Source organism: Rossellomorea aquimaris (assembly GCF_000935355.1).
Classification (GTDB): Bacteria; Bacillota; Bacilli; order Bacillales; family Bacillaceae_B; genus Rossellomorea; species Rossellomorea aquimaris_B.
The window spans coordinates 863,201-920,871 of record NZ_JXZC01000001.1 but is presented as its reverse complement, the minus strand read 5'-3'; the positions used below and the strand labels follow the sequence as shown (position 1 = coordinate 920,871).

General features: G+C 42.1%; 56 protein-coding genes and 1 other annotated feature (2 of these 57 running past the window's edge). Of the genes, 55 read left to right on the top strand and 1 reads right to left on the bottom strand.

All coding sequences use genetic code 11. From position 1 onward, the window contains the following. The 30 genes from TV75_RS04635 to pyrE form a co-directional block, all read left to right on the top strand. Positions 1–233 carry the final stretch of a cell division protein FtsQ/DivIB gene (locus TV75_RS04635; RefSeq protein ID WP_044337476.1) on the top strand. Its footprint begins 553 nt before the window's first position, so 233 of the gene's 786 nt are visible here — the last part of the coding sequence; its start codon lies beyond the left edge, outside the window; the stop codon is at positions 231–233. Further along, entirely contained in the window at positions 217–918 is a 702-nt protein-coding gene (locus TV75_RS04630) for a DUF881 domain-containing protein (protein ID WP_253275485.1), read from the top strand. Before TV75_RS04635 ends, TV75_RS04630 begins: the two co-directional genes overlap by 17 nt. A 74-nt stretch (positions 919–992) precedes the next feature. Further along, positions 993–1,721 (top strand): DUF881 domain-containing protein, encoded by a 729-nt coding sequence (locus TV75_RS04625; protein WP_044337474.1) that lies wholly within the window; start codon positions 993–995, stop codon positions 1,719–1,721. 1 nt (position 1,722) lies between these two features. After that, positions 1,723–2,085, top strand: coding sequence for a small basic family protein (locus TV75_RS04620; protein ID WP_044337473.1), 363 nt, complete (start codon positions 1,723–1,725; stop codon positions 2,083–2,085). Between the two features lie 116 nt (positions 2,086–2,201). Beyond that, positions 2,202–3,500 (top strand): cell division protein FtsA, encoded by a 1,299-nt coding sequence (ftsA, locus tag TV75_RS04615; RefSeq protein ID WP_044337472.1) that lies wholly within the window; start codon positions 2,202–2,204, stop codon positions 3,498–3,500. A gap of 41 nt (positions 3,501–3,541) precedes the next feature. Next, a complete protein-coding gene (ftsZ, locus tag TV75_RS04610) occupies positions 3,542–4,714 on the top strand; it encodes a cell division protein FtsZ (protein ID WP_044337471.1) in 1,173 nt (390 codons plus the stop codon). A 451-nt stretch (positions 4,715–5,165) separates the two neighbouring features. Continuing rightward, positions 5,166–6,092 carry a sigma-E processing peptidase SpoIIGA gene (gene spoIIGA, locus TV75_RS04605; RefSeq protein WP_044337470.1) on the top strand — a complete coding sequence of 309 codons (927 nt, stop codon included), beginning with the start codon at positions 5,166–5,168 and terminating at the stop codon, positions 6,090–6,092. Between the two features lie 53 nt (positions 6,093–6,145). Further along, positions 6,146–6,865, top strand: a complete 720-nt coding sequence (gene sigE, locus TV75_RS04600; protein WP_044337469.1) for an RNA polymerase sporulation sigma factor SigE — start codon at positions 6,146–6,148, stop codon at positions 6,863–6,865. Positions 6,866–7,068: 203 nt separating this feature from the next. After that, positions 7,069–7,845, top strand: a complete 777-nt coding sequence (gene sigG / locus TV75_RS04595) for an RNA polymerase sporulation sigma factor SigG (RefSeq protein ID WP_044337468.1) — start codon at positions 7,069–7,071, stop codon at positions 7,843–7,845. A gap of 394 nt (positions 7,846–8,239) precedes the next feature. Beyond that, complete coding sequence (locus TV75_RS04590) at positions 8,240–8,527, top strand: YlmC/YmxH family sporulation protein (RefSeq protein WP_044337467.1); 288 nt, start codon at positions 8,240–8,242, stop codon at positions 8,525–8,527. Between the two features lie 50 nt (positions 8,528–8,577). Then, positions 8,578–9,414 (top strand): peptidoglycan editing factor PgeF, encoded by an 837-nt coding sequence (pgeF, locus tag TV75_RS04585; RefSeq protein ID WP_044337466.1) that lies wholly within the window; start codon positions 8,578–8,580, stop codon positions 9,412–9,414. Then, complete coding sequence (locus tag TV75_RS04580) at positions 9,401–10,075, top strand: YggS family pyridoxal phosphate-dependent enzyme (protein WP_044337465.1); 675 nt, start codon at positions 9,401–9,403, stop codon at positions 10,073–10,075. The genes pgeF and TV75_RS04580 overlap by 14 nt, the downstream gene beginning before the upstream one ends. Positions 10,076–10,091: 16 nt before the next feature. Beyond that, positions 10,092–10,535: a cell division protein SepF gene (locus tag TV75_RS04575; RefSeq protein WP_044337464.1), complete on the top strand. Its 444-nt coding sequence runs from the start codon at positions 10,092–10,094 to the stop codon at positions 10,533–10,535. A gap of 8 nt (positions 10,536–10,543) precedes the next feature. Continuing rightward, positions 10,544–10,807 (top strand): YggT family protein, encoded by a 264-nt coding sequence (locus TV75_RS04570; RefSeq protein ID WP_044337463.1) that lies wholly within the window; start codon positions 10,544–10,546, stop codon positions 10,805–10,807. 94 nt (positions 10,808–10,901) lie between these two features. Then, entirely contained in the window at positions 10,902–11,672 is a 771-nt protein-coding gene (locus TV75_RS04565) for an RNA-binding protein (RefSeq protein WP_044337462.1), read from the top strand. Between the two features lie 89 nt (positions 11,673–11,761). Beyond that, complete coding sequence (locus TV75_RS04560) at positions 11,762–12,277, top strand: DivIVA domain-containing protein (RefSeq protein WP_034755815.1); 516 nt, start codon at positions 11,762–11,764, stop codon at positions 12,275–12,277. Between the two features lie 50 nt (positions 12,278–12,327). After that, positions 12,328–12,566, top strand: a binding site (T-box leader). A 106-nt stretch (positions 12,567–12,672) separates the two neighbouring features. Next, on the top strand, positions 12,673–15,444 hold the full coding sequence (ileS, locus tag TV75_RS04555) for an isoleucine--tRNA ligase (protein ID WP_044337461.1): 2,772 nt from the start codon (positions 12,673–12,675) through the stop codon (positions 15,442–15,444). Positions 15,445–15,579: 135 nt separating this feature from the next. Then, on the top strand, positions 15,580–15,861 hold the full coding sequence (locus TV75_RS04550; protein ID WP_044337460.1) for a hypothetical protein: 282 nt from the start codon (positions 15,580–15,582) through the stop codon (positions 15,859–15,861). 108 nt (positions 15,862–15,969) lie between these two features. Further along, positions 15,970–16,488, top strand: a complete 519-nt coding sequence (gene lspA / locus TV75_RS04545; protein ID WP_044337459.1) for a signal peptidase II — start codon at positions 15,970–15,972, stop codon at positions 16,486–16,488. Continuing rightward, the gene (locus tag TV75_RS04540) at positions 16,436–17,347 is read left to right on the top strand and encodes an RluA family pseudouridine synthase (protein WP_044337458.1); all 912 of its coding nucleotides are present in this window, start codon (positions 16,436–16,438) and stop codon (positions 17,345–17,347) included. Before lspA ends, TV75_RS04540 begins: the two co-directional genes overlap by 53 nt. A 187-nt stretch (positions 17,348–17,534) precedes the next feature. After that, positions 17,535–18,080, top strand: coding sequence for a bifunctional pyr operon transcriptional regulator/uracil phosphoribosyltransferase PyrR (pyrR, locus tag TV75_RS04535; protein WP_044337457.1), 546 nt, complete (start codon positions 17,535–17,537; stop codon positions 18,078–18,080). Positions 18,081–18,228: 148 nt separating this feature from the next. Then, entirely contained in the window at positions 18,229–19,557 is a 1,329-nt protein-coding gene (locus TV75_RS04530; RefSeq protein ID WP_044337456.1) for a solute carrier family 23 protein, read from the top strand. A 161-nt stretch (positions 19,558–19,718) separates the two neighbouring features. Beyond that, positions 19,719–20,597, top strand: a complete 879-nt coding sequence (locus tag TV75_RS04525) for an aspartate carbamoyltransferase catalytic subunit (protein WP_044338010.1) — start codon at positions 19,719–19,721, stop codon at positions 20,595–20,597. Between the two features lie 16 nt (positions 20,598–20,613). Further along, a complete protein-coding gene (locus TV75_RS04520) occupies positions 20,614–21,900 on the top strand; it encodes a dihydroorotase (RefSeq protein WP_044337455.1) in 1,287 nt (428 codons plus the stop codon). Beyond that, on the top strand, positions 21,897–22,988 hold the full coding sequence (locus TV75_RS04515) for a carbamoyl phosphate synthase small subunit (RefSeq protein ID WP_156142314.1): 1,092 nt from the start codon (positions 21,897–21,899) through the stop codon (positions 22,986–22,988). The genes TV75_RS04520 and TV75_RS04515 overlap by 4 nt, the downstream gene beginning before the upstream one ends. Next, positions 22,981–26,193 carry a carbamoyl-phosphate synthase large subunit gene (carB, locus tag TV75_RS04510; RefSeq protein WP_044337454.1) on the top strand — a complete coding sequence of 1,071 codons (3,213 nt, stop codon included), beginning with the start codon at positions 22,981–22,983 and terminating at the stop codon, positions 26,191–26,193. The genes TV75_RS04515 and carB overlap by 8 nt, the downstream gene beginning before the upstream one ends. Further along, the gene (locus TV75_RS04505; RefSeq protein ID WP_044337453.1) at positions 26,190–26,963 is read left to right on the top strand and encodes a dihydroorotate dehydrogenase electron transfer subunit; all 774 of its coding nucleotides are present in this window, start codon (positions 26,190–26,192) and stop codon (positions 26,961–26,963) included. Before carB ends, TV75_RS04505 begins: the two co-directional genes overlap by 4 nt. After that, complete coding sequence (locus TV75_RS04500; RefSeq protein ID WP_044337452.1) at positions 26,960–27,901, top strand: dihydroorotate dehydrogenase; 942 nt, start codon at positions 26,960–26,962, stop codon at positions 27,899–27,901. Before TV75_RS04505 ends, TV75_RS04500 begins: the two co-directional genes overlap by 4 nt. Further along, positions 27,873–28,583, top strand: a complete 711-nt coding sequence (gene pyrF, locus TV75_RS04495) for an orotidine-5'-phosphate decarboxylase (protein ID WP_044337451.1) — start codon at positions 27,873–27,875, stop codon at positions 28,581–28,583. The genes TV75_RS04500 and pyrF overlap by 29 nt, the downstream gene beginning before the upstream one ends. Then, on the top strand, positions 28,580–29,203 hold the full coding sequence (gene pyrE / locus TV75_RS04490; protein WP_044337450.1) for an orotate phosphoribosyltransferase: 624 nt from the start codon (positions 28,580–28,582) through the stop codon (positions 29,201–29,203). The genes pyrF and pyrE overlap by 4 nt, the downstream gene beginning before the upstream one ends. Before the next feature lie 130 nt (positions 29,204–29,333). Here the strand turns inward: pyrE and TV75_RS04485 are convergent, their stop codons facing one another. Further along, complete coding sequence (locus TV75_RS04485; protein ID WP_044337449.1) at positions 29,334–31,037, bottom strand: Rqc2 family fibronectin-binding protein; 1,704 nt, start codon at positions 31,035–31,037, stop codon at positions 29,334–29,336. Positions 31,038–31,250: 213 nt separating this feature from the next. Between TV75_RS04485 and TV75_RS04480 the strand changes: the two genes are divergently transcribed. The 25 genes from TV75_RS04480 to fabD form a co-directional block, all read left to right on the top strand. Then, the gene (locus tag TV75_RS04480) at positions 31,251–33,932 is read left to right on the top strand and encodes a cation-translocating P-type ATPase (RefSeq protein ID WP_044337448.1); all 2,682 of its coding nucleotides are present in this window, start codon (positions 31,251–31,253) and stop codon (positions 33,930–33,932) included. A gap of 134 nt (positions 33,933–34,066) precedes the next feature. Further along, on the top strand, positions 34,067–34,942 hold the full coding sequence (locus TV75_RS04475) for a YicC/YloC family endoribonuclease (RefSeq protein ID WP_044337447.1): 876 nt from the start codon (positions 34,067–34,069) through the stop codon (positions 34,940–34,942). 56 nt (positions 34,943–34,998) lie between these two features. Beyond that, entirely contained in the window at positions 34,999–35,271 is a 273-nt protein-coding gene (gene remA / locus TV75_RS04470; RefSeq protein ID WP_044337446.1) for an extracellular matrix/biofilm regulator RemA, read from the top strand. Next, positions 35,272–35,886 (top strand): guanylate kinase, encoded by a 615-nt coding sequence (gene gmk / locus TV75_RS04465; protein ID WP_044337445.1) that lies wholly within the window; start codon positions 35,272–35,274, stop codon positions 35,884–35,886. Then, the gene (gene rpoZ / locus TV75_RS04460; protein ID WP_044337444.1) at positions 35,887–36,108 is read left to right on the top strand and encodes a DNA-directed RNA polymerase subunit omega; all 222 of its coding nucleotides are present in this window, start codon (positions 35,887–35,889) and stop codon (positions 36,106–36,108) included. 138 nt (positions 36,109–36,246) lie between these two features. Then, a complete protein-coding gene (coaBC, locus tag TV75_RS04455; RefSeq protein WP_044337443.1) occupies positions 36,247–37,476 on the top strand; it encodes a bifunctional phosphopantothenoylcysteine decarboxylase/phosphopantothenate--cysteine ligase CoaBC in 1,230 nt (409 codons plus the stop codon). Beyond that, a complete protein-coding gene (gene priA, locus TV75_RS04450; protein ID WP_044337442.1) occupies positions 37,463–39,886 on the top strand; it encodes a primosomal protein N' in 2,424 nt (807 codons plus the stop codon). Before coaBC ends, priA begins: the two co-directional genes overlap by 14 nt. A gap of 31 nt (positions 39,887–39,917) precedes the next feature. Beyond that, the gene (def, locus tag TV75_RS04445; protein WP_044337441.1) at positions 39,918–40,400 is read left to right on the top strand and encodes a peptide deformylase; all 483 of its coding nucleotides are present in this window, start codon (positions 39,918–39,920) and stop codon (positions 40,398–40,400) included. Continuing rightward, the gene (gene fmt / locus TV75_RS04440; RefSeq protein ID WP_044337440.1) at positions 40,400–41,350 is read left to right on the top strand and encodes a methionyl-tRNA formyltransferase; all 951 of its coding nucleotides are present in this window, start codon (positions 40,400–40,402) and stop codon (positions 41,348–41,350) included. Before def ends, fmt begins: the two co-directional genes overlap by 1 nt. Then, positions 41,343–42,677 (top strand): 16S rRNA (cytosine(967)-C(5))-methyltransferase RsmB, encoded by a 1,335-nt coding sequence (gene rsmB / locus TV75_RS04435; protein WP_044337439.1) that lies wholly within the window; start codon positions 41,343–41,345, stop codon positions 42,675–42,677. Before fmt ends, rsmB begins: the two co-directional genes overlap by 8 nt. Before the next feature lie 314 nt (positions 42,678–42,991). Further along, entirely contained in the window at positions 42,992–43,741 is a 750-nt protein-coding gene (locus tag TV75_RS04430) for a Stp1/IreP family PP2C-type Ser/Thr phosphatase (protein WP_044337438.1), read from the top strand. Between the two features lie 4 nt (positions 43,742–43,745). After that, complete coding sequence (gene pknB / locus TV75_RS04425) at positions 43,746–45,758, top strand: Stk1 family PASTA domain-containing Ser/Thr kinase (protein WP_044337437.1); 2,013 nt, start codon at positions 43,746–43,748, stop codon at positions 45,756–45,758. 153 nt (positions 45,759–45,911) lie between these two features. Next, on the top strand, positions 45,912–46,793 hold the full coding sequence (gene rsgA / locus TV75_RS04420) for a ribosome small subunit-dependent GTPase A (RefSeq protein WP_044337436.1): 882 nt from the start codon (positions 45,912–45,914) through the stop codon (positions 46,791–46,793). Next, the gene (rpe, locus tag TV75_RS04415) at positions 46,793–47,446 is read left to right on the top strand and encodes a ribulose-phosphate 3-epimerase (RefSeq protein WP_044337435.1); all 654 of its coding nucleotides are present in this window, start codon (positions 46,793–46,795) and stop codon (positions 47,444–47,446) included. Before rsgA ends, rpe begins: the two co-directional genes overlap by 1 nt. A gap of 58 nt (positions 47,447–47,504) precedes the next feature. Further along, entirely contained in the window at positions 47,505–48,152 is a 648-nt protein-coding gene (locus TV75_RS04410; protein ID WP_044337434.1) for a thiamine diphosphokinase, read from the top strand. Between the two features lie 112 nt (positions 48,153–48,264). Further along, positions 48,265–48,345, top strand: coding sequence for a stage V sporulation protein SpoVM (spoVM, locus tag TV75_RS04405; protein ID WP_032088878.1), 81 nt, complete (start codon positions 48,265–48,267; stop codon positions 48,343–48,345). Between the two features lie 979 nt (positions 48,346–49,324). Continuing rightward, positions 49,325–49,513 carry a 50S ribosomal protein L28 gene (rpmB, locus tag TV75_RS04395; protein WP_034755741.1) on the top strand — a complete coding sequence of 63 codons (189 nt, stop codon included), beginning with the start codon at positions 49,325–49,327 and terminating at the stop codon, positions 49,511–49,513. A 305-nt stretch (positions 49,514–49,818) separates the two neighbouring features. Continuing rightward, complete coding sequence (locus TV75_RS04390; RefSeq protein ID WP_034755738.1) at positions 49,819–50,181, top strand: Asp23/Gls24 family envelope stress response protein; 363 nt, start codon at positions 49,819–49,821, stop codon at positions 50,179–50,181. A 15-nt stretch (positions 50,182–50,196) separates the two neighbouring features. Then, the gene (locus TV75_RS04385) at positions 50,197–51,861 is read left to right on the top strand and encodes a DAK2 domain-containing protein (RefSeq protein WP_044337432.1); all 1,665 of its coding nucleotides are present in this window, start codon (positions 50,197–50,199) and stop codon (positions 51,859–51,861) included. Between the two features lie 96 nt (positions 51,862–51,957). Next, positions 51,958–52,620, top strand: coding sequence for an L-serine ammonia-lyase, iron-sulfur-dependent subunit beta (gene sdaAB, locus TV75_RS04380; RefSeq protein ID WP_044337431.1), 663 nt, complete (start codon positions 51,958–51,960; stop codon positions 52,618–52,620). A gap of 49 nt (positions 52,621–52,669) precedes the next feature. Further along, on the top strand, positions 52,670–53,563 hold the full coding sequence (sdaAA, locus tag TV75_RS04375; protein ID WP_044337430.1) for an L-serine ammonia-lyase, iron-sulfur-dependent, subunit alpha: 894 nt from the start codon (positions 52,670–52,672) through the stop codon (positions 53,561–53,563). After that, the gene (gene recG, locus TV75_RS04370; RefSeq protein WP_044338009.1) at positions 53,550–55,601 is read left to right on the top strand and encodes an ATP-dependent DNA helicase RecG; all 2,052 of its coding nucleotides are present in this window, start codon (positions 53,550–53,552) and stop codon (positions 55,599–55,601) included. The genes sdaAA and recG overlap by 14 nt, the downstream gene beginning before the upstream one ends. A 92-nt stretch (positions 55,602–55,693) precedes the next feature. After that, positions 55,694–56,275, top strand: coding sequence for a transcription factor FapR (gene fapR, locus TV75_RS04365; RefSeq protein ID WP_044337429.1), 582 nt, complete (start codon positions 55,694–55,696; stop codon positions 56,273–56,275). After that, entirely contained in the window at positions 56,276–57,265 is a 990-nt protein-coding gene (gene plsX / locus TV75_RS04360) for a phosphate acyltransferase PlsX (RefSeq protein ID WP_044337428.1), read from the top strand. A 1-nt stretch (position 57,266) separates the two neighbouring features. After that, positions 57,267–57,671 carry the start of an ACP S-malonyltransferase gene (fabD, locus tag TV75_RS04355; protein ID WP_044337427.1) on the top strand. The gene runs 540 nt beyond the window's last position, so the window shows 405 of its 945 coding nt (coding positions 1–405); its start codon is at positions 57,267–57,269; its stop codon lies beyond the right edge, outside the window.

Genomic DNA, 57,671 nt, shown 5'->3' with positions numbered 1-57,671 from the left:
ACCTGGTTCCAAAGAAAACAGACCAATATCATTTGACCTTATTTATGAATGATGGATTCGAAGTGAGTGCTACCATCAGGACCTTTTCAGAGAAGATGGTCCATTACCCGTCCATTGTCAGTCAACTTGATCCTTCAGTTAAAGGAGTCATTGATTTAGAGGTAGGTTCTTATTTCAGAGCATATGAAACGGAAGGTGAACAAAGCGATGATGAGGATGAGGGTGAGAGGTAAGCATGTAATCCTCTCTCTTGTATGTCTGGTGTTAGGTTTCATCCTTGCTTTTTCATTTAGTCTTGCTAACACAGAACAAGCGGAACTTGGGAACCGAACGAATGGTCAGTGGAAACAGGAAGAAGCATTGAGAGATCAGATCCTTGAGTATCAGCAGAAGAATAATAATCTTCAAGAGGAACTCTTTGAGAAACAGGAAAAGGTCGTCAACATGGAAAAGGAATTTTCTAAAGAGAAACAAATTTACTTTAACCTGGCAGAAGATGCGGAGAAGTATCGTATGTACCTGGGGAAAACGAAAGTGCAAGGTCCCGGGGTGAACGTAACATTATCAGACGCTGATTACGATCCGAATGAAGAAAACGCCAATAATTATATCGTTCATGAGCACCATGTCTTTAAGGTGATCAATGAATTATACATTGCCGGGGCTTCTGCCGTAGCGATAAATGGACAAAGGTTAAAGCATGATTCATACATACTGTGTAACGGTCCCGTTATTCAAATTGATGGAATCGAATATCCTGCTCCCTTTGAAATTACAGCTATCGGAGATCCGGAAGTATTATCTTCATCCATGAACATCACAGGCGGGGTTAAAGACCAGCTTGTAAATGATAACATTATTTTTAAACTGGAAAAAAAGAATACCGTTATTTTAGAACCAAGCATCAGCGAATCCTAAGCAATAGATGCCGAATTGCCGATTCGATCTGTTACCAAGTGATGAGGGTTAGATGTGAAAGTAAGGTGCAATGAATGGACAACAAATTAAAGGTAAGCTTCACCATTATTACGATTATTATTGGGTTTATGATTGCTATACAGTTCCAAACAGTCAAAGAACCTGTTGTCCGGGATACACGAGATATATGGGAACTACGAGATGCATTATTAAAAGAAAAAGAAGTCAACTCCAATCTTTATGCAGAAATGCGTGCTGTTGAGACGAAGTTGGAACAATATAAGACAGAACAGCAGTCAAGTCCAGAACGAGCGTTAAAACAAACGTTAGAGGAATTGAAAACAGAAGTGGGTTTGACTGAGAAAACAGGAGCTGGTGTCATCTTAACGATTGAACCTGCCATGGAAGAAGTCCTGCTTGGGGAAAAAGTTCAAAGCGTATCACCGGAACTGTTGGAAAGACTTGTGAATGAGCTGAATCGTTACGATGCAATGGACATCTCCATAGATGGCCATCGCTTAATCAATACCTCGGTCATCAGGGATATTAATGGAGAAACCAAGGTGGATGGTTATTCAATTAAGACAATTCCATTTGAAGTGAGAGTTTTAACCAAAGATTTAGACTCTGCAAAAGAATTGTATAACCGGATGCAGGTATCACAGTCTGTGGAGGACTTTTTTATCGATAATCTTCGAGTCTCTATTTCAAAGCCTTTAGAAAAAGTGGTGGTTCCACCATATGAAGATACCATACGGGTCCGTTTAATGGAGCCGGTTAAGGAAAGAGGAGGGAACGGGTAATATGTGGCTTCCCCTTTTAGGGTTGCTGGTAGGGGTCGTATTGGGGCTTCTTACAGATATTAGAATTCCAGATGAGTACTCGAATTATTTATCAATCGCCGTCCTGGCAGCATTGGATACATTATTTGGCGGGATAAGGGCCCACCTCCAGAATATTTATGATGACAAGGTCTTTGTTTCTGGATTCTTTTTTAATATTTTACTAGCAGCAAGTTTAGCTTTTCTAGGTGTACATCTTGGTGTAGACTTATATCTGGCGGCTGTATTTGCTTTTGGAGTGAGATTATTCCAGAACATTGCAGTGATCAGAAGAATACTTATTAGCAATTGGTCAAATAAACAAGAAAAAAGAGAAAAAAATTAGAATTTTAAAAGGGAATCGTTTTTGTTACGACGAATATCATAATTAAGATATACTTAGAATAGTGTTTTTCTAGGATTGTTGTTCCAAACAAACATTCTTTAAGGAGGTGCCATAGAGTGAACAGCAATGAAATTTACGTTAGCCTAGACATCGGTACATCCACAGTAAAAGTAATCATTGGTGAAATGTCAAATGATTCCTTAAACATTATCGGTGTAGGAAATGTGAACTCAGAAGGAATCAGAAAAGGTTCCATCGTAGATATAGACGAAACTGTTCATACAATCAAGAAAGCAGTTGAACAAGCGGAAAGGATGGTTGGTTTATCCATAAGCCAAGTCATCGTAGGTATTACTGGCAACCACGTGTCCCTTCAATCGTGTCATGGTGTGGTGGCAGTATCAAGTGACAATCGGGAAATTGGCGATGAAGATGTTCTAAGAGTGATGGATGCAGCCCAGGTTGTCTCTATTCCTCCAGAAAGAGAAATCATCAATGTAATCCCAAGGCAATTCATTGTTGATGGATTGGATGAGATTACAGATCCCCGGGGCATGATCGGTGTTCGACTGGAAATGGAAGGCACCATCATTACGGGATCAAAGACGATTTTACATAATACTCTCCGTTGTGTAGAAAAGGCGGGTCTTGAAATAGTAGATATCGTTCTTCAGCCTCTGGCAGCTGGTTCTGTTGCTTTATCAAAAGATGAGAAGAATCTCGGTGCTGCCTTAATCGATATTGGAGGCGGCTCTACAACTATAGCTGTTTTTGAACAAGGTCACTTAAAAGCTACAACTGTACTGCCTGTAGGGGGAGAACATATTACCAAGGATTTGTCTATCGGTTTAAGAACTTCGACTGACGATGCAGAGAAAATCAAAACCAAATATGGACATGCTTATTATGACCATGCATCAGAAGATGAAGTGTTCAGCGTACCAATTATTGGTAGTGATCAACATCAGCAATTTAATCAATTAGAAATTTCTGATATCATAGAAGCAAGGCTGGAAGAGATCTTAGACCTAATCAGCCATGAGCTGAAACGAATGGGGATAAGAGACCTGCCGGGTGGATACGTGTTAACTGGTGGTGTAGCAAATCTTCCAGGTGTGTTAGAATTAGCACAAATCGTTTTCCAAAATCGTGTACGAGTGGCAATTCCGGACTATATTGGAGTTAGAGAACCTCAGTATACGACCGCAGTAGGATTGATCAAATACGCTCAAAAGAATGCTAGATTACAAGGAAGATCTGTTAGTGCAGAACCAGTGCCTGTAGAGGCTGCTGAGAAACGTCAATCGAAACCAGCTAATAAAAAGCCAAAGCCTGCAAAGGTTAAAGAAGAAGAACATGAAGATGAAAAGGCCATGTCAAAAGTGAAAAAGTTCTTTGGATACTTCTTTGAATAAATAAAGGAATCCATAGATTCGATGAGTTAGGAGGATTTGTCATGTTGGAGTTTGATACAAATTTAGATTCGTTAGCGACAATAAAAGTTATCGGTGTCGGCGGTGGAGGAAATAACGCTGTAAACCGAATGATTGAGCATGGCGTACAGGGTGTTGAATTTATCGCTGTTAATACAGATGCGCAAGCTCTGAATCTATCAAAAGCTGAAATAAAAATGCAAATCGGTGGTAAATTAACTAGAGGATTAGGTGCAGGTGCCAATCCGGAAGTAGGTAAAAAAGCTGCTGAAGAAAGTAAAGAACAAATCGAAGAAGCCCTAAGAGGGGCGGACATGGTCTTTGTTACGGCTGGAATGGGTGGAGGTACCGGAACTGGTGCAGCTCCGGTAATCGCTCAAATCGCCCGTGAGATCGGTGCATTAACAGTCGGGGTTGTGACACGACCTTTCACCTTTGAAGGCAGAAAGCGTTCAAATCAGGCAAGCGGTGGTATCGCTGCAATGAAAGAAGGAGTGGATACCCTTATCGTTATTCCAAACGATCGTCTTCTTGAGATTGTAGATAAGAGCACGCCTATGCTTGAAGCTTTCCGTGAAGCTGATAACGTTTTAAGACAAGGTGTACAAGGTATCTCAGATCTAATCGCTACACCTGGTCTGATTAACCTTGATTTTGCCGACGTAAAGACGATCATGTCTAACAAAGGCTCAGCACTAATGGGTATCGGTGCAGCATCTGGTGAAAACCGGGCTACTGAAGCCGCAAAAAAAGCCGTTTCAAGTCCACTACTTGAGACTTCCATTGATGGGGCACAAGGTGTTCTGATGAATATTACAGGTGGTACGTCTTTAAGTCTATATGAAGTCCAGGAAGCTGCTGACATTGTAGCATCTGCTTCAGATCAAGAAGTGAACATGATCTTCGGTTCCGTTATTAACGAAGATTTAAAAGATGATATCGTCGTAACAGTTATTGCAACCGGGTTTAACGAAGAGGTCATTCAACCTTCAAAGCAAACTCGACCTACATTTGGTGGAATGAAACCAAATCAAAGTCCAAACCCGAACCCAAGCCAATCTATCAAGCGCGAGCAACCTAAACGTGAAGAGCCTCAACACCAAGAGCCGGTGAGGACTTCTTCCAATCAAAATCAGGGAGCGGAAGAAACACTGGACATCCCAACCTTCCTTCGCAACCGTAACCGTCGTCGATAAACTGAAAAGCGAAGGGGCTTTTGCCCAGAGGCGACAAGCATAAGATGAGCCACCCGGAAAGGCGTCCTTTGCCTTTTTGGGTGGCTTAGCTTATGACCTCGAGCCTCTAAGCCCCGGAGCTGGACAAACGAAAAGCGAAGGGGCTTTTGCCCAGAGCGACAAGCACAACAAGGAATCCCCAAAGGCAATTAATGCCTCTGGGGATTTTTTTGTCTTATTTATTTTCTACTTAACCTCCAATCAAAACCCGCTCCACAAAGCATTCTTTATACCTTGAATCAGGAATATATTTAGTGACATATTTCGTTCTAATCTCTGAAAAGTTTTCCTCTGAAGCATACAAAAAATGACAACCTTTTAAAGGGTATGTACGATATACTTCTCATAAGTCATTCCTATCTCGAAATTCATGTAAAGGTAACTGGATGAAGTTTCAAAAGGAGGGTAGAGATTGACCTTATATCTGGATGTCATCTGGTTGTTGAATCTGTTAGTAGACTTTTTCTTATTATGGTTAACTGGGATCATCTTAAAGAGACAATATGCCCTATGGAGAATTGGAATAGGCGGTTTGATAGGTTCGATCATTATTCTCCTTGCCTTTTCACCTTATGCGCATCTTGCAGGAAACCCTCTTATGAAATTGTTGTGTTCAATCATCATGGTATACACAGCATTTGGGTATAGAAGATTGCGCTATTACTTGTCAAACCTGCTTATGTTTTATTTTGTTACTTTTTTTACCGGTGGGATTTTAATTGGAACTCATTATTTTATAAGTTTTGACCCTAGTGCAGAATCATCCATGCTACTCGCGAGTATCCGTGGATTTGGAGATCCGATAAGTTGGGTATTTGTTATGCTCGCCCTGCCTCTTGCCTGGTATTTTTCTAAGGGGAGAGTAGATAGTATTGAGCATGTGAAGATACAGTATGACCAGCTTCTGAAAGTAAGCGTAAAAATAGAAGATTTTCATTGTACCGTAAACGGCCTTGTAGATAGTGGGAATCAACTTCAAGACCCCATATCCAAAAGCCCGGTCATGATCCTGTCAATAGCTGAAATAGAGGGGGAAATTCCAAGTGAAGTGATGGCACTTTGCCACGATGTTGATGACATTTTCTCTGGTGAAAAATCTATTGATCCACGCTGGTCTGACCGGATGAGAATTGTTCCCGCCCAATCAGTGGGAAGAAAAAGTCAACTTCTTGCCGCTATAAAGCCTGATTCTCTCATAATGAAGGATCATGAATCAGAATGGACGATCCCAAATGGGCTGATTGCCTTCAGAGAGGATCCGCTATCAGCAGACGGTAATTTTCAGGCGATCGTTCATCCGAAAATGGCTTCTCGAAAGCCGGTACTTAACGTTTCTTAAATCAATTATTACTACTATACTCACAATTTAAAGAAATAGAAGGGGGAGCAACAATGAAAAAATTCAAATTTAAATTTTTATACTATTGGTACAAACTGTTAATCAAACTAGGGCTGAAGACAGATGAAATTTACTACATAGGTGGTAGTGAAGCACTTCCCCCTCCATTGACGAAAGAGGAGGAAGAAGTACTACTTAATAAATTGCCCAATGGAGACAAGGCGGCACGTTCACTATTGATTGAACGCAATTTAAGGCTAGTCGTATACATTGCTCGAAAGTTTGAAAATACCGGGATTAATATTGAAGACTTAATCAGTATCGGGACGATTGGTTTGATTAAAGCGGTAAACACATTCAATCCAGAGAAAAAAATCAAATTAGCTACGTATGCTTCCAGATGTATTGAAAATGAGATCCTTATGTACTTAAGAAGAAACAATAAAATCCGATCTGAAGTTTCGTTCGATGAGCCCCTCAACATTGATTGGGATGGAAATGAATTACTGTTATCAGATGTACTCGGTACAGATGAAGACATTATAACAAAAGATCTTGAAGCAACCGTAGATAAAAAATTACTCTTTAACGCCCTTCATCAGCTTTCTGATCGCGAGAAACAAATTATGGAGCTCCGGTTTGGCTTAATGGGAGAAGAAGAAAAGACCCAGAAGGATGTAGCGGATATGCTTGGCATCTCCCAGTCCTATATCTCTCGATTGGAAAAGAGGATTATTAAGCGTCTAAAGAAGGAATTTAATAAAATGGTATAAATGAGTCAAAGCTGACCTTTTCGATCGAGAAGGTCAGCTTTTTTTGCATTATAAGAATTTAAAAATTTTTTATGACGAATTTACCCAGATAACTTAAGGGATTTGGAAAGTGTGAACCATTACTTGGCAGAATGAAATGCATATTTTTCCTCTTCAAGGAAATACTGAATTTTGTACAGCAGCTCCTACAAGGAGGGGAAAGAATGACACGTAATAAAGTCGAGATTTGTGGTGTAGATACTTCCAAATTACCAGTTCTCAAAAATGATGAAATGAGAATACTATTCAAGCAAATGCAAGCGGGCGACATTACCGCAAGAGAAAAACTTGTAAATGGGAATTTGCGCCTCGTCTTAAGTGTAATTCAACGCTTTAATAATCGTGGTGAATATGTTGATGATTTATTTCAAGTAGGGTGTATCGGGTTAATGAAATCAATTGATAACTTTGACTTAGGTCAGAACGTTCGATTCTCTACATACGCGGTTCCGATGATTATTGGAGAAATCCGTCGATATTTACGAGACAATAACCCTATAAGAGTATCCCGTTCACTACGAGATATTGCGTACAAAGCTCTGCAAGTAAGAGAAAGATTAATGGGTGAAACATCCAGGGAACCGACTGCTGAAGAAATAGCTAAAGTACTTGATGTATCTCATGAAGAAATTGTATTTGCGTTAGATGCCATCCAAGATCCTGTTTCGCTATTTGAACCCATTTATAACGATGGTGGAGATCCAATCTTTGTAATGGACCAACTGAGCGACGAAAAGAACCGTGATTTCCATTGGATTGAAGAGATTGCTCTTCAAGAAGGGATGAGGCGATTAAATGATCGTGAAAAACTCATTATCAGTAAACGCTTCTTTCAAGGGAAAACTCAAATGGAAGTCGCTGATGAAATCGGCATATCTCAGGCGCAAGTATCACGTCTGGAAAAAGCAGCAATCAAACAAATGAACAAAAATATTCAATAAGAAAGAAAAGCGGAAGGGCTTTGCCCAGAGGCGACAAGCATAAGGCGAACCATCCGGAAAGGCGCACTTTGCCTTTTTGGATGGTTCGACTTATGACCTCGAGCCTCTAAGCCCTGTAGCTGGACAAAGAAAAGCGGAGGCGGCTCGTTCAGCCCCGACAAGTACAACAGGAAAACCCCAAAAGGCGCTTTTTGCCTTATGGGGTTTTCCTGTTGTGACCTCGAGGGGCTAGCCGCCGTAGCTGACCAAAGAAAAGAAAGGCAGAACTCCTTCGGGAAGGTCTGCCTTTTCTTTTGCTGCATACACTAGTTATAACTACTTAAATTAGGAGAATCAACAGTCTTTGACACTATAGTACACAATGAAAAACAATAAGAAGTGAGGGTGAAAACAGATGGTGCGTATATCTGAGTTTCAGGTGAAAGATGTCGTGAGTATTTCAGACGGACGTAAGTTAGGGAATATAGGGGATATAGAAATTAACCTGGATACCGGAAAAATTGAAGCCATTGTCATCGGAGGTGGAGGGAAGATATTGGGATTCTTCGGTAAAGAGGAAGATATTGTGATTCCTTGGAGCAGCATTGTGAAAATCGGGGAGGATGTTATTCTGGTACGATATAAAGAAAATCATTATATTCAAGGGCAGCTTCAGGAACCGAAACAATCCCCCGATACATGACGAATCTTCAAAGTCTATGGTACACTAAATAAAAACGAAGGAGATTTAACGTGTCGAAGGAGCCTTTTAAAAGAGAAACAGAATCTTATTATTCTATAGAGAAATGGACGAAAGAAAATCCAAGGCTAGTTGCAGGGATCACGACAAAATGGGGGGGTGTCAGTACCGGACCATTTCACTCTTTCAATATGGGATTGCACGTGGGTGACGATGAATCCTCGGTGATTCATAATCGTCAATTACTTGCTTCAAGTTTATTCATGCCCGTACGATCATGGGTAGCTGCTGAACAAACACATGGAAATAACATCCACACAGTAGGGAAAGTAGACAAGGGTAAAGGTGCAGAGTATTATCATACCAGCATTAAAGATACTGATGGCTTTATTACATGGAATCAGAATATTCTATTAACGATGTGTTATGCGGATTGTGTTCCACTTTATTTCCTCGACAAAGAATCGGGTGCAATCGGATTGGCTCATGCCGGATGGAAGGGGACTGTTTTACAAATCGGGCCTAAAATGGTCGATGCATTCATGGAGCAAGGGGCCTCCAAGTCTTCTCTGGAGGTTGTGATCGGGCCATCCATATGTAAAAATTGCTATGTAGTTGATGACCATGTGATTGATAAAGTGAAAAAAACACTAGAAGATGAAAACAACTTACCCTATAATTTAAAGGAAGAGGGACAGTATTACCTCGATTTAAAGAAGTTGAATGAACGGCTTTTAGTACAAACCGGTTTAAATGCTGAACAAATCCACACTTCTAGTTATTGTTCATCCTGTCACAATGAGTTTTTCTCTTACAGAAGAGATGGTGGGAAAACAGGAAGAATCATGAGCTTTATTGGCTGGAAGGAGATAAAAGATGAAGGTATCTGAAAAATTCAAAATCATCCAAGAAAATATTGAAAATGCTTGTAAGAACAGTGGAAGAAACCCTGAAGACGTACATGTTGTAGCAGTCACCAAATATGTTTCCATTGAGAGAGCCGAAGAAGCGGTTGAAGCCGGGCTCATTCACTTAGGGGAAAACCGTGACGATGGATTACTTTCCAAGTGGGAAGTTCTACAGGGCAAACCCCAGTGGCATTTTATTGGATCTCTTCAAACTAGAAAAGTAAAAAACATCATTGATAAAGTATCATACATACATTCTCTGGATCGTCGGTCATTAGCCAAAGAAATTCATAAAAGAGCGGACAAGCCTGTTTCTTGTTTTGTTCAAGTGAATGTTTCGGGAGAAGACTCTAAACATGGGTTATCCCCTCAAGAAGTAAAAGAATTTATTGGGAGTTTAAAAGACTTCACAAATATTAAAGTCGTAGGATTAATGACGATGGCTCCACATACGGATGATGAACCATACTTACGGACTTGTTTCAGACAGTTGAAAGCAATCCAGGAAGAAATCAAGGCATTAAACCTTCCATACGCCCCTTGTAAAGAATTATCAATGGGGATGAGCAATGATTACATGATTGCTATCGAAGAAGGGGCTACATTTATTCGTATTGGAACTGCATTAGTTGGAAATGACTGAAAGGGGATGAATACAAATGGGTATCAAGTCGAAATTTAAGACGTTCTTTTTGCTGGATGAAGATGAGTATGATTATGAAGAAGAAAAGTTTGAAGAAGAATACGAGGAGAAGAAGCCCATGAAGTCGCAGCTTTCAAATACGAAACAAAATGTTGTAAGTCTTCAAAGTGTCCAAAAGTCATCGAAGATGATTCTTGTTGAACCAAGAGTATATGCCGAGGCTCAAGAGATTGCTGATCATTTGAAAAATCGACGCTCTGTCCTGGTCAATTTACAACGAATTCAGCATGATCAAGCGAAACGCATTGTCGATTTCTTAAGTGGAACAGTTTACGCTATTGGTGGCGACATTCAGCGTGTTGGAGATAATATTTTTCTTTGTACGCCTGATAATGTTGAAGTAAGCGGAAATATTTCAGAGTTCTTAAAAGAAGAAGACCTATCAGATTCGAGGTGGTAATGTAAATTATGGTGTTGCTTTATGAAATTTTATCGAACCTTATTCAAATATACTCTTGGGCTTTAATCATTTATATATTAATGTCCTGGTTTCCAAATGCAAGGGAGACGGCGATCGGGCAGTTCTTAGCAAGAATATGCGAACCGTATTTAGAACCGTTTAGACGTTTTGTTCCTTCAATCGGGATGATTGATATTTCACCAATCGTGGCATTTATTGTGTTGAACTTAGCACAATCAGGGCTATACCAATTATTTAGATGGCTTATTTAATTAAAAACAGGCGATCATATATCTTAAAAGAGCTGAAACGTATTGAAAAGTTTCAGTTTTTTTATTTTGGGTGAATCACAGAGGAGGTGTGCGTGTGTCTTCAATTTATCAACATTTCAGACCGGATGAAAAAGAGTTTGTGGATGCTGTACTGGAATGGAAACTGGCAGTGGAAAATCAATATTCTGCTAAACGAACAGACTTTTTGGATCCGAGGCAACAGTATATTGTCGAGTCGATCATAGGAAATAACGACGAAATTCTCCTCTCATTCTATCCTGAGAATACAGAAAGGAAGAGAGCGTTATTGTATCCTTCTTATTTTCAGCCTGAAGAAGAAGATTTTGGAATTAGGCTATTTGAAATACAGTACCCGTCTAAGTTTGTTACAATAGAACATAGACAGGTATTAGGGACTCTTATGTCATTAGGCTTGAGACGTGAAAAATTCGGTGATATTTTAGCAGAGGATGATACCATTCAACTCATGCTTGCAGATGAGATTTCTGAATACGTTCGAATGGAACTCACACAGATAGGGAAGGCAAAGATATCCTTGAAGGATATTCCTTTGAAGGATCGAATCGTGAGTAAGGAAGAATGGCTGGAAAAAGTGACTACTGTAAGTTCCCTGCGGTTAGATGTCGTTCTTGCAGCAGTTTATAATGATTCCCGTCAAAAAGCTCAAAGCTTAATAAAGAGTAATCATGTAAAAGTCAATTGGAAAACGGTCGAAAACGCCTCTTTTGAAGTAGAAGCTGGCGATGTACTTTCAGCAAGAGGGTACGGAAGAAGTAAGTTATTGTCCATTGAAGGAAGGACTAAACGGGAGAAATGGAGAATTTCTGTCGGAATACTGAAATAATTTACGAAAAATAAAGGAATTCTCCCACATACTGTCGAAATTTTAGTTATAATAAATATGTAATTCACCAAGTACTGGAGGTGGCTCCCATGCCTTTAACGCCATTAGACATACATAATAAAGAATTTAGTCGTGGCTTTCGTGGTTATGATGAGGATGAGGTTAATGAATTTTTAGATCAAATTATTAAAGATTATGAAATTCTTATCCGTGAGAAGAAAGAAACGGAAGAACGTTTAAACTCCTTGAATGAACGTTTAGGTCATTTTACAAGCATCGAGGAAACATTAAACAAGTCAATCGTCATTGCTCAAGAAGCAGGGGAAGAAGTTAAGAGAAATGCAATGAAAGAATCAAAGCTGATCATTAAGGAAGCCGAGAAGAATGCTGATCGCATCGTGAACGAATCATTATCTAAAGCCCGTAAGATTGCCATTGAAATCGAAGAGCTCAAGAAGCAGTCAAAGGTGTTCCGGACACGTTTCAAAATGTTAATCGAAGCTCAGCTTGATTTACTTGACACAAATGACTGGGATCAATTAATGGAATTCGATTTGGACGCAACAGACTTAAAAACTTTAAAAGAAGAAGAGACATTGTCTTGACGAAAAGCGCAATATTTTCATATAATTGAACAACAATGTAAATTGTCATAATGAATGCTAAGACAGGGACAGTACGTTTCTTATAATATTTCCTTTCTAGCGAGTCGGGGGCGGTGGAAGCCCGACAAGGAACAAAGGTACGGAAGATCACCCTCGAGCTCTATTCATGAATTTCACTATCTGGAGAGTAATGAATAGCGTCTTGTTCACGTTACGAATCAATACAAGTGAAGATCGATTTCGATCTTTATGAGGGTGGTACCGCGGGAAAAGCTTTCTCGTCCCTTTCCAGGGATGAGGAAGCTTTTTTTTGTTTGCTAAAGGGATTGCCTGATTAAGATTCACGGGATATAGAAAAGATGGCAATTAAGAGAAACGTTTAGGAGGAAGATTTCATGGAGTATAAAGATACATTATTGATGCCGAAGACGGAATTTCCGATGAGAGGAAATTTACCGAAACGCGAACCGGATACACAGAAGAAATGGGAAGACATGAATATTTATCAAAAAGTGCAGGAGAGAACGAGTGATCGTCCATTATTCGTTCTTCACGATGGACCTCCATACGCAAATGGAAATATTCATATGGGTCATGCTCTAAATAAAATCCTTAAAGACTTTATCGTCCGCTATAAATCCATGAGCGGATTCCATGCTCCGTATGTTCCGGGCTGGGATACTCATGGTTTACCGATTGAACAGGCTTTAACAAATAAAGGTGTCAAGCGTAAAGAAATGACCATTGCTGAGTTCCGTAAATTGTGTGAGGAATATGCATATGAACAGGTTGACAATCAACGTACTCAGTTCAAACAATTGGGGGTGCGCGGGGATTGGGATAATCCATATATTACATTAAAGCCTGAATATGAAGCTCAACAGATTAAAGTGTTCGGTGACATGGCGAAGAAAGGCTATATCTACAAGGGTAAAAAGCCAGTGTACTGGTCTCCTTCAAGTGAATCAGCCTTAGCAGAAGCAGAGATCGAGTATCAGGATAAGCGTTCTCCTTCCATCTACGTTGGTTTCGCCGTTACAGAAGGAAAGGGAGTTCTTGAAGAAGGGACTCAATTAGTCATCTGGACGACAACACCTTGGACGATTCCTGCCAACCTGGGAATTGCCGTGCACGAAGATCTAAGTTATGTCGTTGTAAATGTGAAAGAAAGCAGCTATGTTGTTGCTGAAGATTTATTAGAAGAAGTAGCGAAGAATCTGGAATGGGAAGATTACTCTGTGTCCAAAAAGGTTAAAGGGGCGGAGCTTGAGCATATCTTGGCAAAACATCCATTATATGATCGGGATTCACTTGTTGTCCTTGGGGAACATGTCACTACTGATTCTGGTACTGGATGTGTTCATACCGCACCTGGACACGGGGAAGATGACTTCTTAGTAGGAAAGAAATACGGCTTGGATGTGTTATGTCCGGTAGACGACAAAGGAGTCATGACATCAGAAGCACCTGGATTTGAAGGCTTGTTTTACGATAAAGCCAATAAACCTATTACAGAAAAGTTACAGGAAACAGGAGCATTATTAAAGCTTAACTTTATTACTCACTCCTATCCACATGATTGGCGTACGAAAAAACCTGTTATCTTTAGAGCGACAGCCCAATGGTTTGCGTCAATTGATAAATTCCGTAAAGAGCTGCTTGAAGCTGTCAATGAAACGAAATGGGTTCCTGCTTGGGGGGAAACACGCCTTTACAATATGGTCAGAGACCGTGGAGACTGGTGTATTTCAAGACAACGTGCATGGGGAGTGCCAATCCCGGTATTTTATGCTGAAAATGGCCAGGAAATCATTACTGATGAAACAATCGACCATGTATCGAAGCTCTTCCGTGAACATGGATCAAACATCTGGTTTGAAAAAGAAGCGAAAGATCTTCTACCTGAAGGATTCACTCATGAAGGAAGTCCCAATGGGAAGTTCACGAAAGAACAGGATATCATGGATGTCTGGTTTGATTCAGGTTCCTCACATCAGGCGGTACTTGAAGAAAGAGATGACCTGAAGCGTCCTGCAGACCTTTATTTAGAGGGATCTGACCAATATCGCGGATGGTTTAACTCTTCCTTGACTACAAGTGTAGCAGTGACGGGTAAAGCACCATATAAAGGTGTGTTAAGTCATGGATTTGCCCTTGATGGGGACGGAAGAAAAATGAGTAAATCATTAGGGAATGTAGTCGTTCCTGAAAAAGTGATGAAGCAGCTTGGAGCCGATATCCTTCGCCTTTGGGTTGCATCGGTTGATTATCAAGCGGATGTCCGAGTATCAGATCCGATCTTGAAGCAAGTGGCTGAAGTGTATCGTAAAATCCGTAATACGTACCGTTTCTTATTAGGGAACCTATCTGACTTTGATCCAAGCAGCAATGCGGTATCCTTCGATCAATTAAGAGAAGTGGACCAATTCATGCTTGTGAAGCTGAATGATCTTGTGAAAAACGTGAGAAATGCTTACGATAAATATGAGTTTGCAAGCATCTATCACGCAGTTAACAATTTCTGTACATTGGATTTGAGTTCCTTCTATTTAGATTTTGCGAAGGATGTTCTTTATATCGAGTCGGAAGATCATTACGAGCGTCGAGCTATCCAAACTGTATTATATGAATGCTTGGTTTCTCTTACGAAATTAATGTCTCCAATCCTTTCACACACAGCTGATGAGGTATGGGCGTATATCCCGGGAGTAGAGGGAGAAAGTGTTCAACTAACAGATATGCCTGAAGTGCAGGAGTTAAAAAATTCTGATCAGCTGAAGAAAAAATGGAATGCATTCCTCGAGTTAAGAGATGATGTTTTAAAGGCTCTTGAAGAAGCGCGCAATCAGAAGATGATTGGTAAATCTTTAACGGCTAAAGTGACTCTTTACGTGAATGATGAAACAAAAGCTTTACTCGGTTCCATTAAGGAAGACTTAAAACAATTGTTCATCGTGTCCGCCTTTGAAATCGGTGGGGCAGTGAACGAAGCACCAAATCATGCATTAAGTCTTGGTGAAAACAATATTGTCGTGGAAAAAGCAGAAGGTGAAACATGTGACCGCTGCTGGGTTGTCACCCCTACTGTCGGCGAGGACAAAGATCATCCTACTCTATGTACAAGATGTGCATCAGTAGTGAAAGAAAGTTATTCTCACTTGGCATAAATGAAAAAGCTGACTCACACTCGATGTGAGTCAGCTTTTTTTCGTCCAACCAGCTTTTCTAATTCCAGAATTGCTATATCTTGCAACACAATTTTCAGGTCTGTTTCCCCCATACTATAAATGGAGGGATCAAAGATGACATATGACCGATATACATCCATTGTTCAAGAACTGACTACATCCTTGAAAGAGCTGGAGGCAAGTCAATCTCAACATCCTTTAATTCAGCAGTATATTGATGAAGAAATTACAGAAGTGAAACAAGCGTTAGATCGATTCAGAGTGAATCAATACGGCTTTTGTGAAATGAGCGGAGAAGAAATTCCATTTGATTTCATAAGGATGAACCCAACATGCACTTCTATGGATGATGCATTGGAATGGAGAAGGTTTGGAAAAATCTCATCTTATTCCTAAGGCCCGCTAAACAGGTTTTCATCGTTCTCCTTAGTTTAAGTGTCTTTATTCTCCCTTTTATGCTAAAATGCAAAGGTAATCATTTAACGATGTTCGGAGGTTACCTTTGTGTATTATTATTTATTGGCTTTGGTTGTGATTGGACTGGATCAATTAACGAAATGGTTGGTTGTGAAACGAATGACAGAAGGGGAGAGTATAAAGATCATTGACAATGTCTTATATCTTACTTCTCACCGAAATCAAGGTGCAGCATGGGGAATACTTCAAGGCCAGATGTGGTTTTTTTACATTATTACAGTAGTAGTGATCGTAGGTATCGTGTATTATATGCAAGTCCATGCAAAAGGGCATTCTTTATTCAGTTTAAGTTTAGCCTTCATGCTTGGTGGAGCTATCGGAAACTTTATTGACCGCGTCTTTCGGAAAGAAGTGGTTGATTTCTTAAATACATACATCTTTTCCTATGATTTTCCGATATTTAATATTGCCGATGCAGCATTAACCATTGGAGTGGCATTGTTACTAATTTACATGTATTTAGATGAACGAAAAGCGAAGAAGGAGAACAAAAATGGAAGTAATTCAGCACAACATACAGCAGGAAGACCAGGGAGAACGAATTGATAAAGTCGTTAGTCAGTTGAACAAGGAATGGTCCCGTTCACAGGTTCAACAATGGATAAAGGAAGGGCATATTCAAGTGAATGGCGAAGCAGTCAAGCCCAATTTTAAATGTCCTTTTGATGCAGTCATCACGGTTTCAATCCCTGAACCGGAAGAATTGGATGTGGAGCCGGAAAATCTTAGCCTTGACATTGCGTATGAAGATGGGGATGTCATCGTAGTGAATAAGCCGAAAGGGATGGTCGTTCACCCTGCACCTGGGCATTATTCAGGGACGATGGTGAATGGTTTGATGTATCATTGTAAAGATCTATCAGGCATTAATGGAGTTCTAAGACCGGGAATTGTCCACCGTATAGATAAGGACACTTCCGGCCTACTGATGGTGGCGAAAAATGATATGGCTCACGAGCATTTGGTGAATCAGCTTGTAGAAAAGTCCGTAACAAGAAAGTATACAGCCATTGTACATGGCCTTATTCCCCATGAATACGGCACCGTTGATGCTCCGATCGGAAGAGACCCTAAAGATCGTCAAAGTATGGCTGTGGTGGATAACGGCAAACAAGCAGTCACTCACTTCAGAGTGCTGGATCGTTATAAAGATTTTACATTAGTTGAATGTGAATTGGAAACGGGAAGAACGCATCAAATCCGTGTTCATATGAAGTATATCGGTTTCCCGCTTGCCGGGGACCCAAAGTATGGCCCAAGAAAAACACTGAGCATAGAAGGACAAGCCCTTCACGCAGGGGTGTTAGGATTTGTTCATCCGAGAACAGAAGAGTATATGGAATTTCAGGCGGAGTTACCTCCAGAATTCACTAAACTAGTGAAGCATCTTGAAAATAATCGTTGACAAATTCCGACTCTACCTTTATGATTTAGTTAATTGAATAAGTAACCTTTAATACGGTCCCGTGAGGCTGAGAAGGAGCATGTACGACCAATTCGTTTTGGCGTGCAATCAGATTACAACGATAAGTGTGCCCTCTCATCCCTACGGTGAGAGGGATTTTTTATTTTAAAGAAACGAGGTGGCGAAAGTGACAAAGAAAGCAACGGTATTGGATCAACCCGCCATTCGAAGAGCACTGACAAGGATAGCTCATGAAATCATTGAGCGCAACAAAGGAATTGAAGATTGTGTCCTTGTTGGAATCAAAACCAGAGGCATATACATCGCTAACCGATTAGCGGAGCGAATTCATGATATTGAAGGTGAAAAGATTCCCGTAGGGGAAATTGACATCACCTTATATCGAGATGACTTAACAAAGAAAACAGAAGATCATGAACCCGAGGTGAAAGGTTCTGACCTGCCTGTGGATATTACCAACAAGAAAGTTATCCTGGTAGACGATGTGTTATTTACAGGGAGAACGGTCCGGGCAGGCTTGGACGCATTAATGGATCTTGGGAGACCAAGTCAGATCCAACTTGCAGTATTGGTCGATCGTGGACATAGAGAATTACCGATACGAGCAGACTTTGTCGGGAAAAACATCCCTACATCAAGCTCCGAAAAAATTATGGTTGCCTTAACAGAGGTCGATCAGGAAGATATCGTCGCAATACACGAAAAAGAATAACGGAAAGTCCTTTTAAGAGTGGTCCCGTGAGGCTGACAAAGGATGGGAATGAAGGTAGAAATAGGCCTTCTTGTACCCTCTTTGTGCCCTCTTTTGGACAAAGAGGGTTTTTTATTGGGAAATTTGGGTATTAGAGGAGGAAATATAAATGAGTCAAAATCAACAAATTGTATTAGATGTAGAAGAAGTGCCGAAGTTAGGAAAATGGATCACTTTAAGCATACAGCATTTATTCGCCATGTTTGGGGCAACGGTGTTAGTTCCATTCCTGGTAGGGTTAAGCCCGGGGGTTGCCCTGATTTCAAGTGGACTGGGAACGCTTGCTTACCTTTTCATTACAAGGGGAAGAATTCCTGCTTACTTAGGATCATCCTTTGCATTCATCGCGCCTATCTTAGCTGCAAAGAGCTTTGGAGGACCGGAGGCTGCCATGATGGGAAGCTTTCTCGCCGGGATTGTTTACGGAGTCGTTGCATTACTGATATCAAAACTGGGTTTGAAATGGCTGGTGAGGATTCTTCCTCCGATTGTTGTAGGACCTGTGATTATGGTCATCGGATTAGGCCTCGCAGGAACGGCGGTAAATATGGCCATGTATGAAAACCCTGGAGCAGAAGAATTGGTTTACAGCAACACACACTTTATGGTGGCCCTTGCGACTCTGGCCATCACCGTGATTTGCTCGATTTACTTCAAAGGGTTTCTCGGAATGGTACCGATTTTAGCCGGAATCATTGGTGGATATGTCATCGCGGTTTTTGCAGGGTTAGTGAATTTCCAACAGGTAATCGATGCACCGCTCTTTCAAATGCCGGATTTCTTCATCCCATTTGTTGACTACGAGCCAAGCTTCTCTTGGGAGATTGTCTCCATCATGGTACCAGTTGCCCTTGTAACCTTGGCAGAGCATACGGGAGACCAAATGGTTCTGAGTAAAGTGGTAGGAAGAAACTTCATTGAGAAACCAGGTCTTCACCGCTCCATTCTTGGGGATGGGGTAGCAACTGTGATTGCATCCTTCCTCGGTGGACCACCTAATACAACGTATGGGGAAAACATTGGAGTATTAGCCATAACACGCGTGTTCAGCGTATTCGTAATCGGAGGAGCCGCAGTGCTTGCCATCATGTTCGGATTTGTCGGTAAGATAACAGCCTTGATCGGATCGATTCCATCAGCCGTCATGGGCGGAGTATCCATCCTTCTGTTCGGAATCATCGCTTCAAGCGGACTGCGCATGCTGATTGATAACAAAGTGGACTTAGGAAACAAGAGAAACCTGGTGATTTCCTCAGTGATCCTGGTGATCGGGGTAGGAGGAGCCTTTGTAAAGGTCAACGAGCAGGTATCCTTATCCGGAATGGCTCTGGCAGCGATTGTCGGTGTGTTCCTTAACCTTGTCTTACCAGGCAGAACAGAAAGCGAAGGGGAAAACAACTTATTCGAGGAAGAAAATGCTAAGCATGAAGTTGCATAGAAACACCTTTTAATATGGTCCAGAGAGTCTAAGAAGGGTGAAGTTGAACAAGACAGGCACGTGGGATTTTTCGCACTGTCCCTGTTGGCATGTTCAAAACACCCTGTCAGAAAATTGGCAGGGTGTTTTTTTGAAAGAAGAGAAGAAAGGGTTGTCCCATGATGAAGAACTTGTTGACAATGAATGATTTATCAAAAGAGGAAATCATTGAAATATTAGATGAAGCTGAACGCTTTAAAGATGGAGAAACGTGGAAGGAAGGCTCCAATAAATATGTAGCCAACCTTTTCTTCGAAGCAAGTACGCGGACGAAATGCAGTTTTGAAATGGCGGAAAGGAAGCTTGGGCTCGAGGTAATCCCATTTGAAGCACAGACCTCAAGTGTTCAAAAGGGAGAAAGCTTATATGACACGGTGAAAACATTAGAAAGCATCGGTGTCGAAACCGTCGTCATCCGGCACTCCCTTGAAAGATATTTCGATGAACTTGCACCACTTAACATAAGCGTCATCAACGGAGGCGATGGATGTGGCAATCATCCTACCCAATGCCTTTTGGACCTGCTGACCATTCGTCAGGAATTTGGAGGCTTTGAAGGACTGAAGGTATCGATCATTGGAGACATTGCTCATAGCCGGGTGGCACGATCCAATGCAGAAGCGTTAACGAAGCTTGGAGCAGAAGTGATGTTCTCCGGGCCAAAGGAATGGTTCCCATCACAGGATCGACATCAATATATGCCTATAGATGAATGTATAACAGATTCCGATGTCGTCATGTTACTGAGAATTCAACACGAACGACACGATAGTACATCAAGCTTAACGAAAGAAGAGTACCATGAAAGCTTTGGTTTAACGGAAAGTCGAAAAGGAAGAATGAAACCAACCGGTATCATTCTTCATCCGGCACCGGTCAACCGTGGAGTTGAAATTGCAGATTCATTGGTGGAATGTGATCAATCAAGAATCTTTAAGCAGATGGAAAATGGAGTATACGTCAGAATGGCTGTGTTAAAGAGAGCACTTGAAATCAACTAACTAGGGGGAATTTGAAATGAAATGGTTAATCCGAAATGCACGTATTCTAGCAAAGAATGGTGACCTTGAGATAGTGGATGTGAAGGTGGAGAATCAGAAAATCATCGAGATGGGAACGGACCTCAAATGTACCGACCACCAGGAATTTCAAGCAGATGGGTTATTGATTTCCCCAGGATTTGTTGATCTTCATGTCCATTTAAGGGAACCGGGGGGCGAACACAAAGAAACAATTGAAACGGGAACAAAGGCTGCTGCAAAGGGTGGTTTCACGACCATCGCTGCAATGCCCAATACAAGACCCGTACCTGACTCAGTAGAAAATCTGCAAGCCCTTAACCAAAAGATCTCCGAAACAGCCAGTGTTCGCGTGTTACCCTATGCCGCCATCACAGAGAGACAAGTTGGGAAAACGCTTAATGACTTACCTTCCTTAAACGAAAATGGGGCATTTGCATTCACGGATGACGGGGTAGGGGTGCAATCGGCAGACATGATGTTTGAAGCCATGAAGAAGGCAGCCGGCATCAATGCATCCATTGTGGCCCACTGTGAAGAGAATACCCTGATATATGGAGGAGCGGTCCATGATGGAACATTCTCCAAAGAGTATAACCTGAAAGGGATACCTTCCATCTGTGAAGCCGTACATATATCCCGGGATGTGCTGCTTGCAGAAGCGGCAGGCGTACATTATCACGTATGTCATATTTCAACAAAAGAGTCAGTGAGAGTGGTTCGTGATGCTAAAAGGGCAGGGATCAATGTGACTGCTGAAGTGACACCACACCATCTTCTCCTGTGTGAAGAAGATATTCCAGGCCTTGATACGAATTTCAAAATGAACCCGCCGCTTAGAAGCAAAGAAGATCGGGAAGCGTTAATAGAAGGATTGCTGGATGGCACCATCGACTTTATCGCAACGGATCATGCACCTCATACGGAAGCGGAGAAGTCTGAAGGGATGCAGCTTGCTCCTTTCGGAATTGTAGGATTGGAAACAGCCTTTCCGTTACTCTACACACACTTTGTAGAAAAAGGGATCTTCACATTGAAGCAGCTAATTGACTGGATGACGATTAAACCAAGCTCAGCCTTTAAACTTCCGTTTGGACTACTAGAAGTAGGAGGAGAAGCTGACTTTACGCTTATAGATTTAAATGAACAAAAAGTGATTGACCCAGCTGAATTTCTGTCAAAAGGAAAAAATACTCCATTTAAAGGATGGGAGTGTAAAGGCTTTCCGAAAGCTACTTTTTATCAGGGATCTCTTGTATGGAATGAAGGAGGAAACAAACAATGAAAAGACAACTCATTTTAGACGATGGAACAGTATTTGTAGGAGAAGGATTTGGAGCGAATAAAGAAACGATTGGGGAAGTGGTCTTCAATACAAGTATGACAGGATATCAGGAAATTCTATCTGATCCATCATACTGTGGACAGCTTGTCACTTTGACTTATCCCCTCGTAGGGAACTATGGAATCAACCGCGACGATTTCGAGTCCATCACACCTGCTATCAAAGCGTTCATTGTGAGAGAGGTTGCAGATTTTCCTTCTAACTGGAGAAATGAATCAACATTGGATGAATTATTAAAAATAAAAGGTATTCCAGGAATTTCGGATATCGATACCAGAAAGTTAACAAGAATCATTAGACAGCATGGAGCAATGAAAGGCATTATTTGTTCAGCTGAATTAGATCCAAAAGAAATGATTGAGAAATTGAAAGATACAGCTCTAAGAACAGATCAAGTCATGCAGGTTTCGACCAAAACAGCTTATGCCAGTCCAGGTAGGGGATATCGTGTCGTGTTAATGGACTTTGGGATGAAACACGGAATTCTTAGAGAATTAAACAAGCGTGATTGTGACGTGATTGTGGTTCCTTACAATACGTCAGCTGAAGAGATCCGTCGCTTACAGCCTGACGGTATCATGCTTTCAAATGGACCGGGAGATCCGAAAGATGTGCCGGAAGCCATTGAGACCATTAAAGAGCTACTGGGGGAAATTCCACTCTTCGGAATTTGTTTGGGGCATCAATTGTTTGCTCTGGCATGTGGGGGAGACTCCTTCAAAATGAAATTCGGTCACCGCGGAGGCAACCATCCGGTAAAAGATTTGACAACTGGAAAAGTGGCACTGACGTCCCAGAACCATGGCTATGCTGTAGATGAAAAATCATTGGCAGGATCAAGGCTTCAAGTTACTCACATGGCCATCAATGATGGAACAGTAGAAGGATTAAAGCATTTAGACTTCCCGGCCTTTACGGTTCAGTATCACCCGGAAGCATCTCCTGGACCTGAGGATTCAAATTACTTATTCGATGATTTCTTACAACTTATGAAAGACGAGAAAAGAAAGGAGCTTCAACATGCCTAAACGTACAGACATCAAAAGCATCTTAGTTATCGGAAGTGGACCAATCATCATAGGACAGGCGGCAGAATTCGATTATGCAGGAACTCAAGCGTGTATCGCCTTAAAAGAGGAAGGCTACCGGGTTATTCTAGTAAACTCAAACCCGGCTACAATCATGACCGACGCTGAAATGGCAGATAAAGTGTATATCGAACCACTGACACTGGAGTTTGTCAGCAGGATCATCCGTAAAGAACGTCCGGATGCCCTACTTCCTACATTAGGTGGACAAACGGGTTTGAACCTGGCTGTTGAACTTGCTAAATCGGGGGTTTTAGAAGAATGCGAAGTTGAAATTCTCGGAACGAAGCTTTCTGCGATCGAGAAAGCGGAAGACCGTGACTTGTTCAGAAATTTGATGAATGAAATGGGAGAGCCGGTTCCGGAAAGTGAAATCATTCATTCCTTAGATGAAGCTTATCAATTTGTGAATGAAATCGGCTATCCAGTCATCGTCCGTCCTGCCTATACATTGGGTGGAACCGGTGGTGGAATCTGTCACAACGAAGAAGAATTGGTCGAGATCGTAAGCTCAGGATTGAAATATAGTCCTGTAACCCAGTGTCTCTTGGAGAAAAGTATTGCGGGCTTCAAAGAAATAGAATATGAGGTTATGAGAGACGCAGCCGATAACGCCATCGTGGTGTGTAATATGGAGAATATCGACCCGGTTGGAATTCATACGGGAGATTCAATTGTTGTAGCGCCAAGTCAAACCTTAAGTGACCGTGAGTATCAAATGCTGCGGAATACAAGTTTAAATATCATCCGTGAGTTAGGAATAGAAGGAGGCTGTAACGTACAGCTTGCCCTGGACCCTGACAGCTTCCAGTATTACATCATTGAGGTGAATCCTAGGGTGAGCAGATCATCTGCCCTTGCATCAAAAGCGACGGGATACCCGATTGCGAAGCTTGCAGCAAAAATTGCAGTAGGACTGACCCTGGATGAAATGATGAATCCTGTAACAGGTAAAACATATGCATCATTCGAACCTGCACTGGACTATGTGGTGACAAAAATCCCAAGGTGGCCGTTTGATAAATTTGAAGCTGCCAAGCGTAACCTGGGTACGCAAATGAAAGCAACCGGTGAAGTAATGGCGATTGGCCGAACGTTTGAAGAGTCACTTCTTAAAGCGATTCGTTCACTCGAAAGCAATACGTATCATATGGAGTTAAGTGATGCTGAGCAATTTACAGACGAGTGGATCGAGAAGAGAATTAAGAAAGCAGGAGATGAACGACTCTTCTATATCGGGGAAGCACTTAGAAGAGGAGTGACGATTGAAACCATTCACGAATGGAGCAAAATCGATCTTTTCTTCCTGTATAAGATGAATAGAATTGTAGATTTCGAAAAGGAATTGACCTTGCATCCCTTCAATCTTGACATGGCTCAAAAAGCAAAGAGAATGGGCTTCTCAGACATCACCATTGCCAAGCTATGGAATTGTACAGAAGCAGAATTGTATAGCTGGAGAAAAGAAAATCATTTAACACCTGTATATAAAATGGTAGATACTTGTGCGGCTGAGTTTGAATCAGAAACTCCATACTTCTATGGAACATATGAGGATGAGAATGAGTCCAGGGTCACATCAAGGGAGAGTGTCATCGTTCTTGGGTCAGGACCGATCAGGATCGGTCAGGGAGTTGAATTTGATTACGCGACCGTTCACTCTGTCTGGGCCATTAAAGAAGCGGGTTATGAAGCGATCATCGTAAACAACAATCCAGAAACGGTTTCGACAGACTTCAGCATCTCGGATAAATTATATTTTGAACCTCTTACGGTAGAAGATGTGATGCACATCATTGATCTTGAGAAGCCTAAGGGAGTTGTCGTACAGTTTGGCGGGCAAACCGCGATCAATCTTGCAGATGAGCTGGTTAGAAGGGGAGTCAAGATTCTCGGTACATCCCTTGAAGATTTAGATCGTGCAGAAAACAGGGATAAATTCGAACATACTCTGAACGAACTTGGCATTCCTCAACCTGAAGGGAAAACAGCGGTATCTGTAGAAGGAGCCATATCCATTGCTGAAAGCATCGGATACCCGGTGCTGGTCAGACCGTCTTACGTCCTTGGTGGAAGAGCAATGGAAATTGTTTACCGGGAAGAAGAGCTTCTTCAATACATGAAGAATGCAGTGAAAGTGAATCCGCAGCATCCGGTTTTAATCGACCGTTACCTGATCGGAAAGGAAATTGAAGTGGATGCGATTTCTGACGGAGTGGACGTAGTCGTCCCTGGAATCATGGAGCATATCGAACGGGCTGGAGTTCACTCTGGGGATTCCATCGCGGTTTATCCTCCACAGCAGCTCACACAAGAACAGAAACAAACCATTGTGGATTATACTACGAGACTAGCTAAAGGCTTAAACATTGTTGGGTTACTGAATATCCAATATGTCATCTCGAAAGGCGAAGTATTTGTTCTGGAAGTGAATCCACGCTCCAGCCGTACAGTGCCATTCATCAGCAAGATCACGAATGTACCGATGGCTAATATCGCAACCAAGTCCATACTTGGGATCTCCCTGAAGGATCAAGGATATGAATCAGGTTTAATACCTGAAAAGCATGGTGTCTATGTGAAGGTCCCTGTTTTCTCCTTTGCCAAGCTAAGAAGGGTCGACATTACGCTGGGACCAGAAATGAAATCGACGGGAGAAGTAATGGGGAAGGATCTCACATTAGAAAAAGCCCTCTACAAAGGAATGGTTGCAGCAGGGATGCAAATGAAAGAATATGGCTCTGTACTCATGACTGTAGCAGATAAAGACAAAGACGAAGCAGTTCTTCTTGCTCAACGCTTTATCGATATCGGGTATCAAATCCTAGCAACCAAAGGTACGGCTGAGCATCTGACGAAAGCAAACATTGCCGTACGCGAGGTGGATAAGATCGGATCCACCGGACCAACCCTGCTGGACATCATCCAAAGTGGAGAAACACAGCTTGTCATCAATACCTTGACTAAAGGAAAACAACCTGCCCGTGACGGATTTAGAATTCGTAGAGAATCTGTAGAGAACGGCATTCCATGTCTTACATCTCTTGACACTGCAGAAGCCATCCTGAGAGTGATTGAATCCATGACATTCTCTGCTGAGGCTCTTCCATCACAACCGAAGACAAGAGAGGCGGTTTTTCAATGATCGTAAATGAAAAGATGGTTGTGCTTTCTCATGAAAGAATCGCGGAAAACATCTTTGAATTAGTTCTACAAGGGGAATTGGTGAGGGAGATCAAGGCTCCTGGACAATTTGTCCATATTAAAGTGGGTACAGGAATGGACCCTTTACTTAGAAGGCCGATTTCAATCGCCTCTCACAACCCTGAAAACCTCACGATGACATTGATCTACCGTGCTGAAGGGAAGGGAACCGTTATCCTTTCAGAGGTGAAAAGAAGTGATACAGTCGACGTTTTAGGACCTCTTGGAAATGGGTTCACAGTCGAAGACGGAAGTAAGACCGCACTGTTAGTAGGTGGAGGAATTGGAGTTCCTCCCCTCTACGGTCTTTCTAAAAAGCTGGTTCAAAATGGTTGGACAGTAAAACATATCCTCGGGTTTCAAAATGAATCCGTGAGCTTTTATGAAGACAGATTCAGGGAATTGGGTGAAACCTTTGTCGCCACAGTGGATGGAAGCCTTGGAACTGCCGGGTTTGTAACAGATGTAATACAAGATAAAGGACCGGTCTTTGATGTGTTTTATTCCTGTGGTCCGACACCGATGCTAAAAGCACTTCAAGCCCAATTAGAGGATAAAAGCGGGTTTATCTCTTTAGAAGAACGAATGGGCTGTGGAATAGGTGCATGCTTTGCATGTGTTTGTCATACTCAGGATGATCCTGAAGGGTCAAGCTACGTTAAGGTTTGCAGTGATGGACCTGTATTTCCAGTAGGGGAGGTGCTTTTATGAAATCCTTACAAATCGAATTACCCGGATTATCATTAAGAAACCCGGTCATGCCAGCATCAGGATGCTTTGGCTTTGGTCGCGAATATAGTCAATTCTATGATTTAAGCGAGCTTGGAGCAATTATGATCAAAGCGACCACGGAAGAAGCGCGCTTTGGAAATCCGACTCCCCGGGTTGCAGAGACGAATGCCGGTATGCTGAACGCGATTGGTTTACAAAATCCAGGACTAACCGGTGTGATGGAAAAGGAACTTCCTTGGCTTTCTCAGTATGATGTTCCCATCATCGCTAATGTGGCGGGTTCTCAAGTTGAGGATTACGTGGAGGTGGCAAGAGTCATCTCAACCGCCGAAAATGTAAAAGCCCTTGAATTGAATATCTCCTGCCCAAATGTAAAAACAGGGGGAATAGCCTTTGGGACCATCCCCGAAGTGGCAAAAGAATTGACCGAGAGAGTAAAAGAAGTATCACAGGTCCCGCTTTATGTTAAGTTATCACCGAATGTCTCCAATATTGTCGAAATGGCCAAGGCTGTTGAAGCAGGAGGAGCCGACGGACTGACGATGATCAATACACTCCTCGGGATGAGACTGGATATGAAGACAGGTAAGCCTATCCTGGCAAATAAGACAGGGGGGTTATCGGGCCCCGCCATTAAACCGGTTGCGATTCGTATGATATATGAAGTAAGTCAACAGGTTGATCTTCCGATTATCGGAATGGGGGGCATACAAACGGCTGAAGATGTGATTGAATACTTCTACGCAGGGGCAAGCGCCATAGCTGTAGGTACAGCAAACTTCGTGGATCCATTCGTGTGTCAGCGTATCATCAAAGATTTACCGCCATTACTGGCTGAACTGGGAGTGGAGCATATATCAGAGTTGACCGGAAGGAGCTGGGGGAAGCATGAATCAAAAGCCGTTTATAGCCCTTGATTTTCCAACGTGGGAGAAGACATCAATCTTTTTAGATCATTTCTCAGAAAGTTTAAATGTAAAAGTCGGCATGGAGCTATACCTTCAAAATGGACCGATTATCATCGAAAAGATATTAAATAAAAATCATCGAATTTTCCTGGATTTAAAGCTTCATGATATTCCCAATACAGTTTACGGTGCCATGAAGGGACTTGCCGGGTTAGACCTTGACTTGATCAATGTGCATGCTGCGGGCGGCAGTGTGATGATGGAAAAGGCGTTGGAAGGTTTACAAGCCGGCACACCCGCCAATCATTCACCGGCAAAACTGATAGCCGTCACTCAGTTAACTTCAACGACAGAAGAACAAATGCAGAGGGAACAATTAATACCTAAAACGATCAATGAGTCTGTCTTACATTATGCCACTCTTGCAAAGGAGGCAGGGCTCGATGGTGTGGTATGTTCTCCTCACGAATCCTCTCTTATAAAAGAGTACTGCGGAGAAGACTTTATTCGGGTGACTCCGGGGATCAGGTTGACAAATGATCAAAAAGGAGATCAAAAAAGAGTCACCACACCACGTATGGCAAGAGAAATGGGATCTTCTTTCATTGTTGTAGGGAGAAGTATTACAGGAGCAAGCAACCCGGTTGAAGCTTATGAACGAATCGTACAAGAATGGGAGGGCCTTGAATGAAACAAGAAATCGCCAAAAAACTATTAGACATCGAAGCTGTATTTTTAAACCCGTCAGAGCCTTTTACATGGTCATCCGGGATCAAGTCCCCGATCTATTGTGATAATCGACTGACCTTATCTTATCCTACAGTACGGGATGAAATCTCTACGGGTCTTGTTGAGATTATCAAAGAGAAATTCCCTCATGTCGAAGTCATTGCGGGGACTGCAACAGCTGGAATTCCACATGCTGCATGGGTGAGTGAAAAACTAAACCTTCCAATGTGTTACGTCAGGTCAAAAGCAAAGGCTCACGGAAAAGGGAAGCAGATTGAAGGGAAAGCTGCGCCGGGACAAAAAGTAGTTGTGGTTGAAGACCTCATCTCAACGGGAGGAAGCTGCATTACAGCTGTGAACGCCTTGAGAGAAGCGGGCTGTGACGTATTAGGAGTAGTCGCGATTTTCACATACGAACTGGAGAAAGGGAAAAGGATGTTTGATGAGCAAGATATTGAAGCCTATGCCCTATCCGATTATTCAAGCTTATTGGATGCAGCGGTCCAAAATGAGATTATTCGTGAAGATGAGTTAGAACAGTTAAAGCTTTGGAGAGAAGACCCAGAGAATTGGGGAATGTAAGGGGAAAGCAACTCGTTGGTGAGTTGCTTTTTAATTTTTGCGGGGTAGGGAACCGTCCCCTGACGACCAATTAAAAAGCACTCCCACTCAATCCCATTTCAGACTGAGTGAAAGTGCCTCATTGCTAAAGTCAATCTTTCAATGATCGAACCAGATCCAAATCAGGTGTCACATACACGGTTTGCTGTCCTTCATAAATGACAAACCCAGGCTTGGCTCCTTTTGGTTTTTTTACCTGTTTGACTTGAGTGAAATCAACAGGTACCGAGCTTGATTCCCGTGCTTTACTGAAGTAGGCAGCAATGTTAGCCGCTTCCTTGATCGTCTCGTCAGAAGGGTTCTGACTCTTGATTACTACGTGGGAGCCGGGAATATCCTTCGTGTGAAGCCAAATCTCTTCCCTGCCTGCGACTCTGTTCGTTAGATAGTCGTTTTGTTTATTGTTTTTTCCAACTAAGATTTGTGTGCCATCGCTTGATGTGTAGTTTTCCAGAACGGGCTTTACATTGGCTTTTTTCTTTTTCGTCTGCTTGCGGACCCTCAGGTAACCTTCTTCCTCGAGTTCCTCTCTGATTTCTTCTACATCTTTGGTAGATGCCGATTCTAATTGCTGAAGTAATTGCTCTAGATACTTAATCTCATCGTCGGCTTTTTCGATTTGCTCATGAACGATTTTCACTGCATTCTTTGCTTTTTGATAGCGAGAGAAATAGTTTTGGGCATTATCAGATGGAGACTTTTGTGGGTTGAGGGGGATGGTAATGCTTTCCCCGTTTTCATCGTAGTAATTTACAACGCTAACCTCAGTCATACCCCGTTCAACGGCATATAAATTCGATGTAAGTAGTTCACCCAGCAATTGATATCGATCAGCCTGTCGGGCATCCTCTAATGTTTGCTTTAATTTTTCAATTTTATTTACATTTTTATCACGTTCGTTTCGAATGAATCGTTCCAAATCGTTTCCTTGCTGCTTGACCCGGTCTCTTGCAGCCTTCTGATAGAAGAACCGGTCTAATAATGCACTTAACGAAGGAAAGGTTTGTTTCTCCCCTTGAAGATGTTCAAGATCCATCCAGTAAAACGTTTCTTTTTCTCCGCTAATGAGGGTAGGTGTTGAGTCATTCGATTTTGCATGTTGAATCAATTCTATGAATGATTCAGCAATGGTCGACTGGCTTCCGATTCCAGCCCGGTGTACAACTTCCTTCGCATAGAGAGGAGAAATTCCTGCAAAGGATTGAACGATCTGCTTATCTAGTTTGCCGGAATTAAAGTCCAGTGCTCTTAGGACATCATCACTTGTTGCTTCAAGAGGATTTCTTTTATCCTGTTGAGGGGGGAGAACATACGTATGTCCTGGTAAAACGGTACGATGGGTGTTCATACTTGGTGAAATATGCTTGATACTATCCAAAATCATATTACGTTCCTTATCAACTAAGATAATATTGCTGTGTCGTCCCATGATCTCAATAATCAATTGTTTATATGAAATATCACCGATTTCATTTCTTCCTTTCACTTCGAATATAATCATCCGGTCTAACTCAACTTGTTTGATTCCTTCCACAATGTACCCTTCCAGATGCTTACGTAAGAGCATACAGAACATAGGAGGAACAGAAGGATTCTCGTAGTTTTCGTTTGTTAATTGCACCCTGGAATAATTGGGGTGGGCAGATAATAGAACTTTGTGATTTTTTCCATTAGCCCGGATAATCATAATGATTTCATTTTTATAAGGTTGATGTATTTTATTAATCCGTCCGTGTAATACGTTTTCATTCAATTCTCGCGTCATGCTTCTCGTAAATAATCCATCAAATGACATATAAAACATCCTCTACTTTAAACGGTTTCAATCGTTTTTAATTCTATCCGACTTTGTCAACATCTCTGTGTATCAAATGTAATCGATTTTACCCCTCTAAACGATAAAATGCAAAACATACATAAATCATATCATTTTTTAGGACGAGTCTGAATAAGAATGCTATGAGAAGGGACAACTTTTCGTATCGTAGGAGGAGAGTGAAATGGTTGCATGAAATTTCATGAGATGAGACAAGAGGATATAGAGCAGTCATTGAATACCAATTATCAAGAAGGTCTTTCAACAGAAGATGTAGCTAAGAGACGGAACCAATATGGCTACAATCAATTAGAAGAAGCTGAGAAGCAATCGGCTTTGTTATTATTTTTCAGTCAATTTAAGGACTTTATGGTTCTTGTGTTATTGGCAGCCACACTCATTTCAGGGTTACTTGGAGAATACATCGATGCGATTGCAATCATTGCCATTGTATTAATCAACGGTTTTTTAGGTTTTTTTCAAGAGCGTAAAGCAGAAAGGTCCCTACAGGCTTTAAAGGAACTCTCAGCACCTCAGGTTTCAGTGTTAAGGGATGGAAAATGGGTGAAAATTGCTTCAAAAGAAGTCATCATTGGAGATATTATCCGCTTTGGAAGCGGGGATCGGATTGGGGCAGATGTACGCCTCATTGAAGCAAATAGCCTGGAAATAGAGGAATCTGCCTTAACGGGGGAATCTGTACCCGTTATTAAAGGAACGAGCCCTGTTAATGGCGAAAATATGAGTCTCGGAGATTTAGAGAACATGGCCTTTATGGGGACGTTGGTTACAAGGGGAAATGGAATTGGAGTTGTTACATCGATCGGAATGAAAACAGCGATGGGACAAATCGCTGATATGATTCAAAAAGCAGAAACGATGATAACCCCACTTCAAAGAAAGCTTGAGGAATTAGGGAAAATACTGATCACGGTTGCCCTCGTGTTAACGGCTTTAGTCGTAGGAATCGGTGTAATCCAAGGCCATGACATGTACACCATGTTCTTAGCGGGAGTTTCTTTGGCTGTAGCGGCTATTCCTGAAGGGTTACCGGCAATTGTAACCGTTGCCCTTTCCCTCGGTGTTCAGCGGATGATCAAGAAAAAAGCGATCGTTAGAAAGCTGCCGGCTGTTGAAACATTAGGCTGTGCATCGGTTATATGCTCAGATAAAACAGGAACTCTGACTCAAAATAAGATGACGGTCACACATCTCTGGAGTGGAGGCAGGACGTGGACGGTAACGGGGATCGGATACGAGCCGGACGGCCAATTCTACAACGGGGAACAAAGGGTGACACCTCACAATGAGAATGCCCTGCAACAATTATTAACTTTTGGGATGCTATGCAATCATGCAGAACTTGTTACACGTGAAGAAGGCTTTGTGGTTGATGGCGATCCCACAGAAGGGGCTCTACTTGTAGCGGGGTTGAAAGCTGGATTAAGCCGGGAGTCTTTGCAGAAAAAATTTACGGTTGTAAAAGAATTTCCCTTTGATTCTACTAGAAAGATGATGAGTATTATCGTAGTGGATCAAAATGGGAAACACTTTTCTGTAACGAAAGGTGCTCCGGATGTATTAGTCGCTAAAAGCGAGTCCTTCTTGTGGGAAGGAAGACTTCAATATAAAACAACTGAAATTTCCCAGAAGGTGGAAGAGGCTATCAGCGAGATGTCTTCCAATGCCCTGCGAAACATTGCGATTGCGTATAAACCGCTCAATGAAAGATCCATGGAAGGGATTACTGAACAAGAAATTGAAGAAGGAGTCACCTTCATTGGATTGCAAGGTATGATTGATCCTCCAAGACCTGAAGTGAAGCAGGCGGTCAAAGAATGTCGCGCAGCCGGTATCAAGACGGTCATGATTACAGGCGACCATATCTTAACCGCTAAAGCGATTGCTAAACAGCTCGGGATCTTAAAAAATAAGGATCGGGTTCTGGATGGAAAAGCGTTAAATCAAATGGAAGTACATGAATTAGAAGAGATTGTGGACGACGTATCGGTATTTGCACGTGTTTCTCCTGAGCATAAATTAAAAATAGTCAAAGCCCTGCAAAACAGGGGTCATGTTGTGGCGATGACCGGGGATGGAGTAAATGACGCTCCTGCTATAAAATCTTCCGATATTGGAGTGGCCATGGGGATAACGGGTACCGACGTTGCAAAGGAGTCCTCCTCACTGGTCCTGTTGGATGATAACTTTGCGACGATTAAATCGGCGATTCAGGAGGGTAGGAACATCTATGAAAATATCAGAAAGTTTATCCGGTACCTGCTGGCTTCGAATGTCGGTGAAATTCTCGTCATGCTATTTGCTATGATCCTGGCCCTTCCGCTTCCATTGGTGCCGATTCAGATTCTTTGGGTAAACCTTGTGACAGATGGGCTTCCTGCCATGGCGCTGGGTCTTGATAAGCCTGAAGATGATGTAATGAAGAGAAAGCCAAGGCATCCGAAAGAAGGGGTGTTTGCGCGGGGACTAGGTTGGAAAGTAGTGTCAAGGGGATTCTTAATCGGAGGAGTCACTTTACTTGCATTTATGTTGTCTTATAAGACTCACCCTGATCACTTGGCATATGCCCAAACGGTGGCCTTTGCTACATTGGTTATGGCACAGCTGATACATGTTTTCGACTGTCGAAGTGAAGTATCAGTATTTTCAAGAAATCCGTTTGGAAACATGTATCTGGTGTGGGCAGTGTTATCTTCACTTGTATTAATGCTTCTCGTAATCTACATCCCATCCTTGCAGCCTATCTTCCATACAGTACCAATCGCGATGAAAGACTGGTTCTTGATCATCGGATTAAGCTCCGTTCCAACGTTTTTGCTGGCAGGGTCATTTTTCGCAAGAAAAAAACAGTGAAATGTGGTATAATCCTAAAGGTAATAGAGAATCGCCTCTATTACCTTTTTTATATAGTGTGAATGCACGTATGAAATCATATGAAGTCAGTAGATCTACATACGAATACCGTCAAAAGATTGGATGTGATCGTAATGGTTGTCAGTATGACAGGCTTTGGAAGAAGCAAAGTAGACTCTGAACAACATACTGTAACGGTTGAAATGAAATCCGTTAATCACAGATTCAGTGAATGTTACATAAGAATGCCCCGCCAATTGATGAAACTTGAGGATAAAATTAAAAAACAAGTATCCCAGTCCGTTAAGAGGGGGAAAGTGGATATTTTCATCACAATAACCGGTGATGGCTTAGTACATAAAAATCTACATATTGACTGGAAGCTCATTCAAGATTATTATCAGTTAGTAAATAAAGTGAAAGAAACCTTCTCCTTAAAAGATGAAGTGCAATTAGCCCACCTCTTAAACAGAGAAGAATTTGTGTTGATTGAAGAATCGGAAGAAGAAAATGAAGAACTTGAGCATTTGGTGTTAAAAGCTGTAGAACAAGCGGCAATTGACCTTAGGTTAATGCGGGAAAAAGAAGGACAGCTTCTCAAGAAGGATTTTCTCTCCCATCTCAATCATTTAGAGAAAAAATTGGTTGAACTTACCAATCATGCTCCCCAAGTGGTCAATCAATACAGGGAACGATTAAGAAAAAGGATTCTTGAATACAATGAAACTTCCTTTGATGAAAGTCGTTTACTTACGGAAGTTGCCATTTTTGCTGATAAATCGGATATTACCGAGGAACTGACGAGATTGGAAAGTCACATTCAGTATTTTTATTCCACATTGACTGGTGAAGGGCCTGTAGGCAGGAAGCTTGATTTCATAATTCAGGAAATGAACCGGGAAGTGAACACAATTGGTTCGAAAGCAAATGATTCCTTTATCGCCACGATTGTCGTGGAACTGAAATCAACACTCGAGAAGCTAAGAGAACAAGTGCAAAATGTAGAATAAGAAGTTTAGTTTCCCGTCATTCCGGCGAAACTAAACTATTGATTAGGAGGAGCGTTATGTCGATCAAGCTCATCAATATAGGATTTGGAAATATCGTTTCAGCTAACCGGATCATCTCCATTGTCAGTCCCGAATCAGCACCGATCAAACGCTTGATTCAGGATGCAAGAGACCGGGGAACACTTGTTGATGCTACATACGGAAGAAGAACAAGAGCGGTTATTATTACGGATAGCGATCACGTTATTCTTTCAGCTGTTCAACCCGAAACCGTTGCTCATCGTTTAACGGATAAAGAGGATATAGTAGAAGAAGGGCAGGGTAAATAAATGAAAGAAAAAGGATTGCTGATCGTTCTATCCGGACCTTCAGGTGTCGGAAAAGGAACCGTTCGTAAAGCGATTTTTTCCCAAAAAGATACAAAATTTGAATATTCCATCTCCATGACCACTCGTAAACCCCGAGAAGGCGAAGTGGATGGTGTAGATTATTTCTTTAAAACAAGAGAAGAGTTTGAAGTGCTTATAGAGCAAGGAAAGCTCTTGGAGTATGCAGAGTTCGTTGGGAACTATTATGGCACTCCGGTTGATTATGTTCGAGAAACACTTGATGCAGGAAGAGATGTTTTTCTTGAAATTGAAGTACAAGGTGCACAGCAGGTCAGGGATAAATTCCCTGAAGGTTTATTTATCTTCCTGGCACCCCCTAGTCTTTCTGAACTTCAGAACCGCCTCGTAACAAGAGGGACTGAAACGGATGATTTGATCCAGGGCAGAATGAATACAGCAAGAAAAGAAATCGAAATGATGAATCTATATGATTACATTGTTGAAAATGATCAAATAGAAAATGCCGTAAACAAGATTAAATCCATTGTTCAGGCAGAACACTGTAAACGGGAACGAGTGCAACAACGATACTTAAATATGCTGGAGGTTGAATAAATGTTAAACCCATCCATTGATTCATTAATGAAAAAGATCGATTCTAAATATTCGTTAGTCAGTATCGCGGCTAAGAGAGCGAGAAACCTTCAAGACACCGGGGATTACCGTTTGAACCAATATGAGTCTCAAAAGTTTGTAGGAAAAGCTCTTGAAGAAATTCAGGCCGGTCAACTATCTATGAAAGAAAGAGACGCTAAAGCTGTTTATTCTGATGAATAAGCATCATCATGCTTAATGATAAACTCTAAGGGGGTTGACTCGAAAGATTTCATGATCTTTTCGAGACAACCCTATTTTCTTTTTCTATCAATATCCTTCATAATAAAGGAAGTATAAAGAGTAATGGGGGAAAGTAGAATGATCAAGGGGAAAAAAATACTGCTATGTGTATCTGGTGGAATTGCTGTATATAAAGCGGCTGCTTTAACGAGCAAGCTGGTCCAAAGCGGTGCGGAAGTGAAAGTCATCATGACTGATTCAGCTCGAAAATTTGTGGCTCCACTTACCTTCCAAGCATTATCCCGTCAAGATGTATACTGGGATACCTTTGATGAAAAGGATTCGGCAAAGATTGCTCATATAGACTTAGCTGACTGGGCGGATCTTGTACTCGTAGCACCAGCAACAGCCAACATCATCGGGAAGCTTGCGAACGGAATTGCAGATGACATGATATCAACAACCATTCTGGCAACGACCTCGAAAGTTTGGATTGCCCCTGCCATGAATGTACATATGTATGATCACCCGGCGGTGAAACGAAATATTAATACCCTTTTTGGCTTTGGCTACGAATTTGTCGAACCAAGTGAAGGGTATTTAGCTTGTGGATACGTTGGAAAAGGAAGATTAGAAGAACCTGAAAGAGTAGTGGAATTGATTGATCGCTATTTTTCAGATCATGATCGTGAAGGACTGCTTTTACAAGGCAAAAGAGTAGTGATTACAGCAGGCCCTACCAGAGAAATGGTTGATCCTGTAAGATTCTTCTCCAATCGGTCAACCGGGAAAATGGGCTATGCCCTTGCAGAAGCTGCCGTTTCCCTTGGGGCTCAGGTCGTATTGATTTCAGGACCTTCCCATTTACCGGTTCCCCGGGGTGTTGAATGGGTATCCGTCATGAGCGCTGAAGACATGTACAACGCGGTTCATGCAGCTTTCCCGACAGCGGATATCGTGGTGAAGAGCGCAGCGGTGGCTGATTATCGTCCGAGGGAAATATTTGAGGATAAGTTAAAGAAAAAAGATGGAAATCTAGTGATTGAATTCGAAAGAACGAAGGATATATTAAAAAGTCTTGGAGACATAAAGAATCATCAATATCTTATCGGATTTGCGGCAGAAACTACAAATGTTGAGGAGTATGCCAAGGCTAAACTTGAAAAGAAACGGGCAGATATGATCGTGGCAAATAATGTGAAAGAAACAGGGTCAGGCTTTGGTACCGATACAAACCGGGTGTCGATCGTTACAAAAGGCGGGGACGTTCGGGATTTGCCGTTATTATCAAAAGTCGATGTAGCCAAAGAAATCTATAAAGAAGCAGTCCGGCAAATAAAGAAGGGTACGCCACATGAACGTAGCTAGTGTAATCGTCGATGTCCCTGCCATGCAAACGGATCGCACCTACGATTATAGTATCCCGGATGAATGGAGAAGCAGTATCCTTCCCGGCATGAGGGTAGTTGTTCCGTTTGGACCAAGAAAAATTCAAGGTTTTGTGATTGAATTAAAGGAAAAAGGCGAAGTGTCGAAACTCAAACCGGTCATTGAGCCAATGGATCTTGTGCCGGTTCTCAATAACGAACTCCTTGCACTGGGGAACTGGCTGACAGAGAAGACCCTTTGTTTTAAAATCTCTGCTTTTCAATCCATGCTGCCTGCAGCCATGAAGGCGAAATACGAAAAATTTTTTCAGCTCGAAGGAAACATGGGACCTGGCGGGCTCCATCACTCTTTGCAGCGCTTCTTTCAGCAGGGGAGAGAAGTTTCCTGGAAAGTGATTGAAGAAAGCGGGCTTTTACCTCTCATTCATAAAGAGGTTAAGAATGGTTCTGTTGAAGTGATATACAGGGTGAAAGCCAAGGGGAATAAGAAAACGGTGAGAAAACTTTATCTTAATATTCAAGACGATGATTTAGAAGAGGTAAAGAACAGCCTGCCCCCTCAAGCAAGTAAGCAAAAACAGATCATAGAGTACATGAGTGATTCTGCTCCGGGTGGGGACGGGATACTTGCTTCGACCCTCCTTGAAGAGATGGCGACCACCTCATCTACCGTTAAATCATTAGTCAATAAAGGTCTCCTGATTGAGAAAAACGTTGAAATGTATCGTGACCCTTTTGAAAACAGAACATTTGAGAAGACCTCACCCCTGACGTTGACGTCCCAACAGGACCAAGCGATTCGTCCTATACTGAACACCATCGATCAACATAAACATCATACATTCCTTCTTTACGGTGTAACAGGGAGTGGTAAAACAGAAATTTACCTGCAATCCATTCAACGGGTCTTACAAGAAGGGAAGGAAGCGATTGTATTGGTTCCTGAAATATCGCTTACCCCCCAAATGGTCCACCGTTTTAAGGGCCGTTTCGGAGATGATGTGGCTGTATTGCACAGTGGTTTGTCCGTTGGCGAAAAGTATGATGAGTGGAGAAAGATTCAGCGTAAGGAAGTAAAAGTGGTGGTTGGTGCCCGCTCAGCCGTTTTTGCTCCTTTTGAAAATATCGGCATAATCATTATTGATGAAGAACATGAGACGAGTTATAAGCAAGAGGAAAATCCCCGGTATCATGCTAAGGACGTCGCCATTTATCGAGGGGAATATCATCAGTGCCCTGTGATCTTAGGAAGTGCTACGCCTTCTTTGGAATCCTTTGCGCGAGCATCGAAAGGTGTATATGAGCTTCTCACTCTGGATAAACGTATGAATGACGGACCATTACCTTCCGTGGACATTGTGGATATGAGAGAGGAACTGAGGAAAGGGAACCGTTCCATGTTCTCAACAGAACTATTCGAGAAGCTTCAGGACCGGATGGCAAAAGGAGAGCAAACCGTTCTCTTCCTGAATAGACGGGGACATTCTTCATTCATCATGTGCAGGGATTGCGGCTTTGTCCTTCAGTGTCCAAACTGCGACATATCCTTGACCTATCATCGTTTTTCAAATGGAATGAAATGTCACTATTGCGGTTACGAAGAGGGAGTTCCAAGTACTTGTCCTGAATGTACGAGTGAGCATATTCGTTATTTTGGAACCGGAACTCAAAAGGTAGAGGAGGAATTGACAAAACTCATACCAGATGCTCGTATCATTCGTATGGATGTAGATACAACATCTCGAAAAGGCTCCCATGAAAAACTTTTGACAGCCTTTGGAGAAGGTAAGGCGGATATCCTGCTTGGTACTCAAATGATTGCGAAGGGTCTCGATTTTCCCAATATCACTCTTGTGGGGGTCCTCAGTGCGGATACCATGCTCCATCTGCCTGATTTCAGAGCAGCAGAAAAGACGTTTCAATTACTGACTCAAGTAAGCGGACGAGCCGGCAGGCACACGCTGCCCGGAGAAGTAGTGATCCAAACGTATACACCTGAGCATTATTCAATCGAGTTAGCATCAAATCACGATTACAATCGTTTTTATCAGCAGGAAATGATGATGAGGAAAATGGGATCCTACCCTCCTTTTTATTACATCACTCTAATCACATTAAGTCATGAAGATTTAATGAAAGTAGTGGACATTGCAGAGAAGATGACGAACTATATTCGGTCAAAGCTATCCGGCACAACGATTATTCTTGGCCCCGTTGCGTCACCGATCCCCAGGATAAAGAATAGATATCGCTATCAATGTTTGATAAAATACAAGCGGGAACCAAATCTTGGCACTACATTAAAGACAGTATTAGATCAATACCAGCAGCAATATGCATCACAAGGGTTATCAATCTCGATTGATGTGAACCCTTATATGATGATGTAACGCTATTTATACGGAAAAATGGAGGAGACTTATGGCAATACTTCCAATTGTAATGCATCCTGATCCAATCTTAGAAAAAGATTGTGAGAAGGTAACGGCATTTGATAAGAAATTAAAAAAATTACTGGCAAATATGTATGATACTATGCTTGAAGCGGACGGTGTCGGCCTTGCAGCTCCTCAAGTAGGAGTCGACCTTCAGGTAGCAGTGGTCGATATCGGGGATGACAGTGGAACAATTGAGCTTATTAATCCGGAAATCATCGAGGCGGAAGGCTCTCAAACAGACCTCGAAGGATGCTTAAGCTTCCCCGGCTTATATGGCGAAGTGACCCGTCCTTATACCATCAAGGTCAGAACGCATGACAGAAAAGGAAGATTGATTGAATTTCAAGCTGAGGATTTTTTAGCCAGAGCGATCCAACATGAAATCGATCATCTTCATGGTATCCTATTTACCTCAAAGGTAGAAAAATACGTTACAGAAGAAGAATTAGAAGGGTATGAAGCTTAATGACGAAAGTGATTTTTATGGGAACACCCGATTTTTCAGTTCCTGTTCTTCAATCTCTATTAGATGAAAACTATGATGTTATTGCGGTTGTGACACAGCCTGATCGCCCGGTGGGAAGAAAAAGGATCCTCACGCCTCCACCTGTAAAAATAGCAGCTGAAAAACACGGGATCCCAGTATACCAGCCAGAGAAAATAAAGGATGAAGATGAGTTAAGCAAAGTGCTTGTATTGAAGCCTGATCTTATAGTGACAGCCGCTTTTGGGCAAATTCTTCCTAACGCATTACTGGAAGCTCCGCCCTACGGATGTATCAATGTTCATGCCTCTTTACTTCCTGAACTTAGAGGTGGGGCACCCATTCATTATTCCATTCTCCAAGGAAAAGAGAAAACTGGCATTACCATCATGTATATGGTCGAAAAGCTTGATGCTGGGGACATAATTAGTCAAGTGGAAGTAGATATAAATGAGCGGGATCATGTCGGAACGCTTCACGATAAACTAAGTATTGCAGGTGCAGCATTACTGATTGAAACGATACCCAAATTATTAGCAGGGGACATTACCCCGGTCAAGCAAGATGATTCAAAAGCCACCTTCGCACGAAACATAAAGAGGGAACAAGAAAAAATAGACTGGAAGAGAAGTGGAGAAGAAATCTATAACCATATTAGAGGACTTCACCCTTGGCCGGTTGCGTACACCACTTTAGAAAATTCTGTGATGAAAATCTGGTGGGGGGAAAAAGTCGAAGGACGATCCTCTGCACCTGGTGAAATCCTGAGAATCGAAGAAGATGGGTTCGTTGTTTCCACAGGCAATTCAGTAGGAATTAAAATAACCGATTTACAGCCTTCCGGTAAAAAGAGAATGAGTGCAAAGGATTACCTGCGTGGGGCAGGCTCTCACCTAAATGCAGGAATGATGTTAGGAGAAAATAATGAGTAAACGAAATAAAACCGTTCGTGAAGCAGCGCTTGATGTCATTGAAGCGGTAGAAAAAAATCAATCGTATAGTAATTTATTACTTAATCATGTGATTGAAAAAAATCAGCTGCCAAGTAAAGACATTGGATTATTAACGGAGCTGACGTATGGAACCATTCAACGAAAAATGACGTTGGATTTCTATTTAGCCCCGTTTATTAAGGGGAAGCTGGATGAATGGGTTCGGCAACTTTTACGTTTATCCCTCTATCAGCTTGTGTACTTAGATCGAATTCCTGACCGTGCTGTTTTCTTTGAAGCGGTAGAAATCGCCAAAAAGAGAGGGCATAAAGGCATTTCAGGATTAGTGAATGGGGTCTTGCGTTCTGTTCAGAGAAAAGGGCTTCCTTCCCTAGACAGTATTAAAGATCCGATCGAGCGGGTGGCCATCGAGACGAGTCATCCTTATTGGCTGGTGAAGAGATGGGAAGAACAATTTGGTTTGGAGAAAACGAAAGAGATGTGTGAAACCAATTTAATCGCACCTAAACAATCGGCACGTGTCAACACGACCAGAATCAATAGGGAAGAACTGGTTAAACGTTTAACGGATGAGGGCAATGAAGTGAAAGAAAGCACGATTGTCCCTGAAGCTATTCAGTCACTTCGGGGTAATCTTGCTAAATCAGAAGCTTATCGTGACGGACATTGTACAATCCAGGATGAAAGTTCCATGCTTGTCTCCTATGCTTTAAAGCTTGAGCAGGGGATGAAAGTGTTGGATGCATGCGCAGCACCTGGGGGGAAAACGACCCACATAGCCGAAAAACTTTCAGGTACGGGTGAAGTTCATGCATTGGACTTACACAAGCATAAGGTGAAATTAATCGACGAAAATGCGACCCGACTTGGATTGAATAATGTGAAGTCGACAACCCTGGATAGTCGGAATGCAGGAGAGAAGTTTGAAAAAGAGAGCTTCGATCGCATTCTGGTCGATGCTCCATGCTCTGGATTAGGTGTATTAAGAAGGAAACCGGATATTAAATATGCTAAAAAAGAATCCGATCTTCTTTCGCTACAGAAGATTCAGCTGGACATCTTATCAGCTGTTGCACCACTGTTAAAAAAAGATGGACTTTTAGTTTATAGCACATGTACTGTAGACCAAAATGAGAATGAAGGTACCATCTCGGCTTTCTTAAGTGATCATCCTGAATTTGAACCACATGCTTTAGATGGTCTTCCGGATTCCATTACACCTTTTATTAGTGAGGATAAATTACAAATTTTCCCTCAGGACTTTGGTGGAGACGGGTTCTTTATTTCGTGTTTTATAAAAAAATGAGTCGAAACTAATCAAATGTCGAAAGAAAAGCAGGAAAATTCACCAGAAAAGTCGTAAAAGTACAACAGCCCTTAATGAATCTTTGGTTATCTATTACTTTGTAATCATATGTTTGTTTCATCAAAAGTGATCAGCCCGAAAATATTCGATCTTTTCATTATCAATTTTCTTCAGCCCATTCAGAATGAATGAAAAGCTGATCGTATTTAACGAAGATAATCAAAGTCCTTTCATTTTTTGAACTAAAGATGCACCCAACTATGAGTATAAGGTGCTACTTGATCAGGTGCAGAAGAAGAGACGAGGTGACCTAAGTGAAAACTGTTTATTTTACGGACAAAGGGAAAGTGCGTCAACTTAATGAAGATAGTGCCGGCGTATTTGTGAATCATCATGGCGATCATTTAGCTGTTGTAGCAGATGGAATGGGGGGCCACCGGGCAGGAGATGTTGCCAGTGGGCTCACCATTTCGATCTTAAAGGACTTATGGGAGAAAACCGAGAAATTTCACACCGCTGATGAGGCCGAAAATTGGTTAAAAACAACTATTAACGAAGTAAATAAAGAGGTTTATACTTATTCTCAGTCCAATTCGGAGTGTGAGGGGATGGGGACGACTCTCGTCGGAGCCATTTGCACTTCCTTATTTGCGACCATTGTCAATATTGGTGACAGCAGAGGATATATTCTGAACGAAAATGGTTTTCATCAGTTAACAGAAGACCATACATTAGTGAATGAATTAGTCAGAAGCGGTGAAATTTCGAAAGAAGATGCAGAGCATCATCCGAGAAAGAATGTAATACTTAGAGCGATAGGTACGGAAGCTTCAATTACGATGGATATCAAAACGATAATGTTTGAAGAAGAAGACGTTATTTTACTATGTTCAGACGGTCTTTCTAACAAAGTCTCCCAAAAAGAAATGAAAGAGATATTGGTTCAGGACCACTCCCTTGAGAATAAAGGAGAGTCGCTTGTTCATTTAGCCAATGAATATGGCGGTGAAGATAATATTACCGTAGTAATTGTTGAGTTTGCCGCTGAAACGGAAAGCGGGTGATAACATGATGGAAGGAAAGCGCATCAGTGGGCGTTACAGAATCATTAAATTAATCGGCGGCGGAGGAATGGCCAACGTTTATTTAGCTCACGATGTGATTTTGGATCGTGAAGTGGCTATTAAAATGCTCCGGATCGATTTTGCCAATGAAGAGGAATTCATTAAACGATTCCAACGAGAAGCTCAATCTGCTACAAGCTTGGCTCACCCGAATATTGTGAGCATATACGATGTAGGAGAAGAAGACGATCTATATTATATTGTCATGGAATATGTCCATGGCATGACCTTAAAGCAATACATACAGCAGCATTCACCTGTTCATGTGGACAAAGCGATCGATATTATGAAGCAATTAACTCTGGCTATGTCTCATGCTCATCAGAATCATATTGTACACCGTGATATAAAACCACATAATATCCTTCTTGATGAAGAAGGGAATGTGAAGATAACGGATTTCGGGATCGCGATGGCTCTTAGTGCCACTTCGATCACCCAGACCAATTCAGTCCTAGGGTCGGTCCATTACCTTTCCCCTGAACAGGCGAGGGGCGGCATGGCTACGAAGAAATCAGATATCTACTCACTTGGAATCGTCATGTTCGAGTTGTTAACGGGCAGACTGCCTTTCTCTGGGGAATCAGCGGTTTCGATTGCATTGAAACACTTGCAATCAGAAACTCCTTCTCTAAGAAGATGGAATCCGGATATTCCACAGAGTGTTGAGAATATCGTATTAAAGGCAACGGCTAAAGATCCATTCAGACGGTTTGAAAGCCTTGAGGATATGGACGAGGCATTGACCTCAGCCTTGGATCCGGACAGGATGAATGAACCAAAATTTGCCGTTCCACTTGATGACGAAGCAACAAAAGCGATACCTGTCATTACCGATCAGAAGGCGTATTCGAATCTTGATGATACGATTGTTCACCATCAAGCGGACACAGACAAACTTCAAACGAAGCCGACTCCTCCCGTTCAAGAGGGAAAAAAGAATGGAAATAAGAAAAATAAGAAAAATAAGAAGGAAGTCCCTAAGAAAAAGAGTAAAAAGAAGTGGCCGATTCTTATTATTAGTTTATTCTTTTTGTTGATACTTTTAGGGGTTGCTGCTGTTACTTTTGTTCCTGAGCTGCTTGGACCAAAGGAAATCCAGGTACCGGATGTGGTTGAAAAAGATCAGACTGAAGCCATTTCCACCATCGTTTCAGAGGGATTTGTCGTCGGAGAAACAAAAAAACAATCCCATGAATCAATTCCTGAAGGTTTTGTCATCAAAACAAACCCAAAAGCAGGACGAATGGCTAATGAAGGATCTGCCATCGATATTTATGTTAGTACAGGAAAAGAAAAAGTGGCAGTCGAGGACTACGCCGGAAAGAGTTTTGAAGAAGTATCATCTGAACTCGAAGAAAAAGGATTCACGGTAGAGAAAGAAGAAGAGTTCGATGAAGGGGAACCTGCCGGAACCATCCTCGACCAGGATCCGTCACCTGGAGTAGAGGTCGTGGCTGAGGAAACTACTATTACCCTTACGGTGAGTAAGGGAATTGAGAAGTTTGATTTAGAAAACTTGGAAGGTTTTGATCAAACTGCACTTGATAAATATGAAGCCTCGAATGGGATAAATATCATTGTACAGGGTGAAAAGTTCTCGGATGAAGTTGAAGAAGGCAGGGTAATTTCTCATAAGCCGGTTGCGAGTACTCCTATTAGTAAAGGTGAGGATGTTTACGTTATCATGTCTAAAGGTCCTGAGCCACCGAAGGAAGTACCGACAAAGGAATTTACTGAGGAAGTGTTCATTCCTTATACCAAGGATAATGGAGAACCTCAAGTAGTGGATATTTATATTAAAGATAAGAACAGGAAGATTGAAGATAGTGACGAACTCATGAGTATTTACGAGGATACAACCATTACAATGAAGTTCACATTGGAAGAAGGAACTGTAGGGGAGTATCTCATTCTCGTTGATGAAAAAGAGTATAAAACAGGTACTGTCGAGTAATCCTAAAGAATAAATGAAAATTGCCAAAGGGCTGTACCCGGGTTTTTAATGAACCTGACGGGACAGTCCTCTTGTTTTCATTTATAATGGTAGTGATACATAATGGAAATGACTAAAATATTTATATAAATGCTTTTGAATAGGAGGTTTCGAATGCCTGAAGGAAAAATCGTTAAAGCATTAAGTGGGTTTTACTATGTGCTTTCAGAAGGAAGCGTTACACAATGCCGGGGAAGAGGCAATTTCCGTAAAAATAAAATAACCCCACTGGTGGGGGATTATGTTGAATTTCAAGCTGAGAATAAAACGGATGGGTACATCCTGAAGGTCTTTGATCGTAAGAATGAGTTAGTGCGACCCCCAATCGCGAATGTCGATCAGGCGATACTGGTATTCTCTGCAAGCGAACCGGATTTCAGCCCGGCATTACTTGACCGGTTTCTTGTGTTAGTGGAGAGTAAAGAAATAGAGCCGCTTATTTGTGTTACCAAGATGGACTTGCTTACATCTGATCAAACAACCAAGATCGAACGATATGTGAATGATTACCGGTCATTTGGTTATGAAGTCCTGATGACGTCTTCTAAAACCGAGCATGGTGTAGAGGAATTAACTCCCTATTTACGTGATAAAATTTCTGTCTTTGCCGGCCAGTCCGGAGTTGGGAAATCATCCTTGCTTAATGCCTTGAAGCCTGAACTTGAATTAAAGACGGCTATGATTTCCTCCCATTTGGGCCGGGGAAAACATACGACTCGTCACGTGGAACTGATTGATATTGAGGATGGTTTAGTAGCGGATACCCCAGGTTTTAGTTCACTGGAGTTTTCAGAGCTTGAAACAGAAGAGCTGCCACAATGCTTCCCAGAAATGGTTGAAGTATCAGACGACTGTAAATTCAGGGGCTGCCTTCATATCAATGAACCGAAATGTGCCGTTAAAGCTTCCGTCGATGCAGGAGAAATCCCTGCATACCGCTACGAGCACTACTTAACATTCCATAAGGAAATAAAGGAAAGAAAGCCGAGGTACTAATTATGAAAATCGCACCTTCCATTCTGTCTGCAAATTTTGCAGAGTTAGGGAACGAAATTAAAGATGTGGAAAAAGGGGGGGCCGACTATATCCATGTGGATGTGATGGATGGTCACTTCGTCCCGAATATCACACTGGGGCCAATGATCGTGGAGGCGATTCGCCCGTTAACAACGTTACCACTGGACGTACATCTTATGATTGAAAATCCTAGTCAATATATCACAGCTTTTGCAGATGCGGGAGCTGACTATATTACCGTCCATGTAGAAGCTGATCTCCATTTGCATAGAACGATTCAGATGATCAAAAGCAAAGGTGTAAAAGCGGGAGTCGTCCTGAATCCTGCAACACCGGCAGAAATGATCAAACCTGTTTTGCAAGATGTCGATATGGTTCTGCTTATGACCGTGAACCCAGGATTCGGTGGACAATCTTTCATCCCATCGGTCGTGCCAAAAATCAAACAGATTCGTGATTGGGCAAATGAAATCAATCCTACTCTTGAAATCGAGGTGGACGGGGGCATTAACCCTGAAACGGCAGCTATTTGTGCTGAAGCAGGAGCAGATGTATTTGTAGCAGGTTCTGCCATCTATAATCAGATAGATCGTGGGGCAGCAATCGAAGAATTAAAGAAATCTCTTTCGTAAAAGATGACAGGCTGATCCTATAGGGTCAGTCTATTTTTATAATATGGGAGTGAAGAGTATGGAAATCAATATCGTTGCTGGTGGACCCAAAAGATATATCCCTGAATTGAACACATATTGTGGTGAAGGAGTGAACTGGATTGGCGTGGACCGGGGCGTATACACGTTATTGGAACAAAGTATCGAACCTCATATCGCATTTGGGGATTTTGATTCAGTGAACGAAGAAGAGTGGGAGTTGATTCAAGAGAAAGTCCAAGAAGTCAATCGTTATCGGCCGGAAAAGGACGAGACGGATCTGGAGCTTGCCCTGAACTGGGCGATTGCTCAACATCCTGACCGAATAACTATTTTTGGTGCCACAGGTGGGCGACTTGATCATTTCATGGGTAACCTGCAACTATTAATGTCACAGAGTCTTTTAAGTAAGGACATTAAAGTGGAAATCATAGACGTTCAAAACCGATTATACCTAGTCAAATCTGGAGAGCACTCCGTCGAACAAAGGCACGAATTACAGTACATATCCTTCGTTCCCGTAACCGAAAATGTGGAAGGTATCACCCTCACCGGCTTTAAATATCCATTAAAAAATCGGAATATTTCAAGAGGATCCACACTATGTATTAGTAATGAACTTATACAATCATCTGGTACTTTTTCCTTTTCAAATGGCATATTAATGGTGATAAGAAGCAGTGATTAAAGCTTCTAAAAACCAGGCAGAAAAGAAGACGTACTTAACTGAAACTGCTTGAATAAACTAACTGTTGTCAAGCGAAACATTACGTTCTTTAGATTGCGGGGAGGGACTAAAAATGCGCTTTTATACAATTAAATTACCAAAATTTTTGGGTGGACTTGTGAGGGCGATGTTGGGAACGTTTAAAAAAGAATAAATGGTTTGTTGGAGATGGCTTTTGTGCCATCTTCTTTTTTTTGGGGGAAGGCGGGGGATATGGATGTGACAGAAGGGCTTTTTTAAAAATAATTGCCGATATGACTGCTTGGTCGCAACATTATTGGAATATTTACGGTTACAAAACTAAATACTTCTGATGAGGTCCATTAAGGTGTCTTGCTCTGCCATCAAGAGTAGAATAAGCGGAGTTTTTTCCGTTATATTCAGGAAAATCCTTATTTTGAGGCTAATAAGGGGAGTTTTTCCGCTTATGCACAGAAACATCATCCATTTTTAGTATGTTGTGAGTGAATAGGCGGAATTTTTCCTTCTATTTTATCCTTTTTAAACAGTAATTTCAAAATAAGCGGAATTTTTCCGGCTATTTATCAGCTCTGACGGTTAACCTAATCGCCCAACCGAGAAGTGGGGCCCCTCTTTAATCTAAGTCAGGTAATCAGCTGCTTTTACATTTCTTATTGTCCATCACGATGAACATGTCAATTGATAGGTGAACGTTGGTGGGAGTTCGCCTTATGCTTGCCGTCTCTGTCCGAGCCGCCTCCGCTTTTCGGTGTGTCCAGCTCCAGGGGCTTGGGGCTCGAGGTCATAAGCCAAGTAACCCAAAAAGGCAAAAAGCGCCTTTCCGGGTTACTCGTCTTATGCTTGTCGCCCCAGGGCCAGCCCCTTCCGCTTTTCGATATGTCCAGCTCCGGCGGCTAGCCCCTTGAGGTCATTAGTCAAATCAACCAAAAAGGCATAGAACGCCTTTCCGGTTGATTCGCCTTATGCTTGTCGGGCCTGACCAAGCCGCCTCCGCTTTTCGGTCTGTAAAGTATTTTTTCTTGAAAGGTTTTAATTGTAGTATTGCATTATAGAAAGTTGTGTGATAAATTATTAAAGTATCTTTATGATAATAAGCGAAATGTGGAACTGAAATTAACTTCAGCTTCTTGTTAGTGAGGAGGGAATATATTATGGCAAAACAATGCGTAGTAACAGGCCGTAAAGCTAGCTCAGGTAACGCTCGCTCTCACGCAATGAATGCGAACAAGCGTACTTGGGGTGCAAACCTGCAAAAAGTTCGAATTCTTGTAGACGGAAAGCCTAAGAAAGTATGGGTTTCTGCAAGAGCGTTGAAATCTGGTAAAGTTGAACGCGTATAATACTTAAAACGAGAAGGCGTCTAGTTGATAGGCGTCTTTTTTCTATCTATCGGCGGCAAAGGGATCTGCTAGACACATAGAAAATCAGGAAATTTCTCGATTAAGTATCTGGAACATGGCCGATCGGACACGATTATCATCACTCACTTCACTTGAAGTATGAATGATTAATCTTTGCATATTAAGGAAAAAATAGATGGCATAACCAACAAATCACGTAGAGATAATAGTTTAGCTTTCAAAAACAGCATACTTATAGTAAAATGTTTTTAGCCAAGCATGTAATTAAAGGGGGAAAACATTCCATGTCCATCGAATTAAAAACGCAGTACGGACAAATTGATATTACGAATGATGTCATTGCAATGATTGCTGGAGGTGCAGCGGTGGATTGCTACGGAATTGTTGGAATGGCTTCAAAGAACCAAATTAAAGACGGTTTCACAGATATCTTACGCAAGGAAAATTTCACTCGCGGAGTGATTGTTCGTCAAGATGAAGAGGAAGTACATATTGATATGTATATCATTGTGAGTTATGGTACAAAAATTTCTGAGATTGCTCATAACGTACAATCCAAGGTTAAATATACTCTTGATAAGACCGTCGGCTTGGCGGTAGATTCAGTAAATATTTTTGTGCAGGGGGTTCGTGTCACGAACCCGTAGTGAGGAGGAAGATTCGTGTCGATTACATCTTTGGAAGGAAAACGTTTTGCCCAGATGGTGATACAAGGTGCCACTCAATTATCTGCCAACGCGCAGCTGGTTGACGCGCTTAACGTTTTTCCTGTTCCTGATGGTGATACTGGAACAAATATGAATTTATCAATGACTTCTGGAGCGAAGGAAGTCCAGAACCATATTCAAGATCATATTGGAAATGTGGCTGCTGCCCTTTCGAAAGGGTTATTAATGGGGGCAAGAGGTAACTCAGGTGTTATCTTATCCCAATTGTTCAGAGGCTTTGGTAAAGCGATTGAAGGGAAAGAATCCTTATCGAGTGAAGAGTTTGCCAACGCACTTCAAACAGGTGTGGAAACGGCTTATAAAGCGGTGATGAAACCTGTTGAAGGAACGATTCTAACGGTTGCAAAAGATGCTGCACGAAAAGGTGTGACGGCAGCTGAAACGGAATCTGATTTCGTAAAGGTTATGCAGGCAATCGTTGATGAGGCACAGGCTTCATTAAATCGTACACCTGATTTACTTCCTGTTCTAAAGGAAGTAGGAGTAGTCGATAGTGGTGGACAAGGACTATTATTCGTATATGAAGGCTTTTTAGCCGAGCTAAAGGGTGAAAAGGTTTCAAATCAAGCTTCGTTACCTTCCATGAATGATCTTGTAAGTGCTGAGCATCACAAAACAGCTCAGGATTTCATGAGCACAGAAGATATTGAGTTTGGTTATTGTACTGAATTCATGGTCAGATTTGAACAAGACAAACAATCCTTTGTGGAAGAAGACTTCCGTCAGGATTTAAGTGAATTCGGTGATTCACTGCTTGTCATAAGTGATGACGAATTAGCTAAAGTACATATCCATTCCGAACAACCTGGGGATGTATTGACGTATGGTCATAAATACGGAAGTCTCATCAATATCAAGATTGAAAACATGAGACAACAGCACAGCAGCATCGTTGGTGAAACAAAGCCAGTGAAAGCTCAGGCCCCTGCTGCACCAAAAGAAGTTGACTTTGCCATTGTTACGGTGGCTATGGGTGAAGGGATTTCCGACTTGTTCAAGAGCATCGGGGCTACCTCAGTGATAGAAGGTGGTCAAACGATGAATCCAAGTACGGAGGATATCGTGAAAGCTGTTGAAGAAGTGAATGCCAAGAAAGTCATTATCATGCCGAATAACAAAAACATTATTATGGCAGCAGATCAAGCGGCAGAAGTCCTTGAAATGGAAGTAGCTGTTGTCCCAACGAAGACAGTACCTCAAGGGATGGCTGCATTACTTGCCTTTAATCCATCAGCCTCTGTTGAAGACAACAAGCAGTTAATGACTGAAGCTTCAAAGCAGGTCAAAACGGGTCAAATCACGTTTGCTGTAAGAGATACGAATATTGATGGTGTTGCGATTGCGAAAGATGACTTTATGGGAATCGCTGAAGGTAAGATAGTCATTTCTGATCACGACCGTCAAAAGACAGCGCAAAGCTTATTAGATAAAATGCTGGATGAGGACTCTGAAATCTTAACCATTCTATATGGTGAGGATGTAACAGAAGAGGATGTGCATTCATTAAAAGAGTATGTAGAAGAGCACTATGAAGATGTCGAAGTGGAAGTTCATAATGGTAAACAACCACTTTACTCCTATATATTCTCAGTTGAATAAGGAATAAAGGAAGGGGGCAGCTCTATATGGAGGTTGTCCCCTTCAATTATGTTAGAATGGTACTATAGATCGGATGTTAAGTGAGGGGGAAAAGTCATGAAATACAAAAGTGTATTTGATATTATTGGTCCCGTAATGATTGGTCCATCAAGTTCACATACGGCTGGTGCAGCGAGAATAGGAAGAGTGGCGAGAAACCTGTTTCGTCGGGAACCTAAATGGGCGACGATCTCGTTTTACGGATCTTTTGCAAAAACATACAAAGGTCATGGAACAGATGTAGCCATTGTAGGTGGAATCCTTGATTATGATACATATGATGAACGAATTATCGAATCAATCAATGTAGCAAAGCAAAAAGGAATAAAAATCAAGTTTCAAGAGGAAGACGCCATTACGGATCATCCGAATACGGCTCGTATCAGGATGGGAGACGAGCAGGGTGAAATCGAATTAGTCGGTATCTCCATTGGAGGCGGGAAAGTTGAAATAATAGAACTCAATGGTTTTGAGCTCAAGCTTTCAGGTCACCATCCTGCCATATTAGTTGTTCATGACGATCGATTTGGAGCGATTGCATCTGTATCCAATGTCATTGCCAAACATCAATTGAACATCGGACATATGGATGTTTCACGCAAAGAGAAAGGTCAGATGGCATTGATGACCATTGAAGTGGATCAGCCGATTGATGAGGCTGTCATCAATGAATTAACATCTCTGCCCAATATTACGCAGGTTACCCGGATTTCCGATTAATCAATTTATTTAATGATAGCGTTTACATTTAGATAGGGAGGTCATATTAATGTTTCGAAATGTAGCGGAGTTAGTCGAACTTGCTGAAAGTCAGAACAAGAAGATTTCTGACATTATGATTGAACAAGAAATCGAGTTTACAGGCAAAACATTTGAAGAAGTATACAGTCAAATGGAGAAAAACCTTGAAGTGATGGAACAGGCTGTAGCCAGAGGTCTGGAAGGTGTCAAATCCCATTCCGGATTGACAGGTGGGGATGCCGTATTATTGCAAAAATACATTGATTCAGGCCGCTCACTGTGTGGGGAAACCATTTTGGATGCAGTCAGTAAAGCGGTGGCGACGAACGAAGTGAATGCAGCAATGGGAACGATTTGTGCCACACCTACTGCAGGTTCTGCGGGGGTAGTGCCGGGGACTTTGTTTGCGGTGAAAAATAAGCTGAATCCTACAAAAGATGAAATGATTCGCTTCTTATTTGCGTCTGGAGCGTTCGGTTTTGTTGTAGCAAATAATGCTTCCATCTCAGGTGCAGCTGGCGGATGTCAAGCAGAGGTTGGTTCTGCCAGTGGGATGGCTGCAGCTGCCATCGTAGAAATGGCGGGGGGCACACCGAGCCAGTCAGCCGAGGCCATGGCCATTACCTTAAAGAACATGTTAGGTCTTGTGTGTGATCCGGTTGCGGGACTCGTTGAGGTACCTTGTGTGAAAAGGAATGCGATGGGGGCGGCCAATGCAATGGTAGCAGCGGATATGGCACTTGCGGGCATAACGAGCCGTATTCCGTGTGATGAAGTGATTGACGCCATGTATAAAATCGGTCAAACAATGCCAGTGGCGCTGAGAGAGACAGCTCAAGGTGGATTGGCTGCCACCCCTACAGGCAGAGAGCTGGAAGCGAAAATTTTTGGGGTTTCCCTCAATAAACGTGAAGACTCATAATGAAGAACTAACGATCCAGAACATAAAGGGGATTGGTGAAGAAACAGCTGTGCAGCTGAATGCAATGGGGATTTACTCTGTTCTGGATTTGTTAGAATATCTGCCTTACAGGTACGAGGATTACAGGCTTCGGGACTTAGAGGAAGTAGCCCATGATGAACGTGTCACAGTGGAAGGAAAGGTCCATTCTGAACCTGCGTTGATGTATTATGGGAGAAAAAAATCACGCTTGACCCTCCGGATATTGGTAGGGAGAAATTTAGTTCAGGCCGTATTTTTTAATCAGCCGTATTTAAAGAAGAAAATAAACCTTCATGATACGGTGACGGTGACAGGGAAATGGGATAAGAATAGGCAAATCATTACGGTTCAGCATTTTCAGTCGGGGCCGCACGGAAAACAGGGAGATTTTGAACCTGTTTATTCGTTGAAGGGCTCAATAAAAAACAACACACTTAGAAAATTCATTAAAAAGGGTTTTCAGGACTACAGTTATTTGTTGACGGAGAATTTGCCCCACCACCTCATGGAGAAATATAAGCTTTCCAGCAGAAAAGATGCTCTCTATCATCTGCACTTCCCTGACTCTACTGAAGACATGAAGCAGGCGAGAAGACGATTTGTGTATGAAGAGTTCCTGTTGTTTCAACTGAAGATGCAGGCACTTAGGAAGTTTGAAAGAGAACATTCCTCTGGTGTCCAACAAAATTATGATTTAAATAAAATCAAAGAGTTCATTGAGTCTTTGCCGTTTCCTCTAACCGATGCGCAAAAGCGGGTAGTAAATGAAATCTCAGCAGATATGAAGTCTCCTTTCCGTATGAACCGGCTTTTGCAGGGGGATGTCGGATCGGGGAAAACAGTCGTATCGGCTATCGCGCTCTATTCGAGTGTAACCGCAGGATTTCAAGGGGCTTTAATGGTCCCGACAGAGATCCTTGCAGAACAGCATGCAAATTCTCTGAGTGAATTATTGGAACCGGTGGGCCTGTCGGTTGCCCTGTTAACAAGCTCCGTAAAAGGAAAAAGACGACGGCTCCTATTAGAAAAGTTAAAAGAGGGAGAAATAGATATTCTCATTGGAACACACGCACTTATTCAGGAGGATGTGCAATTTAAGTCTCTTGGACTCGTTGTAACCGATGAACAACATCGCTTTGGGGTAAATCAAAGACGGGTCCTAAGGGAAAAAGGGGAAAGCCCTGATGTATTATTTATGACAGCGACTCCCATCCCAAGAACACTTGCCATTACCGTGTTTGGTGAGATGGATGTAAGTATTATCGACCAAATGCCAGCTGGAAGAAAGGCGATTGAAACTTACTGGGCTAAAGCGGATATGCTATCAAGGGTGCTTTCATTTATGGACAAGGAGCTGGATCAAGGCAGACAGGCTTATGTGATTTGTCCTCTGATTGAAGAGTCTGACAAACTGGATGTTCAAAATGCAATCGATGTTTACAATCAATTGCGGCACTACTTTGAAGGACGATACAATGTCGGATTGATGCATGGAAGGCTTCACCCTGATGAGAAGGATGAAGTGATGAGGGAATTTAGTGCAAATCACCTTCAAGTACTTGTGTCCACCACAGTAGTCGAGGTAGGTGTGAATGTTCCAAATGCTACTTTTATGCTTATTTATGATGCAGAACGCTTTGGGCTGTCTCAGCTTCATCAGCTAAGGGGGAGAGTTGGACGCGGGGAACATCAGTCCTATTGCATTCTTCTGGCCGAACCGAAAACGGAGGTTGGAAAAGAACGAATGAAGATCATGACCGAAACCAATGATGGATTTGTTTTGAGCGAGAAAGATCTGGAGCTGAGGGGTCCAGGGGATTTCTTCGGTAGAAAGCAGAGTGGGCTTCCTGAATTTAAAGTGGCAGATATGGTCCATGACTATCGTGCGTTGGAAGTTGCAAGAGATGATGCCGCAACCTTAATCCAATCCGATTATTTCTGGAGGGACCCTGAGTTTGAACCTCTTCGGGCGTATCTGTCTGTTGCTGGGATATTAGAAGGTGAAAAGCTGGACTAGAAAGGCAGATTGTGAGATTATTTCTTGCAATCTGCTTTTTTAGATTATATACTACTATTAGTACCTAGTACTAATACTGGACGGTGTTGATATTGAGACTCTCAAAAAAAGAAAGACAGGGAAACCTTACTGGCACGATAAAGGAAAACCCTTTTATAACAGACGAAGAGTTAGCTGAGCGTTTTCGAGTGAGCGTACAGACAATCCGTTTGGATCGTATGGAATTGTCGATACCGGAGCTTCGTGAACGGATTAAATATGTAGCAGAGAAATCGTTTGAAGATGAAGTGAAAGCATTACCTATTGAAGAGATCATAGGAGAAATCATTGATATAGAATTAGATCAGAGTGCGATTTCCATTTTTGATGTGAAACGAGAACATGTTTTCGTAAGGAATGGGATAGCGAGAGGACATCATCTGTTCGCTCAAGCAAACTCTCTCGCGGTAGCCGTCATTAATGATGCCTTAGCATTGACGGCTAAGTCAACAATCCGTTTCACCCGACCTGTAAAGGAAGGGGAGCGTGTTGTCGCGAAAGCAAAAGTGATACATACGAAAGATCAAAAGGATCGAACAACGGTGGAAGTTCAAAGTTTAGTCGGTGGCGAGCTCGTTTTCACTGGTGAATTTGAAATGTATCGCTCTAAAAAATCTGCAAAGGATGAAGCGTAGATGAAGTTAGCCGTTGATGCAATGGGCGGAGATCATGCTCCTAAAGAAATCGTTCTTGGTGTAAAGCGCGCATTGAAGGAATTTAACGATATAGAAGTGCTTTTATTCGGAGATGAAAGCCAAATCAAGCAGTACATCTCACCAGTTGATCGATTGACAATCGTTCATACGGATGAAGTGATAGAGGGGACAGATGAACCTGTAAGAGCCATCAAACGCAAGAAAAATGCCTCTATGGTATTGATGGCCCAGGCGGTTCAAAATGGGGAAGCTGATGCGTGCATCTCTGCAGGAAACACAGGTGCCCTGATGACAGCCGGGTTATTCATTGTAGGCAGAATTGATGGGATTGAACGCCCTGCTTTGGCACCAACCCTCCCTACATTGGATGGTAGAGGATTTCTCATGCTCGATTTAGGGGCGAATGTTGATGCCAAGCCTGAACATCTCCTTCAATATGCAATAATGGGGAGCATTTATGCTGAGAAAGTAAGAGGAATCAACAATCCCCGTGTAGGGTTATTAAACATTGGGACTGAAGATAAAAAAGGGAATGAATTAACAAAGAAATCTTTCCAACTTCTAAAGGACGCCCCTATTCATTTTGTGGGGAATGTTGAGTCCAGGGACTTACTTGAAGGTCCTGCGGATGTCGTAGTAACCGATGGATTTACCGGGAATATGGTGTTGAAGACGATTGAAGGGACGGCTCTTTCTGTTTTCTCGATGCTTAAGAAGACATTTACAGCATCGACAAAAAATAAATTGGCCGCCGGGTTAGTGAAAAATGATTTAAAGCAAATGAAGAACATGCTGGATTATACAGAGTATGGAGGCGCGGGCTTGTTTGGTCTAAAAGCACCGGTGATCAAAGCCCATGGCTCATCAAATGAAGTTGCTTTATATAATGCTATGAGACAAGCCAGGGAAATGGTAAAGAATAATGTCTCCAATACAATTAAAGATGCCATCAAGGGGAGTGTGGAATAGTATGAGTAAAATCGCGTTCATTTTTCCTGGACAGGGTTCTCAATCAGTCGGGATGGGAAAAGAATTGGCTGATCAATACCCTGAAGTACAGGAGTATTTCAATAAAGCGGACATAAGATTGGATACAAAGCTATCAACTGTTATTTTTGAAGGGCCCCAAGAGGAACTTACCCAAACGACGAATGCTCAGCCTGCTTTATTAACGACAAGCGTCGCGATTCTTGACCGTTTAAGGGCTGAAGGCATCACAGCAGATTATACAGCGGGTCACAGCTTAGGTGAATATTCCGCCCTGGTGGCTGCCGGCGCCCTTCGATTTGAAGATGCGGTGTATGCTGTTCGTAAAAGAGGGGAATTCATGGAAGAAGCGGTTCCAAGTGGAGAAGGTACAATGGCTGCTGTTCTG

Excerpts from the sequence above, each read along its gene's own strand:
- TV75_RS04630 (WP_253275485.1), top strand. The coding sequence starts at position 217 with ATGAGGGTGAGAGGTAAGCATGTAATCCTCTCTCTTGTATGTCTGGTG.
- spoVM (WP_032088878.1), top strand. The coding sequence starts at position 48,265 with ATGCGCTTTTATACAATTAAATTACCAAAATTTTTGGGTGGACTTGTG.
- sdaAB (WP_044337431.1), top strand. The coding sequence starts at position 51,958 with ATGAAATACAAAAGTGTATTTGATATTATTGGTCCCGTAATGATTGGT.
- sigE (WP_044337469.1), top strand. The coding sequence starts at position 6,146 with ATGAAAAAATTCAAATTTAAATTTTTATACTATTGGTACAAACTGTTA.
- TV75_RS04520 (WP_044337455.1), top strand. The coding sequence starts at position 20,614 with ATGAAATGGTTAATCCGAAATGCACGTATTCTAGCAAAGAATGGTGAC.
- TV75_RS04500 (WP_044337452.1), top strand. The coding sequence starts at position 26,960 with ATGAAATCCTTACAAATCGAATTACCCGGATTATCATTAAGAAACCCG.
- gmk (WP_044337445.1), top strand. The coding sequence starts at position 35,272 with ATGAAAGAAAAAGGATTGCTGATCGTTCTATCCGGACCTTCAGGTGTC.
- TV75_RS04525 (WP_044338010.1), top strand. The coding sequence starts at position 19,719 with ATGAAGAACTTGTTGACAATGAATGATTTATCAAAAGAGGAAATCATT.
- sdaAA (WP_044337430.1), top strand. The coding sequence starts at position 52,670 with ATGTTTCGAAATGTAGCGGAGTTAGTCGAACTTGCTGAAAGTCAGAAC.
- ftsZ (WP_044337471.1), top strand. The coding sequence starts at position 3,542 with ATGTTGGAGTTTGATACAAATTTAGATTCGTTAGCGACAATAAAAGTT.
- TV75_RS04570 (WP_044337463.1), top strand. The coding sequence starts at position 10,544 with ATGGTGTTGCTTTATGAAATTTTATCGAACCTTATTCAAATATACTCT.
- TV75_RS04550 (WP_044337460.1), top strand. The coding sequence starts at position 15,580 with ATGACATATGACCGATATACATCCATTGTTCAAGAACTGACTACATCC.
- rpoZ (WP_044337444.1), top strand. The coding sequence starts at position 35,887 with ATGTTAAACCCATCCATTGATTCATTAATGAAAAAGATCGATTCTAAA.
- def (WP_044337441.1), top strand. The coding sequence starts at position 39,918 with ATGGCAATACTTCCAATTGTAATGCATCCTGATCCAATCTTAGAAAAA.
- TV75_RS04515 (WP_156142314.1), top strand. The coding sequence starts at position 21,897 with ATGAAAAGACAACTCATTTTAGACGATGGAACAGTATTTGTAGGAGAA.
- carB (WP_044337454.1), top strand. The coding sequence starts at position 22,981 with ATGCCTAAACGTACAGACATCAAAAGCATCTTAGTTATCGGAAGTGGA.
- TV75_RS04390 (WP_034755738.1), top strand. The coding sequence starts at position 49,819 with ATGTCCATCGAATTAAAAACGCAGTACGGACAAATTGATATTACGAAT.
- pyrF (WP_044337451.1), top strand. The coding sequence starts at position 27,873 with ATGAATCAAAAGCCGTTTATAGCCCTTGATTTTCCAACGTGGGAGAAG.
- rsmB (WP_044337439.1), top strand. The coding sequence starts at position 41,343 with ATGAGTAAACGAAATAAAACCGTTCGTGAAGCAGCGCTTGATGTCATT.
- TV75_RS04560 (WP_034755815.1), top strand. The coding sequence starts at position 11,762 with ATGCCTTTAACGCCATTAGACATACATAATAAAGAATTTAGTCGTGGC.
- priA (WP_044337442.1), top strand. The coding sequence starts at position 37,463 with ATGAACGTAGCTAGTGTAATCGTCGATGTCCCTGCCATGCAAACGGAT.
- TV75_RS04505 (WP_044337453.1), top strand. The coding sequence starts at position 26,190 with ATGATCGTAAATGAAAAGATGGTTGTGCTTTCTCATGAAAGAATCGCG.
- TV75_RS04480 (WP_044337448.1), top strand. The coding sequence starts at position 31,251 with ATGAAATTTCATGAGATGAGACAAGAGGATATAGAGCAGTCATTGAAT.
- TV75_RS04580 (WP_044337465.1), top strand. The coding sequence starts at position 9,401 with ATGAAGGTATCTGAAAAATTCAAAATCATCCAAGAAAATATTGAAAAT.
- rpmB (WP_034755741.1), top strand. The coding sequence starts at position 49,325 with ATGGCAAAACAATGCGTAGTAACAGGCCGTAAAGCTAGCTCAGGTAAC.
- coaBC (WP_044337443.1), top strand. The coding sequence starts at position 36,247 with ATGATCAAGGGGAAAAAAATACTGCTATGTGTATCTGGTGGAATTGCT.
- TV75_RS04485 (WP_044337449.1), bottom strand. The coding sequence starts at position 31,037 with ATGTCATTTGATGGATTATTTACGAGAAGCATGACGCGAGAATTGAAT.
- ileS (WP_044337461.1), top strand. The coding sequence starts at position 12,673 with ATGGAGTATAAAGATACATTATTGATGCCGAAGACGGAATTTCCGATG.
- TV75_RS04575 (WP_044337464.1), top strand. The coding sequence starts at position 10,092 with ATGGGTATCAAGTCGAAATTTAAGACGTTCTTTTTGCTGGATGAAGAT.
- TV75_RS04475 (WP_044337447.1), top strand. The coding sequence starts at position 34,067 with ATGGTTGTCAGTATGACAGGCTTTGGAAGAAGCAAAGTAGACTCTGAA.
- TV75_RS04590 (WP_044337467.1), top strand. The coding sequence starts at position 8,240 with ATGGTGCGTATATCTGAGTTTCAGGTGAAAGATGTCGTGAGTATTTCA.
- TV75_RS04625 (WP_044337474.1), top strand. The coding sequence starts at position 993 with ATGGACAACAAATTAAAGGTAAGCTTCACCATTATTACGATTATTATT.
- TV75_RS04620 (WP_044337473.1), top strand. The coding sequence starts at position 1,723 with ATGTGGCTTCCCCTTTTAGGGTTGCTGGTAGGGGTCGTATTGGGGCTT.
- sigG (WP_044337468.1), top strand. The coding sequence starts at position 7,069 with ATGACACGTAATAAAGTCGAGATTTGTGGTGTAGATACTTCCAAATTA.
- TV75_RS04410 (WP_044337434.1), top strand. The coding sequence starts at position 47,505 with ATGGAAATCAATATCGTTGCTGGTGGACCCAAAAGATATATCCCTGAA.
- remA (WP_044337446.1), top strand. The coding sequence starts at position 34,999 with ATGTCGATCAAGCTCATCAATATAGGATTTGGAAATATCGTTTCAGCT.
- plsX (WP_044337428.1), top strand. The coding sequence starts at position 56,276 with ATGAAGTTAGCCGTTGATGCAATGGGCGGAGATCATGCTCCTAAAGAA.
- pyrE (WP_044337450.1), top strand. The coding sequence starts at position 28,580 with ATGAAACAAGAAATCGCCAAAAAACTATTAGACATCGAAGCTGTATTT.
- TV75_RS04530 (WP_044337456.1), top strand. The coding sequence starts at position 18,229 with ATGAGTCAAAATCAACAAATTGTATTAGATGTAGAAGAAGTGCCGAAG.
- pknB (WP_044337437.1), top strand. The coding sequence starts at position 43,746 with ATGATGGAAGGAAAGCGCATCAGTGGGCGTTACAGAATCATTAAATTA.
- TV75_RS04540 (WP_044337458.1), top strand. The coding sequence starts at position 16,436 with ATGGAAGTAATTCAGCACAACATACAGCAGGAAGACCAGGGAGAACGA.
- fmt (WP_044337440.1), top strand. The coding sequence starts at position 40,400 with ATGACGAAAGTGATTTTTATGGGAACACCCGATTTTTCAGTTCCTGTT.
- rsgA (WP_044337436.1), top strand. The coding sequence starts at position 45,912 with ATGCCTGAAGGAAAAATCGTTAAAGCATTAAGTGGGTTTTACTATGTG.